Here is a 57,671-nt window from a genome sequence, read left to right on the forward strand (position 1 = left end):
GGGTGTCGGCTGGTAATTGTGGATTTCAGCTCCCGGCTTGGTGACCGATACCACCTCAGCAGCATCGCCGGCAACGTTTTGTGTCATATCGGCCAGAATTGTAAAGGTGGTAACGACTTTTAGTTTTTCTGCACTCCAAGCGGTCGAGCTTGCCAGCAGCATGAGTACCAGTGAAAACGAGGTGACTCTTTTGAGATTCATCATAAGGATTACAAGTTTAGCCTAGGCTTAGTTTATACCTATCGAATAATAAATCAAGTTCGTGGCATAATCTACCCAGGTCATGGCGAATGTCGCTGGCCTGTCCCTCCGGTTCCTTACGATCGAGTCATGAGTACAGAATCTTCAAATCGCTTTCCTGAACGACCGCTTCAGGAGCCTGATGCTCAGGCCGAGGTCTTTGCCGTGGTGCGCCAGGCCCATCAGATGGAATCCACTGAAGATTACGTGGAGCTCATCGACGACCTGATCCGTTCACAGGGTGAGGCCCGTCTGGTGGAAGTGGCGGAGCGCTTGGGTATATCCCAACCTAGTGCCAGCAAGACTCTGGCGCGCTTGCAGCGCGAAGGTTTTGTTACCAGCGAACCCTATCGATCTATTTTCCTGACTGAAAAGGGTAAGGCGCTGGCCGATAGCAGTCGCGAGCGCCATGATCTGGTCTACCAGTTTCTGTTGAGCATCGGTGTCTCAGAGGCGACGGCGAAAATCGATTCGGAAGGGGTTGAACATCATGTTTCGGAAGAAACGCTGGAAGCCTTCAGACGTATCATTCAGGAACGCCAGAATAACGAACCCGGCAACTCAAACCAGGCCTGACCATGCAGATCACATTGACACAACCAGACGACTGGCATTTACACCTGCGCGATGATGACATGCTGTCAGCGGTAATCGGCAGTACTGCACAACACTTTGGTCGGGCTCTGGTCATGCCGAATCTGGTGCCGCCGGTGATCACCGGTCACGATGCGCGGCAATACAGGACGCGCATAGAGCAGGCGCTGCAGGAGCGTGCTCCAGGATCGAGTTTCAATCCCTTGATGACGTTATACCTGACTGATACTACCGATGCAGCCGACGTGGTTCAGGCGGCTGCAGATGGAACCATTCTGGCCGTCAAGCTCTACCCGGCAGGGGCCACAACCAACTCGGCCTCCGGGGTGACAGACTTGCAAAAAGTCATGCCGGTACTGGAGGCCATGGCAGCCAACAATATTGTGTTATGCGTTCACGGTGAAGTGACCCATGCTGATGTGGATATCTTTGACAGAGAGGCTCGGTTTATCGAAACCGTTCTGGAGCCCTTGCGCAAGTCGCTACCCGAATTACGCATCGTGATGGAACACGTGACAACCCGCGATGGCGTGGATTATGTTTCTGCCAACCCGAAGAACCTTGCTGCGACGCTGACAACACACCACCTCATGATCAATCGCAACCACTTGCTGGTTGGTGGTATTCGTCCTCATTATTATTGTTTGCCGATTGCCAAACGCGAAGAACACCGATTGGCTTTGGTCAAGGCGGCAACCAGTGGCGATGCTCGCTTTTTTCTCGGCACCGACAGTGCGCCGCACACGCGCTCCTCCAAGGAAAGTGACTGCGGTTGTGCAGGGGTTTTCAATGCGGCCAATACCATGGTCTGCCTCGCCTCGGTGTTCGAAGAAGCCGGCGCGCTCGACAAGCTTGAGGCCTTTGCCTCATTGAATGGGCCTCAGTGGTATGGCTTGCAACCCAACAGTGCAACCATGACACTAGGCAAGACAGAATCTGCCATGCCAGTTCCCGCACCGGTTGCGATAGGTGATGAATGGGTCATGCCTTTTGATCCGGCGCGTCCCATTTACTGGCAAGTGCTTTAGCTCTCCATCCAGCCCGAGTCTGGCTTGGCCAGGTTCGTTTCGCCGGGGTGTCCCGGGTCCACTTCAAGGTAAAAACCGTAGCGACTCATGTTTAATACCTCATACGCTTCACGTGAAGAAATGGCAGCCATCACGGCGCGCATGCTGCTTGAAATCAAGGCGGTGCATTTCCGTAGCGACGAGCCTTATATCTTCACCTCAGGGCTGGCCAGTCCAGTTTATATAGATTGCCGCAAACTGATTTCCTACCCCAGAATCCGCGCAACGCTCATGGATTTTGCGGTTTCCACTCTGGTCCGCGACGTGGGCTATGAAGCCTTCGATGCCGTTGCCGGTGGTGAGACAGCGGGTATCCCGTTTGCCGCATGGATCGCTGAACGCATGCAGCTTCCGATGCAGTACGTGCGCAAAAAGCCCAAGGGTTTTGGACGTGATGCACGCATTGAGGGGGATATCCGCGATGGTCAACGAATTCTGCTCGTGGAAGATCTGACCACCGATGGCGGTTCCAAGCTCAGCTTTGCTGAAGCTATCCGCGAAGCGGGTGCGCAGGTGGACCATACTCTGGTGGTTTTCTACTACGATATCTTCAAGCAGACACCTCAAAATCTGGACAAGGCCGGTTTACAGCTTCATTATCTGGCTACCTGGTGGGATGTTCTGGCAGCCTCCAGGCTGGCTGGGCATTTCAGTGACGAGACACATGATGCTGTCGAGTCTTTCCTGAATGATCCGGTGGCCTGGTCCGCAGCCAACGGTGGTAACTACCAGCCCAAAAGCTGACCTTTACGTTCATCTTCACCCAGGCTCATTGCTATGAGAAGTACCGACCGTTTGCATAATCTTCTGCCTGAAATCATCCAGTGGCGACGTGATATTCATCGTCACCCCGAGCTTGGGTACGATGTGCAGAGAACGGCGGGGTTTGTTGCCCAGAAGCTTCGCAGTTTTGGTTTTGACGAAGTGGTGGAGGGTGTCGGGAAAACAGGCGTTGTCGGCGTTATCAGGGGGCGTTCACACGAGTCAGGGAAGATTATCGGTCTACGGGCCGATATGGACGCTCTGCCGATTGTAGAAGCCAGTGGTGCGCCCTGGAGCTCTGAAACCGATGGGCGCATGCATGCCTGCGGGCATGATGGGCATACAGCGATGTTGTTGGGCGCCGCCCGAGCACTGGCTGATGCCCGTGACTTTGATGGCAGCGTCGTGTTCATCTTCCAGCCGGCTGAGGAAGGTGGTGCCGGTGGATTGGCAATGGTTGAAGATGAAATGATGGATCGTTTCGGGATACAGGAAGTCTACGGCTTGCACAACATGCCCGATCTTCCGATTGGTGAGTTTGCGATCCGGCCCGGTCCGCTGATGGCTTGTGCCGATGAATTTGACATCGTGGTGCAAGGCCGTGGCGGACACGCGGCAATGCCGCATGACACGATCGATCCGGTCGTGGTAGCCGCACACATCGTACTTGCCCTGCAAAGTATCGTATCGCGTGGGGCCAGGCCAACCGACCCTCTGGTTGTCTCTGTCACAACTCTCGAAGTGGAGGGGGGCGCCTATAACGTTATTCCCCAGAGTGTGCATATGCGTGGAACATTGCGAGCATTTGACGAGAATCTGCGAGTGCATTCAAAGCAGCGGATCATCGATATTGCCCAGCAAAGTGCCCAGGTATTCGGTGCGAGCGCGCAGGTAGATTATCGCGATGGTTATCCACCGACTGTCAATCATGTGCTGCAAACACAATTTGTGATTGATGTTGCGAGCAAGGTGGTCGGCTCTGACAAGGTCGATCCGGATCGCGTCCCCATGATGGCGGCTGAAGACTTCTCCTATATGCTCAACGAGCGGCCCGGTGCATTCATTTTCATGGGTAACGGCGAGTCTGCCAGCTTGCATCACCCTCAGTATGACTTCAACGATGAGGCTATTCGTTATGGCTGCGAATACTGGATGACACTGGTATCAGAGGCCATGCCATTGGCCAACTCATAACGGCAAAAACAGGCGGAGTCGATAATGGAGCCATTGGTTGTAGCGCTGGCCTTTTTGCTTGGGCTTGGTTTTCGAAAGCTCGGATATCCGCCTTTGCTGGGCTATCTGATGGCAGGCTTTATCGGCAATGCTACCGGTTATGGCTCCGCAGAGGCACTCGCGCCATTGGCCGATGCAGGCATTCTTTTGCTGCTCTTCACCATCGGCCTCAAGCTCAATCCTCGTGATCTGAAGCCGCGTTACGTCTGGGCATCTGCGCTATTGCATATGCTCATTGCCGTACCACTGACGGCCGTTGTCATCTATCTGATTGGTAGTGTGTATGAACCGTTATCGTTCGTGCACGGGGCAGGCCCACTGACACTGGCGTTTGCGCTGTCGTTCTCTAGTACGGTTCTGGCTATCAAGCTGTTTGAAGAACGCGGTGAGACAGCCTCGTTCTATGCCTCCATTGCTATCGGTATTCTGGTGGTTCAAGACGTTCTGGCGGTGGTCTACCTGGTGGCAACCTCAGGTCACTGGCCAGATCCCTGGGCATTGATTCTGTTGGCCTTGCCGCTATTCATCCCTGTGTTCAAACGCTTGCTGGGCATGATAGGACATGGCGAGTTGCTGCTGCTTGCCGGAATCGTGTTTGCCTTTGGTGCGGCAGAGCTATTTCAGCTGCTTGGATTGAAGGCGGGTCTGGGGGGGCTGGTCATGGGTATGTTGCTGGCTCGTGCAAGTCCGGGTAAGTCCAAGGAACTCTACGATCAGCTGTTGGGCTTGAAAAACCTGCTGCTCATCGGCTTTTTCCTGCAGATTGGCTATTACGGCATACCACGGCTGGAGCTGGTTTATATCGCCATCGTTCTGGGTTTGCTCATCACTTTGCGGCCCGTCATCTATTTCTGCTTGCTGACGGCATTCGGCCTGCGGGCCCGGACTGGCTGGTTTGCCGGTTTGGCTCTGTTCAATTACAGTGAATTCGGGCTGATCGTGGCTGCCATTGCCCAGCAGGCCGGTATTCTGCGAGAGCAGTGGCTGGTCACACTGGCCTTGAGCATGGCCATTTCGTATGTGTTTGCCATTCCTCTGAATCGCAAGGCACACGAACTGTACATTCGCTACAGCGACGTACTGCAACGGTTCGAGAAACCTTCGAGACTGCCGGAAGAAATCATCGGCTCTCTGGGCGGTGCCAATATTGCCATTCTGGGAATGGGGCGCGTTGGCAGGGCCGCCTATGACACTCTGCGCGAGGCCGGGCATGACAAGGTTGTGGGGGTCGAGGAGAGCTACGCGCTAACGCTGGAACTGACGCAAAGTGGCTGGCCTTGTGTGCACGGTGATGCATCAGACCGGGATTTCTGGGAACGTACCGGACTGGCAAATTGTGAGTTGATTCTGGTCAGTCTGAGCAATCACAGAGAGCACGTGCGTATTGCCAGACTGGCACGGGAGCTGGGCTTCGAGAAGACCATTGCTGTAGCTACACGCTTTCCGGATGAAAGCGTGGAGCTTGAGGCGCTCGGTTGTGTGACCTTCTACCGCTACCAGGATGTGGGAAGGGAGTTCGCCAGACACACGTTGAGCGCCTGCTCAGAGCTTGCCGAGCAACCTAGCCTCGACCGATAAACGGCATATTGGTTGCCATGATGGTCATGAACTGGACATTTGCGTTCAGTGGCAACGAGGCCATATTGACGATCGCATCAGCGACGTGAGCAGTGTCCATGGTGGGCTCCGGTTTGATGGAGCCATCCGCCTGAGGCACGCCCGAGCTCATCTGTTCTGTCATGTCGGATGCGGTGTTGCCAATGTCGATCTGACCACAGGCGATATTGAAGGGGCGGCCATCCAGTGACAGTGTTCGAGTCAAGCCAGTGATAGCGTGTTTTGAAACCGTGTAGGGCACCGAACCGGGCCGAGGGACATGGGCAGAGATAGAGCCGTTGTTGATGATTCGACCACCCTGAGGGGACTGTTTGCGCATCAGGGAGAAGGCACCACGGGCAGTCAGGAAAGCACCGGTCAGGTTGACGTCGATAACCTGTCGCCATTGATCCACGCTCAGTTCATCGATGGTCATGGCAGGGACGTTGGTGCCGGCATTGTTGAACAGCACGTCCAGTCTGCCGTGGGTGGATTCGATCTTTGCAAACAGTTCATCGACTGAATCCGGTTGCGTGACATCGCAGCTGATCACCGTCATGCGATCGCCATGAGCGGACAGGGACTGTGTTTCGAGCAGAGCGGATTCACGTCGACCGGTCAGTACAACATGAAAGCCTGCAACGGCCAGTGCTTCGGCTGATTCTCGGCCAATTCCCGAGCCTGAGCCTGTAACTAGTGCAATCTGAGTCATGATTTCTTTCAGTGAGGTTGGAATGGGGACAACGGTTTCTGGATGCGCGGGGGGCTGCGTTATTTCTTGTCCGAGCTGCGCAGCTCGGACAGTCGTTCCTGCAGGTAGGAACCCGCAGTATGGCGATCGGAAAGCACGACATCAGGGCGCGGGTGCAAGAACAGAGGCAGGCTGATACGAGCTCGACTGGAGTCGTGGCCCTCAGGGTTGATGACCCGGTGGGTGGTGGACGGAAAATAACCGCCGGAAGCTTCTTGCAACATATCACCGATATTGATGATCAGGTTACCAAAATCACAGGGGACGTCGAGCCAGCTGCCATCCTGTGCCTTGACCTGTAAACCAGGTTCGTTGGCAGAGGGCAGCAGAGTCAGCAGGTTGATGTCCTCGTGGGCGCCTGCGCGGATAGCGCCCGGGTCCACGCCCTCTTCGATTGGGGGGTAGTGCAGAACACGCAGCAGAGTCTGTGTGCTGCCATTGATCATGTTTGACAAGGGCTCGCGAAAAAGGCAAGACACCTCTGCAGGGGTCTGATTCTCAACCCAGCCCAGCAGGGTCGCTGCAAACTTGATGGTCTCTGCGTAATAGGCCTCGATTTCGGCCTTGAGAGACTCAGGGCATCTGCCCCAGGGGTAGTAGTGAAAATATTCCTTGATATCACGCACTGAATGACCCTTGGCAGTTTCGGCCATCGCGCGGGGAAAGAAACCGTCGTATTTTTCCGGATCAAACAGGAATTGGTCTTTTTCATCACTATTGAAGAACTCAGCCCAGTGCTTGTAGATATTGCTGACTGTATCTTTCGATATCGGATGATTGCGCAGGACACCAAATCCGGTGTCGCGCAAGGACTTGACGAATTGTTCTTCCGCATCGGCTGCGGTGTAGTCTACTGCGACGAGCTCTACCATAAGACTGACCATCAAAAGCAAGGTTGACAGGCTCTTGATGATAGCAGCTACGCCCGCTGGCAGGCCCCTTGCGCTACCATGCGTATTGGAGCCCGTATGACCCAACTTTTATAGCTGATCGCATGAGTGCTGAGCCGCGCCCGCTGACTATTCTCTTCGCTGATATTGGCAGCAGTGCTGCTTTATACGAGCGCGTGGGTGATGCAGAAGCTTACCGCCTCATTGCTGACAGCTTGACGCGCATGAGATTGGCCGTTGAGCAGAGCGGTGGCAAGGTTCTGCGAACAGTCGGTGATTCAGTGTTGGCCAGTTTTGAGCACAGCGATGAAGCTTTTCTGGGGGCGCGGGCTATCCAGCGAGCCCATCAGGATATTCCCCTGGCAGTTCGAATCGGATTCCACACCGGTTCGGTCATACCCGATGGCGGCGACGTCTATGGACATGCCGTCAATATTGCTGCTCGCGTGGCCGCTTTTGCCCGGGTCGATGAAATTGTGGCGACTGCAGAGGCCGTGCAGCAGCTCTCAAGTGTGCATCAGTCGTTTGTTTCCAGTGCAGACTCGATTGAGGTGCGAGGTACACCCGAAGCCGTCGTCGTACATCGTCTGCAATGGCAGGAACAGCCGACGGCCGTCACTCAGCTGGCCTCGCGCGAGGAATACGAAAAGGTTCAGGCCCATGATCTGCGATTACGAATCTGTCATCAGCGGGTGGTCCTGTACGCAGGCTCCGAGCACATCGATGTCACGCTGGGTCGTGCCAGTGATAACGATATAGCGGTAGCCAATGATGAAGCCAGTCGGCATCATGCGAGTATCCGTTACCGCTATGGACAGTTTCTGTTGCATGATGAGAGTACCAATGGCACCTATGTCAAAAAGGACTCGCTGGCGCCGTTTCTGGTACGAAGGGACTCGATTGTGCTGGATGGCACCGGCGTTATCTGCCTGGGAGCAGTGCCTGGGCAGAATGCGGCGGAACTGATTGAATTCGAGTTACTGCAAAACTGAATGACCTTACATAAAAATATTGGAGATTCACCGTCCATGTTCATTAGTTGTGGCGATATCCTTGTCGACCTTTTCAGCCAGCCCACGGATACTGCTGGCAAAGTGGCCTTGCAAGGCCATGTCGGAGGCTCGCCTCTGAATGTGGCTATTGGCTTGTCCCGGATGGGCAATCAGGCAGGCTACCTGTGCAAGAATTCCGTTGATTTCATCGGTCAGCAGATTGCAGCCTATCTGGAGAGCAACCAGATACTCCCGGATTGGGTGTTGCCTTCAGAGCTGAACAGCACGCTGGCGATGATCAAGACCAATCCGGATGGTTCGGCCAATTATGCCTTCTACACCGACAACACCGCTGATCAGTCCATGACGGTGGAGGATCTGCCCGCCGCATTTCCTGAGTCGCTGGATTTGTTGCACTTTGCTTCCTATTCAACCGCCGTGGGCGCTACCAGTAAGGCGCTCAAGGCACTGGCTCAGCGCGAAGCGGGTCGGCGTGTCATCTCCTATGATCCTAACCTGCGTCCCAGTGTCGAGCCGGATATGGACATCTGGCGTGAGTCCTTCACCGCATTTTCATCGGTTGCTGATTTTGTCAAAGCCAGCGATGAGGATATTGGCTCTCTGCTGGGCAGTGGCAAATCGCTGGAGTCCTTTGCTGTTGACACACTGGCTGCTGGCGCCAGTGTCGTTGTTGTCACGGAAGGTGGCAGTGGTGCAACCATCTACAGCGCCGATGGTCGACAATTTCGCTCTAAATCTCTGAGTATCAAGGTGGTGGATACCGTCGGTGCGGGCGACACCTTTCAGGCTGCCAGTCTGCATTGGTTGAAAGCCAATGGCTGCATGATTGCCGGCAAGCTGAATGTGGCCGATGCGGATCTGGAGGCTTGTGTGAATTTTGCAGCGGTTGCTGCTGCCATTACCTGTACCCGGCATGGTGCCGATTTACCCAGTCTGCAGGAAATAGAGGCTGGGCTGGTCGCAATCTGAAGCTCTGCCGAGCACCGTCATGCGGGGCGCTTGCCCGACGAGCAAAAATGCCGTCGGGCAAGTCCCTTTCAATGGCTGAATGCCTAGAAGCGTGCCAGAATCTGGTTGAATGTCTGGCTAGGTCGCATGATCTGCTCGCACTTGGCAATGTCCGGATTGTAGTAACCGCCAATATCGACAGGTTTACCCTGTACCGCCACCAATTCTTCAAGAATGGCTACCTCGGCTTCTCTCAGGGCCTTGGCCAGCGGTGCGAAATGCGCCTGTAGCTGCGGATTGTCACTTTGCTGCGTGAGCGCTTCGGCCCAGTACATGGCAAGGTAGAAATGGCTACCTCGGTTGTCCAGTTCATTGACACGTCGTGATGGTGATTTGCCTTCGAGCAGCAGCTTGCTGGTTGCCGCATCCAGGGAGTCAGCCAGAGTCTGAGCACTGGTGATATCGGCATTGATGGCAAAATGCTCCAGCGAAACAGCCAGTGCAAGGAACTCACCCAGTGAATCCCAACGCAGGTGATTCTCTTCAACGAGCTGTTGTACATGCTTGGGAGCTGAGCCGCCTGCACCTGTTTCGAACATGCCACCGCCTTGCATCAGAGGTACGATCGAGAGCATCTTGGCACTGGTGCCCAGTTCCAGAATCGGGAACAGGTCAGTCAGGTAGTCACGCAATACGTTGCCGGTGACAGAGATGGTCTCTTCACCGTTCTTCAGACGAGCCAGTGTAAAGCGAGTTGCCTCTTCAGGTGACATGATGCTGATGGCAAGACCCTCAGTGTCATGATCCTGCAGGTAGGTATTGACCTTGCTGATCAGCTGACTGTCGTGTGCACGTTTGTCATCGAGCCAGAAGATGGCAGGGCTACCCGTGGCGCGGGCACGAGAAACAGCCAGTTTTACCCAGTCACGAACCGGTTCGTCCTTGACGTTGCACATGCGCCAGATATCACCAGTCTGCACTTCATGGCTCATCAGGACAGTGTCGCTGGAATCCACTACCTGAATGGTGCCGTCTGCCGGTATTTCGAAAGTCTTGTCGTGAGAACCATACTCTTCAGCCTTCTGTGCCATCAGGCCGACGTTGGGCACAGTACCCATGGTGGCAGGGTCGAAAGCTCCGTTGGCACGACAGAAGTTGATCGTTTCCTGATAGACGCCGGCGTAGCAGTTGTCAGGAATCAGTGCTTTGGTGTCCTGCAATTGACCACTGCCATTCCACATTTTTCCCGACGTACGGATCATGGCTGGCATGGAGGCATCGACGATGACATCACTGGGCACATGTAAATTGCTGATGCCCTTGTCCGAGTTGACCATGGCAAGAGCAGGGCCTTTCTCGTAACAGGCTGCAATACACTGCTTGATAGCTTCCTGTTCGGCGGCTGGCAGAGACTCAACCGCCTCCAGTACACTTCCCAGGCCATTGTTAGGATCAGCGCCAGCGGCGGCCAGCGTCTCGCCAAATTGTTCGAACAACTCGGCAAAGTAGGCGCGTACAGCATGTCCGAAAATGATGGGGTCCGAGACTTTCATCATCGTGGCTTTCAGGTGCAGTGACAACAATACGCCTTGATCCTTGGCTTCATTGATCTGTTCGATCAGAAAACTGCGCAATGCCTGTCGGCTCATGAAGGTTGCATCAGCAATTTCACCGGAGAGCACGGACAAACCGGATTTGAGTACCGTGATTGAACCATCCGCTGCGACATGTTGAATGCGCAGTGTGTCATCACTGGCCATGGTCACGGATTGCTCGTTAGAGTAGAAGTCTCCAGAGCTCATATGGGACACATGGGAGGCCGATTCACTGGACCAGGCACCCATGGCGTGAGGGTTGGTACGGGCATAGTTCTTGACCGCTGCGGGGGCGCGTCGATCGGAGTTACCTTCACGCAGGACGGGGTTTACGGCGCTGCCCTTGACTCGGTCGTAGCGTTGACGAACATCCTTTTCTTCGGCAGTGCTGGCGTTGTCAGGATACTCAGGTAGATCGTAGCCCTGTGACTGCAATTCGGCGATTGCGACCTTGAGCTGCGGGATGGAGGCACTGATGTTGGGCAGCTTGATGATATTGGCTTCAGGCTGGGTAGCCAGTGAGCCAAGCTCGCTCAGCGCATCATGTGTCTGCTGTTCAGCCGTCAGGCGGTCGTTGAACTGGCACAGAATGCGGGATGCGAGGGAAATATCCCGCGTTTCCACGGAAATGCCTGCCGCTCGGGTGAAGGTCTGAACAATGGGCAGAAAGGAATGAGTCGCCAGAGCAGGGGCTTCATCCGTAAGTGTGTAAATCACAGTAGGACTGCGGTCGGTCATTGAGAGCTTCACCGTGGAGGAGGGAACTCGCAATGGTCGTACTTCTGCCTGTCAAAATCAAGTCATGGTGGCGTCGATGCGGTTGATTCACAGCATTTGTGGAGCTACCGCAGACAATCGAACGGGGTCTTGAAGGGGTCGGTATCGAACCCTTCAGAACCAATGATTATCAAGCATCGAGAGATGTCAGCAACTGCATGCGATGTTTGGGGCAAGCGTCAGAAGCCGTAACCTTGCGAGTGGCGGGCTCTATTTCAACCTGAATACCGTGGTTGCCAAGCAGGATGGACTGCGGGGCTTCGGGGTTACCGCCCGCATCCAGAAACTGTGACGGAGTTTTCAGTGAGGTAGTTGTGCCATCTGCCTGAATGACAACCAGATGTTCAAAATGCACGAGATAGGCGATAGCGGTGCCGTGAGACCCTTGCGACAGTGGGAACGTTGAATCAAGCATATCAACGGATTGTTCCCAGCTGGCTGAGGTGCGAAATGGTTGGTTGGTACCCATGGCTGTAACTCCTGCAACTTGTGATTATGTTATGTCAAAGGTGCTGTTCCCTGACTTCATGTATACAGTAGCGGCAGAGCCACAAGATTTAAACTAAAATTTCACTGTAGAAATTTCACACTGTTTATTTCACAAAATAGCGGGTGTCCCATGACAAGTGCTTCTGCGATCCGTAATGCCCATTTTCTGGGTACCAAAATCAGAAATCTGCGCAAACGCAATAATCTGACCATGGACGACTTGTCGGCCCGCTGTGTGAAAGTCGATGCCGAGTCGGCGCCTTCGGTGTCCTATTTGTCGATGATCGAGCGAGGCAAGCGGCACCCGAGCGAGAAGATGCTGGGTGTGATTGCCGAGGTTTTCCAGAAGGATATCCGCTGGTTTCTCGACGATGTGCCTGATGAAGTGTCCATGGCGCCTGACAAGGGAAGCCGCGGCGGTATGCGAGGCATGGCGCTGGAGCCCGGGTTTTTGTTTTCCAGAGAAATTCTGCAAAACGCCATTCCGGAAATGCTGTCGCAGACAGGGGTCTCGGGTCGGCAGTTTGCGCACTTGCTGATTCGGGCGCATCAGGAAAACAACCAGAACCACTTCCCTGAGCTGGAACGCGCTGCGGAAGCGGTGGGTAAAAAACAGATGCCTATCAGTCTGGATGCTCTGACTGAAATCTGTAAAAACATGGGCATGAGCATCAAGTGGTTTACCAAGGTGCCCAAGACGGCATCCGCCAGCATGCTCTTGCGCGACAAGATGGTGGTGCGCTCGTTTTTCGAGGCGCCCTCAACGATTCATGTCAACAAGCTGATGCAGACCCAGCCTGCACGATTGAAATACGAGCTTGCCCTGTATATCGGTCACAAGGTTCTGCATGACGGAGACGGGGTCAAAAGCATCGCAACCACCGGGCCCGGCGACAGTGATGTCATGCGTGATACCGGCCTTGATATTGAGACTTCCAGTGCGGTTGATGCGCAGGATATTGTCCACGCCTGGCGAGATTTCGAATGCAGCTTCTTTGCAGGAGCCTTGCTCTGCCCGAAAGTACCTTTTCGGCGCTTGCTGGAGCAACGCGCCCACGATATCAACGTCAGCAGCATGCTGGAGGTAACCACCTCGGTTGTCATGCGGCGGATGACCGTTGTTTCCTCATACCCGCACTGGCATTACTTTGATGCCTATCCCCCTGGTCGTCTGTTGGCGGTTTATCGCGGCAACGGCATTCCTCTGCCCTGGGGGAATATGCGTATGGTGCAGGACCCGTGTCAGCATTGGGCTGTCTTTCGCATGATCAATTCGAACACCGACGAGGCTTCCGCGCAAATCTCGGTGATGGATGTGGGGTCGCAGCCGCGTATATTTTGCTGCGAATCGGTCAACGTCAATGACCTGTCCGGTAACAAGCATGTGTTGTGTGCCGGTATTGATGTGAACCCGGCATTGGAAGCACAGGGAGCTGATGCAGCAGGATTGGCGCAAAGTCTGAAAGCTGCGTGCAATGCCAATGGCGGATCGGTGGAAATTCCAGCCGCTATCCGCAAGGAGCTTCAGCAAACCGCCAAGCTGTTGAATATCGAATGGCTCAACCGAGGAATAGAGAAGCAGGCGCGCATGATCTGCCCGCGAATCGGTGCCTGCCCTCGGACACCGAGTTGTCATGCCGGCGTCTAAGGTAAGCCGGCAGCAATATTAATCAGGCAGCAAGGGGGAGGGGAAAGCCTGTCTCTGGGCTAGATAAGGCTCACGCCCGCTTCGCGCATGGCCTGGCGAGCCGTTTCATTGGATCGGTTCAGATCTATGCCACGGCAGCCTTTTTCCAGTACCAGCGCCTCGAAGCCCTCACGGCGTGCATCAATTGCCGAAAAGCGCACACAGTAGTCCAGTGCCAATCCCACGCAGATCACGCGATTCACCGCGCGTGCCCGCAAGTAGCCGCTCAGGCCAGTCGTGGTTGTATGATCATTTTCATAGAAGGCGGAGTAGGAGTCGATATCGTGTCGAAAACCCTTGCGGATGATCAGCTGCGAAGAATCGGTCTGTAGCTCCGGGTGAAAGGCTGAGCCGGTGCTGCCTTGAACGCAGTGATCCGGCCACAGGGTCTGTTCCCCATAAGGCAGCATGATGGCTTCGAACGGTTGTTTGCCAGCATGCTGGCTAGCAAAGCTTGAGTGTCCTGCGGGATGCCAATCCTGAGTCAGAACGACAGTGCCGAACTGCGAACTCAGATGATTGATAAAAGGCAGGATGGCTTCTGCATCAGGCACGGCAAGTGAGCCTGCGGCACAGAAATCGTTTTGTACATCAATGATCAGCAGGCAGTCGTTGCTCTGAATTTCCAGATTATCCATGACCGGTTTGTCGCTATGGTTGCGCTGCGAACAGCACGACGATACGTTGCTGAGCATCGCCGGCATCGTCAGGCAAGACGGCCGTAGCAGCATCTTCACCCAGTCCGCTCAATGCCTTTATCTTGGTGTAGTCGAAGCCATTCTTGACCAGATAGGAGCGTACATTGGTGGCGCGTTGCAGAGCTAGTTGCTGATTGTAGGTGACAGAGCCAAGCCGGTCGGTAAATCCGAAGATGGAGACGCCGGTAGTGCGGTTCTTTTCCTGGGCAATGAAAGAATCGAGAACGGTTGCGGCAGCATCAGTTATATCGACACTATTACGATCAAAGTAGATCTTGTATTGCACGGCAGCCTGTTCCTTGCCAGTGCGTAAATCTTCCTGCGTAACATAACCTCTGGAGTTCGGTTGATCTGCGTCTTGTGCAGCACCGGACAATGAAGTGGCAATTTCCGGATTAGTGTTGCTGATATCCTGTAGCCGTCGTTCCAGTGCCAGAACCTGTGATTCCAGGGCAGTCTGGAAATCCTGCGCATTGCTTGCTTCAGTGGAGGTAGCGGGCAAGCTCTCTACGCGAGCTTCCAGTTCGTCTACGCGAGTTCGCGTCGTATTGAGTAGCTCCTGCAAGGCGGCGGCATTGTCGCTGACTACGCTGGTTTCGAACTGTGATTGCAGTAGCGCCAACTGATCGCGAATTTCTGCCTGTACAGTTTCGATGGAAACAGACTCACCGGCGGTCTCAAGCTTCGCCAGGGATCCGTTCACTTGTGTGAGTCTGCGCTGAGTGGCGGCATTTTCCTGCTGCAGTTGTGTGATCAGGGTTTTTGCTTCATCCAGCTGACCATTCAGAGCATCAATCTTGCGGGCATCTGAATTTGCGGTGGATAAACGGGATTCCAGCAACTTCAAACGTTGATCCAGCGTTGATGAAAGAGCGTTTACTGCCGCATTACTCTGAGCCGCATCTGAGCTGCCTTCTGCGGCTGTCGCATTGCCTGCGGCAAGTGTATCAAGGCGCAGGCCAATCGCTTCGGCCTGTTCCGTGGCATCTTCGACCTTGTTGCCCAGCGCGATTTCCAGAATGGCATTGTTGCGTCGCTGCTCGGTAACCATCTCGCCAAATGAGTTCACCAGGTTCTTGACTTCACCGAGCCGCACCTCGACTCCCTGTTCGTCGAGCCGCCGAACCAGCAACTCCAGGCGGCTGTCTATCGCGTTGATTCTGACGACGTTTGCTTCTGCATTGGCCAGTGCATCCTGTACCGAAGTCGCCAGTTCATTATTATCTGAATTTGTACCGTCCGATTGCGCCGCATCCGGTTCTGAGACTGAAACGGGCTCCGGTAGTGGTTCCGGGGCTGCCTCGGTATCTGTATCGGGGATCCGCTGCACCAGGGACTCTTCTATCTGCGCCAGACGAGTTTCCAGTGCCGACAAACTCTGGTCTGAGTCAGTCTGGGAAGTTGTGGGGGTGTCTCGCACTGTCAAGGCGCCAGCCTTGAGGCGATCGATCACGTTGCCAGCCTGGAGGCGGGCGTCATCCAGGCCGCCTTCCGGGTTCTGCGATTTCCAGATGCCTGCCCCGAGGACCAGACCCAGCAGCGCAAGTATGAGCAGTTTCTTCATTTTCTGTGGTACCGGTAGTCAGGTTTCGGATACAAATGGCGAGCTCAGAAGCACTTTTGCGATAAACGCATAAGAGCAACCCCGGGTCGCATCTGGATGCAACGCCGGAGGTTGGTGCCTTGAGCCTGCTATTTGTGCCTACAACCCGTAAGTGTATCGCAGGCTTTGCTTGTCGTGCTAGTCCGGACCGGTATGCTCGAGTATCAGTACCCCTAACGGCGGCAGGGTAAGGCTCAATGAGGCAGGGCGATTATGCGCAGATTCACTGCTTGCCATGACACCAGAAGCGCTTTGTTTGTCGGGCTGGCCGGGGGTTTCTTCGCGCAGGAAATGATGATTGCCTTGTCCGCTGCCGCCGTAACACTCGGCATCGGTGTTTATCAATTCCTGATAAAAGCCGACTTCATTGACGCCGATAAGGTAATCGTTGCGAATGACAGGGGTGAAATTGCAGACGATGACACAGCTGCGCTTGCGATCCTTGGAGTATCGATAGAATGAGATGACGCTCTGGGCGTGATCGTCGCAATCTATCCACTCAAAGCCCTGACTATCGCAATCGGATTCGTGCAGCGCCGGGTGCTCGGCGTAAAGATGGTTCAGGTCGCGGACCAGAGACTGGATTCCCTCATGTTTTGCCTCTTCCAGCAAGTGCCACTGAATACTGCCGCTGTGCTGCCATTCTGTGTACTGGGCAATTTCGCCGCCCATGAAATTGAGCTTCTTGCCGGGGTAACCCCACATCATGCCGTACAGGGCGCGCAGGTTGGCAAACTTCTGCCAATCATCGCCGGGCATCTTGTTGATCATGGAGCCTTTGCCGTAGACCACTTCGTCGTGTGAGAAAGGCAGACAGAAGTTCTCGCTGAACGCGTAGATCATGCCAAAAGTGAGGCTGTTGTGGTGATACCGGCGGTAGGCGGAATCCTTGCTCATGTATTCGAGCATGTCGTGCATCCAGCCCATATTCCACTTGAAGGTGAAGCCAAGCCCGTTGTTATAGGTTGGGTGACTGACACCGGGAAAGCTGGTGGACTCTTCTGCCAGTGTTATGCCGCCTTCTGCATGCACCAGGATATTCATGCTTTTGAGAAAGTCGACGGCTTCCAGGTTTTCGCGACCGCCAAACCGGTTCGGAATCCACTGGCCCTGTTCCCTCGAGTAATCAAGGTAGAGCATCGAGGCCACGGCATCCACCCGCAGACCGTCAAGGTGGAATTCACGGATCCAGTACAGAGCATTGCTCAAAAGGTAGTTGGAAACCTCCGCACGTCCGAAGTTGTAGATCAGTGTCTGCCAATCCTGATGCATTCCCTGTCGCGGATCTGCATGTTCGTACAGATGAGTGCCGTCAAATTCACCGAGACCATGAGCGTCGGTGGGAAAGTGCGCAGGCACCCAGTCCATGATGACGCCGATATCGGCCGCATGGCAAGCATCGACAAAATGTCGAAAATCGTCAGGGCTGCCGAAGCGGGAGGTGGGAGCGAACAGTCCTATGGGCTGGTAGCCCCAGGAGCCATCGAAGGGATGTTCGGTAATGGGCATCAACTCGATATGAGTGAAGCCATTTTCAATGGCATAAGGCAGCAGTGTTTTTGCCATCTCGACGTAAGTCAGGGATTCGCCATGCATATTCAGGCGCCAGGAGCCTGCATGCACTTCATAGATGGAGATAGGCCGTTCGCGCATGTCGACGCCTTTCTTTTTCTCCTGGTATTCGTCATCACTCCAGATGAACTGACTTTCGAAAACGATAGACGCATTGCCTGGCGGTTGCTCGAAATAGGGAGCGTAAGGGTCATGCTTGAGCGGTAGCATCCGGCCGTCGTTGGCGATGATTTCGAATTTATACAGAGCCCCGTTGCCTACACCCGGGATGAAAATGTCCCAGACACCACTGCCGGGGTGTGCCCGCATGACATGTCGCCTGCCGTCCCAGTCATTGAAGTCTCCCACCACGCTGACTCGTCGGGCATTGGGTGCCCAGACAGCGAACTGCACACCGGCTACGCCGTTGAACTGCATGCTGTTGGAGCCCAGCACATTGTAGAGCTCCTGATGAGTGCCTTCATTGAGAAGGTAGCGATCCATTTCACCCATGGGGGATGTCATGGAGTAGGCATCGATAACTTCCCAGCTCTGTTCTTCGTTGGCAAGTTCCAGGCGGTAAGGGCCGGCCGGTGTGTTGAAAACGTGCTCGAACAGCCCATCAGGGTGTACGCGTGTCAGTGCTGATTTCTTGCCTTGCTCGTCAATGACATTGACACTTTGCACATGCGGCTGGAAGGTTCTGATAACCGAGCTTCCAGACAGGGCTGCAGCGCTGGCATCAGCAAGTGGATGCTGTCCCAATACTGCAAAGGGTTCCGGATGCCTGCCTTCGACAATAGCATTGACTTCGGCGTGATCAAGAATGGAATTCATGAGTACAACTCCGAAAGATAGCGTGAGGCACTGTCGTGCCATTCAAAACGTTGCAGGCGAGATTGTGCAGCGATTTTACGAAAGGTATCGGGCTTTTTCTCGCGCATGGATAATACGGAGTCCAGACGTTGCAGCAGAGCGGTGGACTGAGACTCCAGAGAGTCACCAGAGAACAGAAAACCGTCTACATCATCGTCGATAGTGTCACATAAACCCCCGACAGCGTGAGCCAGACAAGGTTGAGCGTGTCGCATGGCCAGCATCTGGCTGATTCCACAAGGTTCGAATGAGCTGGGCATCAGGAACAGATCGCCGTTACTGAACAGCAGATCTGACAGGGTCTGTGAGTACTGATTAAGAAAAATGAAATGCGGGTGACGTGTGGCGATGTCGCGGCAGTGTTGTTCGAGCAAGGTATCCCCGGAGCCCAATAGCAGCAGCATACCTCGGCCCGACATGGAGGTGAGGATGATATCCAGAGGAATACGACCATCGCTCAGTGGCTGGAGCAGCAAGGCCATTTTCTGATCGGTAAGCCGCCCCACGCTGGTGATGATATGAGCAGGGCGCGGTTGGTTGGCCCAGCGCAGCAGACGTTGGTGGGCAGTGTAATCCAGTGTACGCAGCTCTGGTTTGCGAGCTATCAGCCCCAGCATTTCGTCAGCGGCGGCTTGCATGAAACCAGCCCAGCTCATGCGCTTGGCTACCGGAGTGTCGTAGTCGATGCCATTGATGATGCCCACCAGTCTGCCTTGTGTTGCTGCCATCTGCAGGTCTGCTTCAAGCCCTTCACCACCATGAAAGCCGCGCGCAGCATCATTGGCTTGAACAATTTCCCGTGCGTAGGTTGGCGACACGGTATGCACCACGTCCGCCAGACGGATGGCTGAAGCAATAGGGTTGACGCATTGTGGCCAACGGGGGTCGGCCAGTGCGCTTGGATCATATTGCAAGTGCGGGAACCAGGCTTGCAACGATGAAGGATTTTCGGCAAAGGGGCGGATGCCCTGAAGTGCCAGATTGTGAATACTGAAGACAACCTTCAGCTCTTGCAGCGACTGATAGGTGTGATCATATTTGATGAGTGCGGCTGCCAGCCCGGTATGCCAGTCATGTAAATGCAGGACATCGACCGCGCCTGTCATGCTTTCCTGAATGACACTCAGGCTGGCGACACAGAAAAGTGCAAATTTATTGGCATCGGTGGCAAAGGGTTGATCGGCGTCATCGTCACAATAGACACGTCCCACGCCGCCTGCTGCGAGCAGGGGGTGGTGTATGACCAGATAGCGAACCCCAGGGTCACGTTCGGCAAATAATTCAAAGACCTCAATGCGCTCGGTGCGACCTCGAAACAGGCAGGTACAGACACCCAGGAGCGTGGCCCCCGGCAATCGGTGAAATGCGCCATAGGCAGGGATGATCACGGTGACCGTTGCGCCTTGACTGGCTAGTGTTCTGGGGATGTCGCGTACGACATCGCCTATCCCACCCACCTTGCCGCCGGGAATCGTGTCGTTCTCGGCGGCGAGCATGCATATATGAGTCATGTTTAGTGCGTTACGCCTCTGGACTGTCGAATAGGACTACTCTAACGCGCAAAATGGAGCTTCTGATCAAAATGGTCAGAGGTCACCAGAGTGATGCCGCTCTCTGTCACCCGGAAACCCTTGGCGCGATCAGCATCAGCATCGAAACCGACCTCCGTCCCTTCGGGGAGGATAGTGCCGGTATCAATAATGGCTCGTTTGATTTTGCAATTTCTACCTACTTCTACATCTGGCATGATGACCGAATCCTCGATCTCGCTGTAGGAGCGAATCCGCACATTGCTGAAGAGCAGTGAGTTTCTGGCCTGACCACCTGAAATGATACAGCCGCCGGAGACGATGCAGTTGAGTGCCATGCCTCGCCTGTCAGCGGTGTCGTGTACGAACTTTGCTGAGGGGAGTTGCATCTGGTAGGTGTAGATAGGCCAGGAGGTGTCGTACAAGTCCAGTTCCGGTTCGAAATCAACCAGCTCCATGTTGGCTTCCCAGAATGCGTCCAGGGTTCCAACATCGCGCCAGTATGGCTGACCGGCAGGTTCTTTCTGGTCATCACCCAGGCGGAAGGCAAAGATATCGTAGTTTTCAACAATATGCGGAAGCATGTCATTACCGAAATCATGTGAACTGCCGGGAGAGTCTGCGTCGCGGATCAGTTCTTGATACAGGAAGTTGGTGTTGAACACGTAATTGCCCATGGAGGCCAGGACGCGTCCTGGCTTGCCCGGGATTTCAGCAGGTTCGGCCGGTTTTTCCTGAAACTCGAGCACTCGGCCTTCTGTGTCTACCTTGACGACACCAAAAGCGCCGGCGGCTTCCTCGACCGAGACTTCCACACAACAGAGAGTCATGTCGGCCTCGCGTTTGTTATGAGAGGCAATCAATGGACCATAATCCATCTTGTAGATATGGTCGCCACCCAGTACCAGAACAAACTTGGGCTTGTGCGTTCGGATGATATCCAGGTTCTGATAGACAGCATCAGCCGTACCTTTGTACCAACCGTCGTCAACTCGCATGGAGGCCGGTAATATTTCGACGAATTCGTCAAATTCTGCCTTGAAGCCTGACCAGCCACGGCTGATGTGACGTACCAGCGAGTGCGACTTGTATTGAGTTGCGACGCCGACCCGACGAATTCCGGAGTTGATGCAATTTGACAAGGCAAAATCAATGATACGAAATTTGCCACCGAATGGCACCGCAGGCTTGGCTCGCCATTGCGTCAATTCATGGAGTCTGCTTCCTTGTCCACCTGCGAGAATCAAGGCTAATGTGTCTCTTGTCAGCAGAGATATCTGTCTTTCCTCTATCATGCGCTTACCGCCACTGTGTGTTGATGGGTCCAGCTTAACTAAAAAGCAGGCCTGTTGGCAAAGCACTTGTGAATGAAAATCGGTTTATTTTTGAAATGAAGGACGTCTGCCTGTTTCGTCTTAACACATGACGCCCTGCAGGGCTCTATAAACTGGTTCACGAACTCGACAAACACTGCAAGTATGACTTCAAACACCGCAAGTAAACCGACCGACGCCCTTGAGGCCCGTGATCTGATCAGCGCAGGCAATACCTGGGAAGACAGGCTGCTGTCATTGCAATCAGATACGCAGTCTCTGCGAGACTCAGTCATCCGCCATCTGTCACAGACACTGGGTCGTGATGTGGGCAATACATCCGCACAGTATTTGTACAAGGCGGTGGCGTTGAGCGTGCGTGACAGGCTGATGCAACGTTGGCTGGCAACTCGACAGACGGTAGAAGTCGATGCACCTCGGCAAACCTGCTACCTGTCGATGGAGTATCTGATGGGAAGGGCGCTGCGTAACGCAGTTCACAATCTGTCGCTGGGCGAGGAGCTGGGAGCTGCACTGGAGGAACTGGGCCTGACGCTGGAGAAGATCGAACAGCTGGAAACAGATGCGGGTCTGGGCAACGGCGGACTGGGTCGGTTAGCAGCCTGCTTTCTGGATAGCTGTGCCTCGCTGGGTTTGCCTGTAACAGGCTATGGCCTGCGTTATCGGTATGGCATGTTTCGGCAGTCCATTCATGAAGGTCATCAGATTGAACATCCGGACAACTGGCTTAACGAAGGTCATATATGGGAGCTGGAACGTCCGGAGCTCAGCTGTTCGGTACGTTTCGGCGGTCGCGTCGAGCTGCTTACTCAGGAAGATGGTTCGGTTATTCATCGTTGGGTTGATACCGATGATGTGCGCGCGGTACCGTTTGATGTACCGGTCCCTGGCTACGCCAATGGCGTTGTGAATACGCTGCGTTTATGGAGTTCGACAGCGACCCATGAGTTCAATCTCAGTGAATTCAATGCAGGTGGCTATACAGAGGCTGTATCGGCAAAGAACTCCGCTGAAAACATCTCGATGGTGCTTTATCCGAATGATAGTAGTGAGAATGGCAAGGCTCTTCGACTGCGTCAGCAGTATTTTCTGGTTAGTGCCAGCCTCCAGGATGCGCTGCGTATCTGGTTGTTGAAAAACGACGGCTTCACCGGCTTTGCCGATGCATACTGCTTTCAGCTCAACGATACTCACCCGAGCCTGGCGGTTGCTGAATTGATGCGTCTGCTGGTGGATGAGCATGAGCTGTCCTGGGACGATGCCTGGTCGATCACGACTCGGGTAATGGCCTATACAAACCACACATTGCTGCCAGAAGCACTGGAATGCTGGTCTTTGGCGTTGATTGGCGGCTTGCTGCCGCGGCCGACTGAAATCATCCAGGAGATCAATCGTCGTTTTCTGCGAGAGTTGGAAGAAGCTATGCCAGCTCAGTTGCAACAGCATGCCGAGATGTCGATTATTTCCTTTGATGAGCATCCGGTTGTACGAATGGCTCACCTGGCTATCGTGGGAAGTTTTTCCATCAACGGTGTTGCGGCCCTGCATTCCAGGCTCTTGCAAGAAGGTTTGTTCAAGAACTTCAATACATTGTGGCCTGAACGATTCAACAACAAGACAAATGGTGTGACGCAGCGGCGATGGCTGGCCTATTGCAATCCGTTGCTGAGTAATCTTCTCGACAAGGTGCTGGGAGAGCAGTGGGTTAGCCAGCTGGAACAACTGGAACAGCTGGCACCGATGGCTGAAAGTGATACTTTTCAGTCACATTGGAATACTATTCGGCGCCAGAATAAGCAAGCTCTGGCACAGTTGGTTGCTGAACGTTCTGGTGTGATAGTGAGTCCGGACATGCTGTTTGATGTACAGGTAAAACGCATGCATGAATACAAGCGTCAGCTACTGTGCGTACTGCATGCTGTGCACGTATATCTCGATCTGCTCGATGGTCGCGAGCATCCGCCCCGGTTCGTGCTGATTGCCGGCAAAGCGGCACCGGGATATTACATGGCCAAGTCGATCATCAAGCTGATCAATAATGTGGCAGAAGTCATCAATAATGATGAACGGGTCGAAGGCAAGCTCAAGCTTGTATTTCTACCTGACTACAATGTTTCCGCCATGGAGGTCATCTGCCCGGCCGCCGATCTGTCAGAGCAGGTGTCAACAGCCGGCAAAGAGGCGTCAGGCACCGGTAACATGAAATTCATGATGAACGGCGCTGTGACCATCGGTACGCTGGATGGCGCCAATGTCGAAATTCGCGAGGCCGTCGGTGAGGCCAATTTCTTCCTGTTCGGGTTAACCGTGGATCAGGTGGATGAATGTCGGGGCAACTATTCACCGGCAGACATCATTGCGGGCGATGAGCGACTGAGTCGATTGTTTGCAGCGTTTGATGATGGGATGTTCGATGAAGGTGAGCCGGGGCTGATCCGCAATGTCATCGATGCGGCTCGCAGTGCCCATGATTCATGGTTGACGGTAGCCGATCTGCCAGCTTATCTCGATGCGCAAATGCAGGTTGAAGCAGTCTGGGAAAACTCAGCTGAATGGACTCGCATGAGTATCCTGAATACGGCACACAGCTCCAGATTTTCCACTGATCGCACCATGCGAGACTACAACCGCGACATCTGGCGCCTGCAGCCGATGACATTGCCGGAGTAATCATCTAATGACGAAATTACAAGCTGGACGAAACTGGCCTCTGGGAGCCAGTAGTGACGCCTCGGGTGTGAACTTTGCGCTCTTTTCAAAACATGCCAGCCGCGTCGAACTCTGTCTGTTTGATGCCAGCGGTTCCAGAGAAACACAGCGACTGGAACTGCCAGTGCAAACCGATGGAGTCTGGCACGGTTATCTGCCCGGGGCCAAAGCGGGAACACTGTATGGTTATCGGGTACATGGTGCCTATGAGCCGACCAATGGGCATCGCTTCAATGCGAATAAGTTGCTGGTAGACCCCTATGCGAAAAAGCTGCATGGCGGACTGATCTGGAATGATGCAAATTATGGTTTCATCCGTGGCCATGCAGATGCTGATTTATCGTTTGACCAACGCGACAGCGCGCCTTTTGTACCCAAATGTGTCGTGGTGCCGGAAAGCAGGCGTCCGGGTAAACGACATGCACCTCACCTGAATTCGAAAAATCAGCCGCGCCAGAGACCACGGCTGCATGAGGCCGTTATCTACGAAGCCCATACCAAGGGTTTGACTGCGATGCTGGCACAGCTTTCACCCGCACGACGAGGTAAGTATGCAGCGCTGGGTACAAAGCCTGTTATCAATTATCTGCGCTCTCTGGGTGTCACTGCGCTGGAGTTGCTGCCAGTACACCTTTTTCTTGATGACGATTTTCTGGTGGAGAAAGATCTTGTCAATTACTGGGGCTACCAGAGTCTGTGTTTCATGATTCCCGATGCGCGCTATGCCGGTTCGGATGACGCAGCCTCTGAATTCAAGGATATGGTCAAGGCTTTGCACAAGGCAGAAATCGAAGTAATACTCGATGTGGTTTATAACCATACAGCCGAAGGTAATGAAATGGGGCCAACCTTGTGTTATAGAGGGATTGATAACCTCTCTTATTACCGGCTCGAACGTAATCCGCGTTTTTACGTGAACGATAGCGGCACAGGTAATACCTTGTCAGTAGAGAATCCTCGCGTCTTGCAGATGGTCATGGACAGCTTGCGTTTTTGGGCAAGTGATATGCAGGTCGACGGTTTTCGATTTGATCTTGCCACCATATTGGGTCGTGAGACTCATGGCTTTGATCGTGGTGCAGGTTTTTTCGATGCTATTGCTCAGGACCCACAATTGGCAGATGTACACCTGATTGCCGAGCCCTGGGATATAGGACCTGGTGGTTATCAGTTGGGACAATACCCGGCTCGCTGGTCAGAATGGAATGACAAGTTTCGTGACACTGCTCGATGCTTCTGGAATTCACACGCCGATGTGCTGCCTGAGTTTTCAGACAGATTGCTGGGTAGCAGCTCATTGTTCGAATGGCAGGGGCGCGACCCTGCGTCAAGTGTGAATCTGATTACAGCCCATGACGGGTTTACCTTGCGCGATACCGTCAGTTATCTGCACAAGCATAATGAAGCCAATGGCGAAGGTAATCGCGATGGGCACAGCAGCAATCATTCCAACAACTACGGTGTGGAAGGGGATAGCGATGATCCGGCCATCCTGCAGATTCGCTCAAGACAGCAACGCAATCTGTTGTGTACCTTGTTTCTGTCGCAGGGTTCTCCCATGCTGTTGGGAGGCGATGAGCGTAATCGCACACAGCATGGCAACAACAATGCCTATTGTCAGGACAATGCGTCAATCTGGATAGACTGGGTTGAGGACAAGGAATCCAAGGAGTTGCTGGCGTTCACGCAGCGCCTGATTGCACTGCGTGCCAATCAGCCAGTCTTGCGTCGTAACTGGTATCTGCATGGACAACATCGATCGATCAGTACCGACTTGCCGGATGTTGTCTGGTTGAACCGGGTTGCCATGCTGATGAGTGAGGCTGACTGGCACAGTGCCAATGGTGCGTTTGTCGCCTTGCAATTGATGGGTGATGCCATTCCTGAAGATCAGGATATAGAGCCTTCAGATACGCTGCTGCTTCTGTTCAATGGCAGTAGGGATGATGTCAGCTTTCCACTGACTTCCGAGCAGCTGGCGGGTGAGACCTGGTTACTGGAAATCGATACAGCACAGCCCCTGGTGACAGGCACGAAGGTTGAATTGCAGATTGACTGTCTGGCACATTCGGTGATCGCGCTGCGTTTGCGTGCGTGAGCGCTGGTATAATTTTGCCGATTGAGTACGGTTCAGTGACCTAACATGAAGTCCAAGTATCCGGCGTCGCATCTGTTACGCCAATTTCTACTGTTTGCCCTGACAGTCCTGTTCCTGTTGACGTTGATTCGCGCCGCCTATGGACTCTGGCAGTTTCCCAAACTGTCTCAGGCCGATCGAGTATTACCCTGGTTTGTCGAAGGGCTTCGCTATGATGTCGCTCTGGTCGGATTGATCTGCTTCATTCCGGTGGTCGTGGGTTCCTTGCTATCAATGCTGAGCAAAACACGTGCTCTGGCAAAGTTCATGATTTCAGCATTTCTGCTTTCCGGGTTGCTGCTGGTACTTGTCATGGAACTCATCACCCCCTGGTTTCTGCAAACTCAAGGCTTGCGACCCGACGTGGCGCTGTTGGGCCAGATAGAGCACCCCGCAGCAGTGCTGGCTACGGTATTTTCGGAGCAATCAATACCTTTGTCGGTCGCATCCTTTCTTTGTGTACTGATACTGGTGACTTTCTGGGGGCGGATGGAGATGCGACGTTTTCTCAAGTACCGCCTGTCCGTGCCCAGTGCTCTGAGCTTGTCAATCGTAGGCGGGATGGTCTGTATTCTTGCCATTCGCTCCTCTTCGGACATGAGCAGGCCAGGGCTGTCGCCTCTGGATTCGCTGATCAGCGAGGATGCCATCGTTAACGACCTTACGATGAACACCACCTACAAACTACTCTATTCCATCGTACAGCCGTCGCCTGTCACTGTACCTCTGGATGCATCTGGGCTACCGGTTCAGTTCGATGAATAACGGTTAATTACGGGGCTATTTGCTCCACGATGGTGCGCTAATTGCGTGCCTTCGCGCATGACGACTATCACGCATCAGTTGAGACGGCTTTGTTGCGGATGGGCGAATGCCCTGCCGGTTAGTGCATTGCTGGTTGGCATCACCTTTACAGCGTTAGTCGCCAACTCAGCCTATCAGGCGTTACAGGAAGACAGGCTGGCCGAGTTGGAGCTCAGAGCTCAGAATCTGATGGAAGAGGTCGAGCAGATCTTTTCAGATCAGCAATATCTGTTGTCGAGCTTGCGAAGTCTCTTTGATGGTTCCTCGAACGTCAGTCGTCTGGATTTCGAGCGATATCTTGATTCCATCGATATGGCCAGTAATTTCCCAAGTGCCTATGCGGTGGCCTGGTACCTGAGAGTGCCTCATCACAAGCTTGCAGAGTTTGAGCAGATTGTGCGTAACGATCGCTCACTAGACCCACGTGGTTATCCTGATTTCAAGGTGCACCCGCAAGTGGATGCACCTGAGCATCATGTGATTACCTATCGGTATCCAAGCACGGAAAACAAGCACGTTTTCGGCTTTGATCTTAGTAGCCGCAATAAGCGCATTCTCTCCATCGAGCGTGCTCGGGATACGGCTTCACTTACCGCGACTGCGCCTCTGAAATTGCTTAACAATGGTGCATCGGATCAGGGGCTATTGCTGATGCTGCCTGTTTACAACATCAATAATCCACAGAGTCTGCAACAGCGGCGCCAGAGCTATATCGGTACCTTATCCGGAGTCTTCAAGGTCAACGTACTGATGGCTGATTCGATGCAGAATGAATTCACGGCTATTGCGATCAGGGATTTGACCGATGTCGTGCGTGAAGCGCCCGGTGCCGGATTTGTTCAAAAGGGTGCGGACAAGGTGCTGGAACCAGAGCCATTTTACCGCACTGGCATATCATCGGAATCATTGACGACTTTGTCCAGTACCATTTATGTCGGTGGGCGCGAATGGGAATTCGAAATGAGTATGGATGCCGCGTCGATGGCGTCTTTGAAAGACAATACGCTGTGCTGGATTATTGTGATGATTGGCCTTGTTTCCACTGTGCTTGCCAGTCTGGGTGCTGCCAATCTGACGAACGCCAGAAACAAAGTCGTCAAGCAAGTAGAGTCTCTAGCCTCTGAGCTGAGTAAGGCGAATAGCGATCGTGAGCGATACAGCAACGATCTGAGTCAGTTTGCATATGTGGCTTCTCACGATTTGAATACCCCCGTTCGGACCGTCGACATGTCAGTGAGCCTGCTTGAGGACGCACTGACCAACCGCATGGATCCGCAAGTACGCGAGTACCTGACCAATTTGCGCGATTCGGCAGAGCGTATGCGGGTACTGGTTGATGATTTGCAGGATTTCGCACAAGTGGAGCGTGAAACATTGCAGTGGGCAGACCTGGATTTGAATGCCATTGTTGCCAGTGTTGAGCAAGAACTGATGACGGAGTTAAAGGATTCGGATGGCACGGTGACTACTGGCGAGCTGCCCATCCTTCGGGGTGATCAGAAACAGCTGGAAAAATTGTTCAGCAATCTTTTGTCCAACGCCATCCGGTTCAGGCATGCGCAGAGAGCGCCACAGATCCACATCAATGCCTGCCTGGTCGGTTCAGATTGGGAAGTGCGAGTATCTGACAATGGCATGGGCATTGATGAACGTTTTCATGAAAAGATTTTTGAGCCTTTTCAGCGTCTTCATGCAGGCGCAGATTCTGGTGGTACTGGTCTGGGTCTGGGTATCTGCAAGCAGATTGTTGAGTGCCATGATGGCGAGCTGTACGTTGAATTGTCCAGCGATGCAGGCACCACCATTGTTATCCGACTGCCTGTTCGCGAAGTGGTGTTGAAACAGGCAGCCTGATTTTTTCCAGCAAAGCCGTCAGGCAAGTTTTCTCTGGATGTACAACTTCAAGAGAACGGGTGAATCAGGATGAACAACTATCGTTGTGAGTCCATGCCCGAACATAATCGATGTTGAAGCTGGCAGGGAACTCGGTCGTGGCATCCGGTGAACCGGGCCAGGTGCCGCCCACCGCCAGGTTCAGCAGAAAGTGCACGGGACGGGTGTAGTCACCGGGAGTCGGACTGGAGGCCTTCCATTGGCCGTCCAGATACCAGTTGACCGATTCAGGGGTCCAGACCACGCTGTAGAGATGAAAGTCCTTGGTCAGGTCTGACTTCATCGTATGGTCAAAGGGGAAGGAGGTCAGTTCGCCTGTCTCATTGGTATGCAGGGTTGTATGGTAAGTGTTGGGCTGATGGCCCAGGTTTTCCATTACATCGATCTCCGGCAGAACGGCAACACCCTCTGGCCATTGATCGAAGCTGGGTAGTAGCCAGAATGCCGACCAGAGTCCCTGGCCGGCGGGTAGCTGTGCACGAACCTCAAAGCGTCCGTATTGCTGGGAGAAGTTCTTTTCAGTGGTCAGCACGCCGGATACATAGGGCTGGCCTTCGACGACACCGCGCAGAGCTCGGGGTGTGACAGATGCTGTGATGCTCAGAATGCCATCATCGATTGAAAAGGGCGAGACACCGTGTTGCTGCGGATCAATGTAGAACTGTTGCTCATCATTGATGATGGTTTCACGCGACCAGATGTACTGAGTGCGCCAGATGCCTTCGGGGTTGGCTTCGCTCCACAGGGAAAGCTTGTCGAATGGCTCCTCGAAACTTACGTTCCAGCAGGCGTCATCGAGTGGCATTTTCTCTGATTGAGCTAACGTTGTTCCGGAAAAACCGGCAAGAGATGCCAGCAGGAAAAGGTGCTTGTGGGTCATTTTCTTCATGTGGCCAGTATCGCCCGTCCTGTCGAAAGGGTGGGGATTCCGAAATTACGATTCTGTTGGCCCGCCCTCAGCCGCTATGGCAGCTGAGGGCGGGTCGATGGCTAGTTGGCAGGTGGGTGCGCAGAGAACCAGTTCCAGGCATGCTGGATGCTCTCTTTGACGTCAGCGTGCACAGGGCTCCACTGCAATTCACTCATGGCGCGTGATGCGTCGGCAACCAGCTCTGGTGGGTCGCCAGCACGACGGGCGACACTGTTATAGCTGAAATCCACTCCGGTGACTTCCCGACAGGCATCAATGATTTCCAGAACCGTATAGCCACGGTTGACGCCCAGATTGAACTGCTCGGCGCCCAGATCCGGCGTCTTGAGCATGCGTTCGAAGGCGGCGATATGCGCGCTGCACAGATCGTTGACATGGATGTAGTCACGAACACAGGTGCCATCACGGGTATCAAAGTCGTTACCGAATACCTTCAGTGCCGTATCCGTCGGATTACCTCCGGATTGGACTCTCAAGGCCTCAAACAGGATCAGGGGCAGCAGGTGGGTCTCCGGGTCGTGTCGTTCACCCAGGCTGCCGTCTTCTGCACAGCCAGCTGCATTGAAATAACGCAAGGCAACGCTACGAAAACCATAGGCAACGCTGTAGTCCTTGAGAATCTGCTCGACCATGAGCTTGGATTGCCCATAGGGGTTGATCGGGTTTTGGGGGGTTGCTTCGGTAATGGGCAGGTTTTCTGGTACACCATAAGTGGCGCAGGTTGATGAGAAAACAAGCTTGTTGACCTGGTGGGCACGCATCGTATCAAGCAGGCACTGGGTACCTGTCACATTGTTGCGATAATACAAGGCGGGTTCGTGTACGGATTCTCCGACGTAGGCCAGTGCCGCAAAATGCATGACCGCTTCTATGTCGTGAGACTCGAAAACACTGTTGAGGCGATCTGTATCATGCAGATCGCCCTCAATGAGTACGCCTGCGGTGACAGCATCCCGATTGCCGCGCTCCAGGTTGTCGTAGACCACGACGTCAAATCCGCGCTGATCCAGCATACGAACCATGTGGGAGCCTATGTATCCGGCGCCGCCGGTAACCAATATGGTTTTACTCACGATTGTCCTCAGCCTTCTTTTCGTTGTCGTCGCGCCATCTTGCGCTTCAATGCAGCACCATCATGTTTATGGTTCTGCGTGTGATTGTCGGGTAGATCATTGATCTGCGAATCCGAAATTGAATAGGCAGAAAAGGGGTCGTCCAGTTCCGGCTCAGCGTCTATTACCCATTGTGAGCTGGTCAGCTGATGCGCCGGGTCGTCATCGTTCTTCAAAGGTGGTGCGGGCAGAAACAGCCCTTGCCCGAAGCTGTCTGTCAGTGGGCTTGCGCTGTTCTGGTTCTGCTGTTCTTCCTGATTTATAACGGCGATCTTCTTGCGCTCGATGAGTCGCTGTTTCAGGGTGCGGCGTTTTATGATCTGTTCTCTGGAGCGCGTCAGTCTGTCGCCAATACTGAGCGGCAGTGTAAAAGGGCCTTTTTTACCGACTGTTTGGCGGGTGGTCAGAGTGATCTGTTGCAGCATGCTGATTGGCAGGGCCAGGAAGAAAATCCAGTACAGTTCTCTGTTGACCAGAAGCCTGGCTTCGGAGTAGTTGCTGACCAGTAGTGCAACTGTGAAGCCAAGTACGAACAGCACTCCGGGTTGCTGCCGTTGATATTGGCAATAGAGCAGTTCGACCAGCTGTTGCAGGATCATGAATATGGCTATGGCAGCCAAGGGCAGGCCAACCTCTGATGCTACCTGCAGTAGTCCGTTGTGTGCATGGTAGACGGTCCATGAAAAATCGGTCAGAGAGCGCTGAATGTGTACGCTTTCATCAGTTGGAAACCAGAGCGTGCCGTAACCGTATCCACTCAAGGGTCGTTCCAGTATCAGTTGCCAGGTTTTTGCCCAGACATCCCCTCTGCCTGTCAGATCACCAGAACGGCCTATCAGCTCGGCCGTATTGATATACGTGAAGGCCAGGCTCAGTAGCGTGGCGGCCAGCACTCCCAGTATCACCATGGGTATCATGCCGAGCCGCAGATTGAAGGCTGTATACAGATACAACATGATCACGGCGGCGCTGATCAGGGCCAGTACAGAGGTTGCTGATACGCTGAAATAAAGACAGAGAAGAGCGGCTAAAGTGAGTGCGAGGTATAGGGCTCTGCGCAGGGTCGATATTCTCCAGAAAGAGAGACTGACCAGCAGCAAGACGGTAATGGCCGCCCAGAAACCCAATGTATTCTTTGAGGCCGTGACGCCTGACCAGACCAACTGGCCTTCATAGTCTTCAATGCCCAAGGCTGGTAGAAACAGGGCGCTCAGTACGCTTGCCAGCATCACCAGCCCCAGAGTAATGGCACTGGTAGTGAGAATGCGATTCAACGGCAGTGTGAATCCGATGTAAAACGCGATAAGCGTTGAGCCAAGCAGATGAACCGAGCGTTCCAGTGTCAGCGTTGAGTCGACCGACCAGATCACGGAAAGTGCGGTTCCGGCCACCAGCAGGAGCAGTGCCAGGCGGTAGCGAAAAAGCCAGCTTAGCCAGTTGATGCCTTGCGTAAGGATCAGGCTGGCAGTGGCGAACAGATACATGAGCAGCCACAGATTGGTGACCAGGGATACGAACGTACCACTGGCAAGTGGCGATCGAATTGCCAGGGTGAGAGTAACGCTGGTGCCTTGCAGCAGCGTCAGAATCAACATCAGGGATGCCAGTAAGGAGGCTCGATAGGGAGCCTGATAATGCGTGAGTACGGGATTGGCCGCGGTTGCGTTCACTGACTCCGAGCCTGTTCCAGAGACAGGCCGCGCAGCCTGACATACTGGTCAATCAAGCGCCGGTAAAGAATTGGAAACAGGTTCTGTACGCTTTGACGCACCATGCCAATCGGGCTCATCGCACCGGCGCGATAGCCTGCCCACAGTAGGGAAAAACTCTTTAGTGGGGCCGAGCGTGCAAGGCCAACGCTTTCAAAGCGAGCCTGAAAACCTGCCCATGCAACAGGCGACATGGAGGATTTCTGGGTGTTCATCCATTTGAAGAAATTAGTGTATTTCTCCGATTTGCCTGCATGGATGGGCAGTTGGGACAGAGCATCGTCACTGATGATATCGGCATACAGCGTCAGAGGGCGTGGCAGCATGTGAAATGCAATGCCAGTACGCCAGCAGTCGATGGCGAACTGGTCATTGTCACCAAACGTGACTGACTCATCCCAGCTGGCTTTGTCTTTCAGCGAGCTTGGCATGACCATGGTGCTGGTCTGTATGAAGCTGCCATCGACATACAGGTAGTCGTAGATGGACTCTTCTGCGCCCAGCGATCTGGATGGCTTTACCCAGTATCGATCGACACCACGATCCACGATTATCTGACCGTAGAGCAAAACCTCGCCATGCTCCTCCAGTTCGGCGTTGGCTGTTTCCAGAAACTCCGGATACCAGCGATCGTCAGAATCCAGAAAGGCGATATATTGCCCACGAGCGACTCGCATACCATGATTGCGGGCTGCCGCCGGGCCTGCATTCTCTTGATGAACCACCACCAGACGCGAATCTTCGATAGCTGCCAGAACCTGCCGAGTGTCGTCAGTAGAGCCGTCATCAACCACGATGACTTCAAAATCTCCCAGACTCTGGTCAAAGCAGGATTGCAGAGTGTCAAGAACCGATAGTGAGCGGTTATAAGTGGGTACAACGATGGAAAAGCGTGGGTTCATCAGTAACTCTCATTGCGAACGGTCGCGTGACCACAGTGGGCGCTCATCTTGCCCTGAAACTTCCAGCGTAGTTGACGGGCGCGTTCTGACCACTTGGGTCCAAGCCAGGCCAGGCAGGTACTTGCGACTGCCACGATGCCCAGGACGGTTGTCTTCAGGCCTCGGACCAGACTGTGTGATAGTCCGGGTTGCATCAGCTGCATGACGCGGACTCGGGAGTTGTGGATATTGACCACGCGTTGCCGGATCCAGCCTTCTTGCAACCGTGCCTCAGGCACCGGCTCGTGGACGATGGCGTTCGCTGCCCAGAACATGCTGTGACCGCGAAAATGCAGTTGCGTGAAAAATGCCAGATCCTCTCCACCTGAGTGAGCAAAAGCCGGATTGAAAAACTCGGGTGCAAGTGTCTGCAGCACATCGGCCTTTATCAGGAAATTGCCACCTGCCTGGAGTTGGCATTGTGTTTCGTCGGGAAGTGCCATGTCAGCACCATAATAAGGATTCACCGTAACCGCAAGTTCTGTGCCTTGAGGGAAAACCGGGCGTGTCGGGCCTCCGACTACATCGGCATTACAGTGTTGTTGGACACGTAGCAGTTCAGTCAACCACTGTTGCTCAGGCCATTCATCATCATCCAGAAAGGCGAGCTGCTCAGGATGTAGTGTCAAGGCTTTCAGGCAGGCAGCATTGCGTGCCGCTGAGATGCCGGAACTCTCACCTGCGGGGACCGTATGAAGCTTGAACGGATATCCCTGAGTTGTGAGTTCGGCACAAACGGCCAGACCGGCACCGGCGGAGTCATTGTCGGCGACAACGATTTCCAGATTCTCGGTGCCATCGATGTTCGGCAGCGTTTCCAGCAGTTTACGCAGGCCTTCGGGTCGACGGAATGTACAGATGCAAAGAACAGTTTTCACGAGGTTTCTTGCAAGCGTTTATAGAGAATCCGGGTCAGGTAGATTGCCATGAAAGCTTCGGCTGCCAGAATTCCGATCAGAGTGGTTTCGGGTTCAAACAAGTAGAGAGTCACGCTGACCAGTACACCGCTGAGAATAGCGCCATAAACACTGGCCATGGCCAGTACGCGAAAATCACGCATGGCTTGAAGTGCGGCGGCCGGGGCATTGTAACTGGCTGCAAACAGCGTGATTATTGACCACATGGCGACAATCATTGCCATTGGCTCGTCGGCATATTGATCGGCGTACAGGAAGTCGTTGATCCATGGCCAGAGTATCAGCAGCATGACACCCATCATCAGGACGGCGCCAGCCATCAGAAAGGAGGTGGTACGGATCTGTTGTCTGACCGCAAGATGCTTGGATTCTGACAAGGCGACAGCCAACTCAGGCTTGACCATGTTCTGCCAGGTCAGCAACGCTACACGTACCGGGCCGAACAGGACAAAACCGGCGGCCAGCGGCGCGTAGGCATTGGGGCCATTGGTCGCGGTGATGATCAGACTGTGAGCTTGCGCCAGAAACAGGGTGGTCAGTGAGCCGGCCAGAGCCCAGCGAGATTGCTCCCACACAGAACCATAGGAGCGCAGGCTGGAGAATGACAGCCATTTTCTGCTGGCGCCGTGCAGACGGTAGCGTTCGACCAGCATGGCGGCAAGGTTGGCGACTACCAGAGCCAGCAGGACATGAGAGATGTGGAGCTTGTCGACACTGAGAAGCAGAACCAGCATGACGAGTATGCCAACGCCCACATAGGTGGCATCACCTGAGGCGGTGATCAGCGGTCGCATTCGCGCATAGCCAGCACTACGGCTGAAATGGCGAGCTGAGTAGACGGCGACGAACAGGGTCACTGACAACGATATATTGCCGTCCAGCGAAGACCATTGCGTATAAAAGATGCCCACTAGCACCAGTGCGCAAAACAAGGTCAGGTTGAGCGTACTGAACATGCCTTCCTGCCGGGCACGTTCAACGGGATCTTTCAGGACTGGTGTATAGACCGTCAGTGGTGTGGATATCAGGGCATTGTTGATGGCAGAGGCAAACATTGCAAGAACGAAAGCAAAGGCAAATACACCATAATCATATGGTGTGACAAGCCTGAGCAGTATCAGATTCAAGGCAAAGTGAAAGCCGCTGACCAAGGCCTGGGCGCCGACCGATAGTGCCAGCCGTGAGGTGATCAGTTGTATTAGTTTGGTGACCAGGCCTGGTTTTGTCATGGCCGGTATTTCATCAGAGTTTGCAGTTTCAACGACAGTCACAGTATCAGGCTCGCTTGCCACTGAGCAAAGAGCCTACGCCATTTTTCAATAATATGGCGCCCAGCAGGACAGGCTCTACCAGATAGCGAAATCCGAAGCGGCGAGGGTTCTCAAGCAGACGAAAACTCCATTCCAGTCCGACACGGCCCATCCAGCGAGGCGGCGTACTGACGGCTCCGGCTACATATTCCATGCAGGCGCCACAGGTGAAAACGATCGGTGCATTGATCAGGTGCCGGTGAGCGTGCAGCCAGGCTTCCTGTTTTGGAGCGCCGAAGCCGACCAGTACGATCTGGCTACCGGCGGCATTGATCTGATCGATCACAGCCAGGCTCTCGGCGCTATCTGCTTGTTGATCAAAATATCCATCATGGCCCTGAATGCTGATGCCCGGAATTTTTTCCCGGATAATATCCAGTGCTTTGGCTTGAACTTGCGCCTGTTGGCCTACGTGAAAGACCGTCCAGCTATTATCGGCTGCCAGTTTCATCAGAGGCATGATGAAATCGACATAGGTCAGTCGATAATCACGATTGACCGGAATGCCGAACAACTGCATGAGCCAGATCACGGGCATACCGTCAACCAGCACCGTGGTGCCCTGGTAGTGTTCACGCAGTTTTGCGTCGGTGAAATAGCTATAGAGCGAATGCAGATTGTGGTACAGGACCGTCCGGCGTTCAGAATTGCTGATCGCCGTTTGTGTGTACTGTAGGTAATCTGCCAAAGTGCCAGGGTGGGCGAAAAAGCCCAGCAGCGTACGCTGCGGCAATCCTGCGGGATCAGTTGCCATCGTCGGAAAACATCAAGTATTGGAGCGGGTGGGGCCAGAGGCCCGAAAATCCTGAATGTGTTTGACAGGCCGGAGAATCAGAAAATTGAATTTCTAGTGATTTGACAGCTTATCGGCTGTCGACTTACCGGTCTACAATCAGGAGTTGTTTTATCAGGTGTGGCCGAGTTCTCAGGCCATCCCACCGGCGGCGTAATGGCCAGGTGGGGTTCTGTTGTTAGTGCAGCTGTATCAGTAAGCGTTCTTGTGTACCCAGCCTTTGAAGACGGTCATGACAAGAATCTTGATATCAAGAAACAGGCTCCAGTTTTTTACATAGTGACGATCGTGTTCGATGCGCGACACCATGTCACTGACTCGGCGAGTTTCGCCACGAAAACCATTGATCTGAGCCCATCCGGTGATGCCTGGCTTGACGCAATAGCGAGAAGGCAGAGCAGGGATGACATATTTGAAATCTTCGTCCAGCTTCAGAGGATGTGGGCGAGGACCGACCATGGACATTGATCCCTGGATCACGTTGAACAGCTGTGGCAACTCGTCCAGGCTTGTCTTGCGTAGAAAGGCGCCGACGCGGGTAATGCGTGGATCATCTTTCTGAGCCTGCTTGAACTCTTGTGAGCCGCTCTGGTACATGGTGCGAAATTTGTAGACCTTGATGATTTCACGGTTACGACCACTGCGTGCCTGGCAAAAGAGTGCCGGGCCTGTGCTGTCGAGTTTTACGGCGATGGAAATCAAAGCCATGAGAGGGAACAGAATGAGCAGTGCAACAGAACCGAAGACAAAATCCTCCAGTCGTTTCATGGCTGCATTGATTCCAGTGATGGGTAGCAGTGTTGAAGTGTCACTGTGAACCAGGGTGCCGAGACGTTGTTCTTCGACAGACTGGTCCGTGATGTTTGCTGCGTTAGCACTTTCGGCGTCAATGCCTGAAGTATTGTTTTTGTTTTTAATTGCGCTGGCGCTAGACACCTGATTCTCCGTTTATCCGAATAGGACATGACACTGTCAGAACCTGAGGTATGCAGGTAGACGGTGTTGAGTGATTTAAATTGAAACTGATCGTACCGCGCCAGTGCCTCTTGACTAGTGACACTGGTCGCGTTTGATTAATGTACGTGAAGGTTATTACAGAGTTTGATAGCAATGCCACAAAACCGTCCTAGGGACACATTGTTTCACTTGAAGGGGTCTAGTCCAACTGTTCTTGGTAGTAAGTGTAGTGCTTGGGCGTCGGAGTTGAGGAGCCGTTCATGATGCAACCACTCACGCGGACTCCTGAAAAGCTCAGGCGCTTCAGTGCTTCATTCAATTGTGGCTCCTTAACTTCTCCTTCCTTGACTACCATGATAGTAGACCCTGCGTGTTTGCCTAGTGATGCTGCGGTGGAAACACTCAATACCGGCGGAGTATCAATGATGCAAATGTCGAAACGTGGCGCTACAACGTTGAGAAATGCACCAAATTCCTTATCACTGGGCATATCGGTACTGTTGCTACCGCCAGAATAACCACGCGGAATGCAGTAGAGGTTGGGCACCGTAGTCGCCTTGACGGTTTCCTTCAGCTCGCTCTTGCCGCGCACGACCTCAGGCAGACCGGGGCCTACAGCAAGGCCTAGCGACTTGTGAAGTTGTCCTCGTTGATAATCCGCATCGATCAGCAAGACCTTCTTGCCGGATTGGGCCACCAATACCGCCAGGTTCATGCTCAGGAACGATTTTCCCATGCTTGGCAAAGGACTTGTGAACATCAGAACGTTGTTGTCTGCCTCTGCCATGAGGTCTTCAAGCATGCTTCGCAGACCGCGCAGATTCTCGATTGAATAATCTTCTGGCTTGGATAGTGCCAATACATTGCCAGAGATGGCCTTGCTGGAGGATCCGCCGTCACCGCCTGGAAGCAGCTTGCGTGGATCTACCGTGGCCGGACTGCCGAGGCGACGTTGAGCCGTACTTTTCGGAATGTTCATGAACACTGGCAGGCCTGAAGCCCTCTCCAGAGAATCCTGATCGCTGATAACCGTCGACAAGGCTGAGCGCAGTGTCAGATACAGGGTGTACAGAAACAGCGTTGTTAGTGTGCCACCGACAATCGCCAGCAATGAGCTGGGAGAAATCGGTTTGCGAGGTGCCAGAGCATCGTCGATTATCTGTACTTCGCCCACGTTTCCTACATTGGACAAGCGCAGTTTCTGCAGTGATTCCTTGACTTCGATGAACAGGGTCCGCTTTGTTTCCAACTCGTCTTCCAGGACTGCAAGCTCTCGTTGGGTGTCGGGTCTGGCACTTAGAGTCCCACGCACCTGACGGATCTTGTCATTGAGAACATCAATTTCCTTTTGCAGACGCTTGGGGGTGGGGTGACTGACGGTGTAACGCTTGAGCAGATCGTCACGTTCGACTTCCTTTTCAATTAAATCCGTCTCCAGCTTGTCCAGCTGACCGAGTTTGAAATTAATCTGTGTATCTTCACCGAACGAACCCGCCGTGCGTCTGAAGTCCGAAAGGGCCAGCTCGGCCGCTCGCAGCTCAGCTTCGACCTTGGGGAGTTGCTCTTCATAGACTTCAAGCTTGCCATCGGAAGAGCGGTTCTGAGAGCCCAGCTTGACGCTGGTGTATTCAGACAACACCGCGTTGGTCAGCTCGGCAATCAGGGCTGGATCATTGCCACGTTGCTTGACCGTTATCATGCGTGACTTGCTATCGGTCGTCTCAGTAGACAGATTGCTACGCAGAGCGCTGACGGCCGCTTGTAATGAGGCACGCGCCACCGAGAATTCGACGCCGGCAGGCGCGTCCAGCTCAGCTACATTGATGGTCATCGGGTCGCGGTTGGGAATTTCGACAGTGACGGATGTGCCGACTTCAGCACGCTCAATCAGCAGATTTGCATCGCTGTCGGCCAGGCTGTAGGCATTGCCTTCGAGAGTGGTCAGCGTCAGTCCCTGATCTTCCCATTGACGCGGTACTGATAACTCGGCAATTGAAATGCTGACATCATTCCAGGCATAACTGGAGGCAAAGGATAACTTGCCGATGAGATCGCCCAGCACAGGAATCTTGGTGGTCAGTGCAGACAGCACCGGAACGGTTTTGGGGTTGGCTGACGTTCGCAGGTCGAATGCCTCAACAACCGGACTCAGCACCTTGCGCGATCGCAGCAGGTTGGCTTCTTCCTTGATGGTTGGTGCGTTCCAGTCGGTTTGAGCGACGTTGCCGGCATCATCGAAATAGTTGCGTTCTTCCTTGACTTCGATCAGTGCTGAAGTTTCATAGGTCTTGTCGGTGCTGATCAGAAACAGCCAGGCGCAGAACAGGCCGAGTAACAGTGTGAATAACAGTCCGATCTTGTGTCGCATGAGCAATCGCAAGTATTCTTTTGCGTCACTGGTTGCTGGAACCGTTGCGTATCCTTGCATAGGTCCGCCGGGTTGCTGATAATTAAAATTCTTCATTTAAAACCTGGATCCGTCGTCGTTGGCCGTGCTATCAATCGGGTGAGTATAGAGCCTGATGGGTCATTCACTTGTGCCCGGACTTCACTCAAATAGATCGCTGCAGCCGTGCTTATTATTATTAGTGTCTCACTTATCGTGAGTGTTGCATGACGTGTCGCTTGTCCGTCGAGTAACTAAAGTGTTGGGATAGTACTGGCCAAGCAGACGTTTCAGTTGATCTGTTACGGGTATTCTTCCCAAAACGGGATGGCGCGATTGTAACAACTAGCTTCCGTTGAATTGTGACGTTGTTTTAATTTATGCCAGTTGGAGGTAAACAGTGGTTAATTCCAAGACATGGCGCAGATTCCGCCGCTCGTCAGGGCAGGCTCGATCGGGCCGACGCTGGGGTCGACGCATCATGGGGGCAATCATTGTCTATGCTGTGCTCAGTATCGCTGTCAGAGCATGGGTACCTGCGCCGCCGGCCGTTGGTTTGGCTGGAATGCAATATAACGCCAATTATCTTCAATTTTTTCAAGACATCAGTTGGCTGAACTCAGAAGGTGAGCGGCAGATGTCGCAGGAAACTTTTGATCAGGTTTTCCGAATGATTGGTGAGGCAGAGGAATTTGTTCTATTGGACATGTTTTTGTTCAATGCCTGGCAGGGGCCGGTGCCTGAAGAGCATCGAGCGTTGTCTGAGGAACTCACCCAGGCGCTGATCGAACAGAAACAGCGCAACCCGGACATGCTGATTATTGTCATCAGCGATCCTATCAACACGGTTTACGGAGGGCTGGAGTCGGTGCATTTCAAGCGCTTGCGTGATGCCGCCATTCCGGTGGTGCTGACGGATCTGAACCAACTACAGGATAGCAACCCGACCTGGTCCGGTTTTTGGCGATTTGTGGTCCGACCATTCGGAAATGGGTCGGGCGATTGGCTGCCAAATCCGTTTGGCGAGGGGCGAGTTTCTGTGCGCAGCTACCTGTCCCTGCTGAATTTCAAAGCCAACCACCGAAAATTACTGGTTAGCGACGACGGCGAGCAGCAATTGCGCGGCTTGGTAACGTCGGCTAATCCACATGATGGAAGTAGTGCTCATCGTAATATTGCCTTGTCTTTTTCCGGTCCGGCAGTCATGGATCTGATCAACGGTGAGCGAGAGCTGCTCGCCATGAGTGGTGCAGATGAGGAGTTGCAACGGATTGATTCGGTTTTGGCAGAGCAAATTGAAAGGCACGATAATGCATCTCAAATTGAGGTCATGCCGGCAACCGAGAAAGCGCTGGTAGCAGGCAGCTCACAGGTTCAGGTCTTGTCTGAGTCGCGTATTCGGGCAGCCGTATTACAGGCCATAAACCAGGCCTTTGCCGGAGATGCGATTGATCTGGCCATGTTCTACCTCAGTGAAAGGCAAATTATCGAAGCCTTGAAGGAGGCAGTCAAACGCGATGTCACTGTGAGGGCGCTGTTGGATATCAACAGTGACGCCTTCGGTCGTCGGAAGAACGGAGTCCCCAACAGACCTGTTGCGGCTGAACTCACGGCGGCTGGTGTGGATGTCAAGTGGTGCGCCACGAGCGGTGAGCAGTGTCATGCCAAGTGGCTGCATGTCTCACACGAAACTCAGAGCGGCCGGGCGCATGAATTCATTCTGGGATCGGCGAATTTCACTCGCCGAAACCTGATGGACCTCAATATGGAAACCAATGTGCGGGTCAGCACTGTTGCTGAGGCAAGGATCGCCACCCAGATGATCGAATTTTTCGATAAGCAGTGGAACAATCAGCAGGGCCGCACCTACTCTTATCCATACTCCCGGTTTGCCGACGACAGTCCATGGCTGAAGCTGCAGTACCGTTTCATGGAAATGTCAGGCCTGAGTACGTTCTGATCAAGGAGCAACGCAGCGCTGCTCTGTATTCTCTGAAAAGTGTGTCGCTGCGATACTGGTGCCTGTTAGGTTGAGCCTTTGGCCCTCATGAATTGTTGTCTTGCCTACAGCGCTCATGGGCTGGTGGCGATAGAATGACTCACAGATGCAGGTAACGCCTGCTGACCTTTTGTCAGGAAAAACAAAAAATGCTCAAGACACCTTATTTATTGTTCCTCGGAGATGCACCTGACGCATTGTCTGCCAAAGTGGCGCAGGGCGTTCGCGATTGGCGACCGGAAAATTGTGTGGGTCAGTTTCGCCAGGAAGGTTGCAAGGCAGACATGGGTCTGCCGGATATGACTATCGAAGAGGCGGTTGCGGCGGGTGCAAAGACGCTGCTGGTTGGTGTGGCCAATCGTGGCGGGAAAATCAGTGAGTCCTGGAATGTGGCTTTTGAACAGGCTCTGGCTGCGGGTATGGATGTCGCCTCGGGTCTGCATACCCAGTTAAATGCGAATGCAAAACTGGTTGCCATGGCACAAGAGCATGGGCAGCAGTTATTTGATGTCCGCATTCCGCAGCAGGAATTCCCCATCGCCACGGGCAAACCACGTACCGGCAAGCGCTGCCTGGCTGTGGGAACCGATTGCTCGATCGGCAAGATGTATACCGCCATGGCCGTCGAGAAGACCATGCGTGAACGCGGTATGAACGCCACCTTCCGTGCCACCGGGCAAACAGGCATTCTGATCACCGGTGGTGGCATTCCACTGGACGCTGTGGTTGCCGACTTCATGGCCGGTGCAGTGGAATGGTTGACGCCCGACAATGATGCTGATCATTGGGATCTGATAGAAGGCCAGGGTAGTCTGTTCCATGCCTCCTATTCCGGCGTCACGCTGGCTCTGGTTCATGGTGGTGCGCCGGATGCCCTGATTTTGTGTCATGAGCCAACACGCACGCATATGCGCGGGTTGCCCGATTATCAATTGCCAAGTCTTGAACTTTTGCGCGATACCGCTCTGGTACTGGCCAGGTTCGTCAATCCGAAGTGCGAAGTGATCGGCGTTTCAGTCAATACGGCAGCATTGAACGATGCAGACGCTGAAAAGTGCCTGCAAGAGATCGAACAGCGAATGCAATTGCCAGCCACTGATCCGTTCCGACATGGAGCTGACAAACTGGTTGATGCATTGAGCGCCTTATGAGCGACAAAGGTGCAGCTATTCAGTTGACAGTGAGTCGTGATCGCTTCGCAACCGATGGTACTTTCACGATCTCACGAGGCTCTCGAACCGAGGTTAATGTCGTCACGGTCAGTCTGCAAATTGGTGATCATATCGGTATGGGGGAGTGTGTCCCCTATGCGCGCTATGGCGAATCCATGGACAGTGTCTGTGAGCAGATCAAGGCATTCAGCGGCGTCCTGGCTGCCGGTGAAATGGATCGTATGGCTTTGCAGGATGCTCTGGCTCCGGGTGCTGCCCGCAATGCGCTTGATTGTGCATTCTGGGACCTGGAAGCCAAGTGCAGTGGCAAGCCGGTCTGGGAACTGGCCGGCTTGCCAAAGCCTGAACCGGTTACGACTGCGTTTACGCTGTCGCTGGATACGCCCGAGAACATGTTGGCTGCAGCTCGCAAGAACGCCTTCCGACCCCTGCTCAAATTGAAACTGGGTGGAGAGGGTGATCTGGAACGACTTACGGCGGTACGTACAGGGGCACCTGATTGCCGGCTGATCGTTGATGCGAATGAAGGCTGGACCGGGGAAGATTACGATAACTTGGCGCCACGCATGCTCGAACTGGGAGTCGCACTCGTGGAACAGCCATTGCCGGCTGGCTCGGACGATGCCCTGAACGGACGGGCGCGACCGTTACCGGTTTGTGCTGATGAGGCATGTCATGACCGAAACAGCCTTGCTTCTCTGGCAGGTCGATACGATGTCATCAATATCAAGCTGGACAAAACAGGTGGTCTGACGGAAGCGTTGGCCATGCGAACCGCGGCCAGAGCCCAGGGTTTTGGCATCATGGTCGGTTGTATGGTTGGCAGCTCGCTGGCCATGGCTCCGGCTCATCTGGTGGCGCAGAGCGTGGAGTTTGTGGATCTGGATGGGCCTCTGCTACTGGCAGAAGATCGTGAGTTGGCGATCCGGTATGAGGGGAGCAAGATGTATGGGCCCACAGCAGCATTGTGGGGCTAGCTCGGTATTCGTATGATCTGTGATCATGTTTCATTGATAAGGGGTGCTTTAACAGCGTCCCTTATCGTGTAATACGATTGTAAACTCAATGGCTGTCAGTCGACTGCCGGGAGTCGGAAAACTGATCATGTCTAAACAAATTGTAGTTATAGGTGGCGGTGCAGGTGGCCTGGAGCTGGTTATCAAGCTGGCTCGCAAGCTGAAGCGATCGACTGAGGTAAACGTCACACTGATCGACATGAATGCCTCGCATATCTGGAAGCCGTTGTTGCATGAAGTCGCGACGGGCTCTCTGGACAGCAATCATGACGAGACCAGCTATCGCATGCTGGCGCGCAAGCACAAATTCGATTTCCTGCTGGGCCGTGCCACGCGTGTGGACGCGCAAGAGCAGGTTGTTCATATTGCTGCTGAGAGCGATGATGACGGTGAAGTACTGGTGGCAGAACGGATGCTCAGATTCGATCAGCTGGTTCTGAGTCCCGGTAGTCTCAGTAACGATTTTGGTACCAGTGGTGTTGCCGAGCATTGCATCAAGCTGGATTCAAGAGCTGAGGCTGAGCGATTTCACAAGCTTTACCTGAAGCAGCTGCACAGAGTCAGCTCCGCTGCTGATCAAGAGACCAAGCTGTCTGTCGTGATTGTGGGAGGTGGTGCCACCGGTGTTGAACTGGCAGCCGATCTGCATAATGTTGCTGGCAGGCTTCAGGAATATGGCTTCGAAAAGTTCTCTCACGAACGTCTCAACGTCTCTGTCATCGAAGCCGGGTCCTTGCTACTGCCACGCTTGCCCGAACGTATCGGTAATAGCGTGCGTAAAGAACTGACAAGAATCGGTGTGGCTGTGTTGACTGACACACGAATCGAGAGTGCTGAAAAGGATGCGCTGATTACCAGTGATGGTAGCCGCATTCAGGCAGATGTTTCGGTTTGGGCAGCTGGTGTCTGCGCCCCCGCATTTCTTGCCGAAAGTGGCTTGCCTTGCGATAACCTGGGGCGGGTCAAGGTAAATCCGGATCTGAGTGTCGAGGGATTTCCCAATATTTATGGCGCTGGGGATTGCTGTTGCTGCCCTATGAAGGAGGGGGGTACCGTTCCACCCAGAGCGCAATCTGCGCATCAGATGGCGGCCGTGGTCGCGCACAACATTCTGGCGACTTACAAGGGCAAGTCCTCCAGAAATTTCGTCTACAAGGACTTTGGCAGTCTCATCAGTCTGAGCCGGTTTTCAACGGTAGGTAATCTGATGGGGAACCTGGTGCGCGGTACAGTCTTCGTGGAAGGCTGGCTGGCAAGAATGTTCTATCTGTCGCTGTACCGCATGCATCAAAACGCTGTGCATGGTCCGCTATCGACCCTGCTGATCATGCTGGGAGACAGAATTCACAAGGCCACACGTGCTGACCTGAAATTGCATTAATGGGTTCTGGAACTTGAACTGACTCCTTTCCGGTGATCCGGAAAGGAGTTTTTGTACATCCGCTCAGCGTTGCGAGAGCGTCGTGACAGAAAGCCGTGGCTTAACTGACGCTCTTGTCTGCTTTATTGCGATTGCTGACTTTTGCTGACACTTCGTTGGTCGCCGTGTCAGTCTTGCCGGCACGGTTTGCAGAACGTCGCTGGTCGACCTTTTTCTCAAGGCGTTCAAAACCGTCAGCCACTTTTTCGGCCATCTGGTTAACAACACCATCCTTGGCTGTCACTTTGGCAACTGTTCGAGTCAGAATGGTTTCCTCACCGCGAGCATGGGCTGCCCGTTGCGACTGGAATTTATCATTAACCTTCGCAGCCGTTCCCTGAACGCCAGTTACAACCCGGCCCAGTGGAGTGACCTGAGGCTCGCCGGGCGCCGCCGCTGGATCGCCTGTCGGTGATGCAGTGCGGGTCATTGAGGTGAAGTTGGCCAGTAAACCCTCATCGCTTGCAACTGTTTCGTCGTGACTATGCGCCTGCACCCAGCGTTGTTCATTGAGTGCATTGAAGAATAACCAGGCTGCAATGGCCAGAAGGCACAAGGTGGCAATCCAGATCATCGAAAACTCCAGGTGGTTGAATAACTAGTAAAACAACAGGATTGATTTCTGGCTGGCAGCGTGGAACAGCGGCTGCTGGCCGGATAACAAACGAATATGGTACGCGTTCGTGTCAGCCGGCTCAAGTGCGAAGCTGGTAACATCCAGGCGCTCAGGGCTGTGGAAATTCAGGTTTCAGCGGTTCGGGCAGGAACGGCAGTATTCGTCGGGTACGCAACGTTGGCAATAAGCTCAAAGTGTTCTTGCATATAGATACGTAACCAGGGCGAATATTCTTCAGGACAAAGGTGGATGTCAGTACGCAGCTGTTCAAGCGTCTGCCAGCGCAGGGCATGAACCTCATCCGTGTTGAATCCTATCGGCAAGGCAGGATCATGCATATAGCCGACGAAGCAGTGGGCGGTCTCGTTTTCGAACATATTTCCTACGGCTGCCTGATATTCGATCATGCCAAAGCCTGTCAGCGTCTTCTGACAGCCGACCTCTTCCATCAGGCGTCGTTCAGCACAGTCAGTTAGAGATTCCTGCCAGCCAGGATGTGAGCAACAGGTATTGGCCCAGAGTCCGCCAGAATGGTATTTGCCATCGGCGCGCTGCTGCATCAGCAGGCGACCTTGATTGAAGAGAAATACCGAAACTGCAAGGTGCGGTACATTGCGAAGGTGAGCATCCAGTTTGCCGATGGGGTACAGCTCGCCGTGTTCGTCAATGGCGGTGATGATTTGCCTATCAGCAACTTGCTGCACATCGGGCATGGGGGGTGACTCTGAAAGTGGGCGTTCGATGGACCTTCATGCTCGTCCGGTGGATGCCATATTTTGTACCATTGAGCTATTGAATGTGCAAGTGCAAGCACCGTGCAACAGGTAGCCTTCACGCAAGCGCTCCGAGGAAACCTTGTGCCTTGCATGCCTGCTGAAGCAAAGCGTGCTCAGTGGTACAGTAATCGCTGTCATCCGATACCAGCCTGCTTATGATCTCCACGTTACGAATTGCCACGCGAAACAGCCCGCTTGCACTCTGGCAGGCTGAAGATGTCAAAGCGCGCATTGAGGCCCTGGGGCTGGGCGTGAGCGTCGAGCTGGTGAAGATGACGACCAAGGGCGATCAGATGCTCAACAGTCCTCTGGCAAAAATCGGCGGCAAGGGCTTGTTCGTCAAGGAGCTGGAAACCGCCATGCTGGATGGGCAAGCGGATATTGCAGTGCACTCCATCAAGGATGTGCCAGCGGTATTGCCCGAAGGTTTGCAGATCGTGCACATCATGGAACGGGAAAATCCGCATGATGCATTTGTATCCAATACCTTCAACTTGCCCGATGAGCTACCTGAAAAAGGCATTGTTGGCACTTGTAGTCTGCGTCGACAGGCCCAGCTGAAGTCCCGTTTTCCGCATCTTGAAGTTCATGACCTGCGTGGCAACGTCAATTCCCGGCTAGCCAAGCTCGACAACGGTGAATACGATGCCATCATTCTGGCCTCGGCAGGACTGATCAGGCTCGGCATGCAAGAGCGAATTGCACTCGAAATGAGTGCCGAAGAAAGTCTGCCGGCGGCCGGTCAAGGCATTGTCGGTATTGAGTCACGTATCGATGACGAGGAGGTGTCAGCGTTACTGGATCATCTGCATCATCAAGACACCAGTTACCGGGTGCAGGCTGAGCGGGCCTTGAGTGCCAGGCTGGATGGTGGTTGTCAGGTTCCGATCGCAGCCTATTCTCAATTACAGGGCAATCAGATCTGGTTGCGCGGTCTGGTGGCTTCGCCCGACGGCAAGACTGTGATCAAGGCCGATGCCGTGGCTCACCAGAATGAGGCTGTGAATCTGGGCGTGCAGGTGGCTGAAATGCTCCTGTATCGAGGCGCCACTGACATATTGCACAAGCTTGGACTGACGCCAGCTTCGCTGGATGAGGTTGCCGCCAGTGCCCACAAATACGTTCGACGCAACGATCCGAGCACTTGAAGCTAACACACTACCCATAAAGGCCTACCCTGAGCTGCCACTAAGCTCAGGTATGAATCCAACGCCCTTAGTCATGGCAGGTCCAGACGATATCTCTGGTGGCCGAATGAAAACTCGCATACTGCTCATTGACGATGATGCCGCCTATGTCTTCCTTTGTAAACGCTATTTGCGGGTAGACGAAACCTTCAAGCACACGGTGGTCTCTGCTGGCACCGTAAAGGAGGCCTTGGCGATCTGCGAGCTCGAGTCATTCGATTGCATCGTTATCGACTATCGTTTGCCAGACGACACAGGGACCGAGGTGATCAAACAGTTGCGGGAGCTACTGGGTCTGGCAATGCCTCCCACCATTGTTTTTACTGCCGATGGTGGCGAGGAGGCTGCAATCGAAGCTGTTCGCTCAGGTGCCAATGACTTTCTGGCCAAGCGTAATGTGACGCAGGAATCGCTGTGCCGTGCGGTCAAGAATGCCATAGAAAAAGGCATGCTCAGAAAGTCGCTGATGCACCGGGTAAGCGAGCTGGAAGAGGCAAACCTGTTGTTGCGCAAGCGCAATGAAGAAATTCAGCGTTTCTATCACACGGTGTCGCACGAGGTGAAGACACCGCTGACGGCCATCCAGGAGTTCGTATCCATCGTATTTGATGGCCTGGCAGGTCCTATCGAGGAAGAGCAGAAAACCATACTCAAATATGCTCTGGAGAGCTGTGACCAGATATCGTCACACTTCAACGATCTGCTGGAGTTGTCACGATTCGAAACCGGCAAGATGACTGTCAATCTGAAGCCTTCGAGCATGCGTGATGTCTTCGATCATTGCATCGTTGCGGCCACACCGGCAGCGCTTGCCAAGAGTATCTCACTGACCGTTGCTGATCAGCCGCATCAGATGCCTTTGGTGATGATGCAGTCCAACCGGATCATCCAGGTCTTGAGTAATCTGATCAACAATGCCATCAAGTTCACGGATGTGGGCGGCGAGGTTGTCATCGAGAGTGAAGTGATCAAGAACGGCACTCGGCTGCGACTGAGTGTCAGGGATAACGGTTGTGGCATTCCAGCTGAAAATACCGGTATGGTTTTTGAGCGTTTGTACCAGGTCAACCCGGCAAACGACCAGCAGAACGGACCCGGTATGGGGCTGGGACTGAGTATCGCTTCGGAAATTGCCAACCTGCACGATAGTTGTCTGAGTGTCGAAAGCGAATTGAATGTGGGCAGTGTGTTTTCATTCGAGCTGAATATCGCACCCGCCGAAGAACTGACGGACGCTGCCTGAGGCTGTCTGGTTTCTGGCATGCTAATAGCCCATTGACAACACCGGATCCATGACGCTGAGGGTTGAATAAGACGTAAGTAGTGAATCAAGAGATGAATTGGTTGAATTAATGATCAGTATCAGTCGACAGGACTGTCAACTGTCTGGCATAACTGCTGATACAATTCACAACCAACTTGATCAGGAGTCCTACGTGCTTATCGGAGTTCCCTCAGAAACCTACTCTGGCGAGAAGCGTGTCGCGCTGACACCTGAAACAGCCGGCCATATCATGAAGCTTGGACACACAATATGTGTGCAGAGTGGTGCAGGCCTGGCAGCCAACATTGCTGACGAGCTCTATACCGAAGCTGGCATCGAGGTTCTGCCAGATGCCCAGGCGGTTTACGACAAGGCAGATCTGATCATGCGGGTCAGAGCCCCCGCCACCGATTCAACAGCAGGCGATGAAGTCGCCATGCTGCGTTCGGGCACCATTTTGATCAGCTTCATCTGGCCTGCCCAGAACGAAGAGCTCATGAAGGCCATGGCTGCACGCAACATCACGGTTCTGGCCATGGACTCGATTCCCCGGATATCACGTGCCCAGAAGATGGATGCACTCAGCTCCATGGCCAATATCGGCGGCTATCGTGCCGTGGTCGAGGCCGCCAACCAGTTCGGTCGCTTCTTTACCGGTCAGATAACGGCTGCCGGCAAAGTGCCCCCTGCCAAGGTTATGGTTATTGGTGCCGGTGTTGCAGGACTGGCAGCCATTGGCGCAGCTCGAGGCATGGGCGCTATCGTTCGTGCATTCGATACTCGACCAGAGGCAGCCGAACAGGTCGAAAGCATGGGAGCGGAGTTCCTCATGCTGGATTTCAAGGAATCCGAAGATGGTGCTGGTGAAGGCGGATACGCCAAAGTCATGAGCAAGGAATTCATTGATGCAGAAATGGCGCTCTTCAGAGAGCAGGCAAAAGATGTCGATATCATCATCACCACGGCACTGATTCCTGGCCGACCAGCACCTGAACTGATCATGACGGACATGGTTGAGTCGATGAAGCCGGGTAGTGTCATCGTCGATCTGGCTGCGGAAAGAGGCGGCAACTGCAAACTGACTCGCGCCAATGAAGTCGTCAAGCACGGTGGCGTCACGCTGATTGGCTATACCGACTTGCCAAGCCGTATGGCGGCTCAGTCAAGCCAGTTGTATGGCACCAACCTGCGACATCTGATCACTGACCTGACACCCGAGAAGGATGGTGTGGTCAATGTGAATATGGAAGATGAAGTGATTCGTGGCGCTACGGTCATCAAAGAGGGTGAGATTACCTGGCCACCACCACCGCCCAGATTGTCAGCAGCTCCCAAGGCGGCACCCAAACCTGTGGCGGCTCCGGTTGTTGCCCAGGTCAAGACAGGTGGCTTAAGTGGAAGCCTCATTGCTGCTGGTGTGGCAGCGATCGCTCTGCTGCTGGTCGGTAGCGTGGCCCCCGCTGATTTCATGAGTCACTTTACCGTTTTCGTGCTGGCCTGCTTTGTCGGCTACCAGGTTGTCTGGAGCGTCTCACCGGCACTGCATACGCCATTGATGAGTGTGACCAATGCCATCAGCGGCATCATCGTTGTCGGTGCGCTATTACAAATATCCTCGGCCTCAGGGCTGGTGGTATTTCTCGCAGCTATTGCAACCCTCATTGCCAGTATCAACATCGCCGGCGGATTTTTGGTAACTCAGCGCATGCTGAAAATGTTCAGGAAATAAGAGAAGATGAATCAAGGAATGGTCACCGCTGCCTACATCATTGCGGCCATCTTGTTTATTCTGAGTCTTGCTGGTTTGTCAAAGCAGGAAACTGCGCGACGCGGTAATCAGGCCGGTATTGCAGGTATGGCTATTGCCGTACTGGCAACCATCATCGGTGACGGTGTTTCCAATTATGGAATCCTGCTGGTCACTGTCGGAATCGGCGGCAGCATTGGCGCCTATCTGGCCAAGCGGGTCGAGATGACCCAAATGCCCGAGCTGGTCGCAATTCTGCATAGTTTCGTGGGCATGGCCGCTGTCTTGGTCGGCTTCGCCAGCTACCTGACTCCTGAGTCGCATCTGATTGGTACTGAGCGAACAATCCACGATGTGGAGATCTACCTGGGTATCCTCATCGGTGCATTGACCTTCACAGGCTCGGTGATTGCCTTTGGCAAACTGAGTGGCAAGGTGGGTAGTCGAGCACTGATACTGCCTAATCGTCACATGATCAATGCAGGTATCGGTATTGCCTGTCTCATACTGCTGTTCATGTTCATTGGTACAGCACCTGATACTGCGGCTGAAGCCAGTGGCAAAGGCATGGGGACTTTTCTGCTCATCATCATGACGCTGCTCGCTTTTGCATTCGGCGTGCACATGGTCATGGCTATTGGTGGCGCGGATATGCCTGTTGTCATTTCAATGCTCAACAGTTACTCAGGCTGGGCTGCTGCTGCAACCGGTTTCATGCTGTCCAACGATCTGTTGATCGTCGTCGGTGCCTTGGTGGGATCCAGTGGTGCGATTCTGAGCTACATCATGTGCCGCGCCATGAACCGCAAGTTTCTCAGCGTCATCATGGGCGGTTGGGGAGATGCTCCCAAGAGCGCTGCGGGTGATGACAGTGAAGAAGAGCAAGGCGAAGTTATCAGCATCAATCCTGATGAAGTAGCCGAAATGTGCAAGAACGCCGATTCGGTCGTTATCGTACCGGGCTACGGAATGGCTGTTGCACATGCTCAGCATCCAGTATCAGAGCTGACCAAACGACTGCGGGATGAGGGCATCAATGTCCGTTTCGCTATCCATCCGGTCGCTGGACGTATGCCAGGACATATGAACGTATTGCTGGCAGAAGCCAATGTGCCTTACGATCTGGTTCTGGAAATGGATGAGATCAATGACGATTTGAGCGATACCGATGTAGTGATCGTTATCGGTGCCAACGATATCGTCAACCCGTCTGCTCTGGACAATCCAAACAGTCCGATCGCCGGCATGCCGGTTCTGGAAGTCTGGAAAGCTCGTCAGGTCATTGTCTCCAAGCGTTCGATGGCAACTGGCTATGCAGGTGTAGAGAATCCTCTGTTTTTCCATGAGAATACTCGCATGCTGTTTGGTGACGCAAAAGACAGCGTCAACGGCATTCTCAGCAACCTGTAGTCAGTCTTTGCCCCTTTGTTGTTGAAAGGGGTCCAGAGGACCCGGACATATGTCCGGGTCGCTCTGGTTATTGATACTACCTAGTCTGTTGATCCAAGAAGGCTGGCGTTACCGCCTGCCGCCGTTGTATCAATGCAGATATGTCGCTCAAGCAGGAAGCGGCTCGGATCATCCAGTGTGTTGATCAATGGGATCAGAGGCCCGGAACTTCTGGCCAGTCCCTGACGCAATTGCAGAAGCTCTGATGGGTTCTGAGTCGGTGTTGCCACCACAGCGGCCGAGTGCTGGCTGACCCGTTGCATGAGAACGTCGTCAGAACCGCTGATGATATCTGTCAGCTTCTCCGTGAACACCTCACAACCTAATGCGCTTATGGCCGTTGCAAAACGAGCGGTGAGCTCACTACCATCGTCGAGCAGCAATACGCCTGAACGAGGAGTTGCACGCCAGTGGTTGCTCTCACCGGTCGGGCCGGGCAGAACGAGTCCATCCACTTCACCAGCCGGGAGTTCTGTTGCTGGCAATGTTTGCGGGTCTACAGTCCGGTTCATCAGACGTGGTATGTACCAGGGACCACCGGCTTTTGGACCAGTACCGGACAAACCTTCACCACCGAAGGGTTGTGAACCGACAACAGCGCCAATCTGGTTGCGATTGACATACACATTGCCGGCCTTGATGGTGTCGACTACCTGCTGAACACGATCATCAATACGGGTATGCAGGCCAAAGGTCAGTCCAAAGCCACGAGCATTGATGTCATCGACCACGCCAGAGAGGTTTCGAGCTTCGAAAGTGGCAATATGCAGGATGGGTCCGAAGATTTCCCGTTCCATGCTGCCAATGCCATCAACGCTTATCAGCGCCGGTGCAATGGTCAGGTGGCTGACGTGATTGTCAGCTGAATCGGACTGTGGCAACTGTGCTTGATGCAGCAGGGTGCCCGCTTTGCGATGTGTTTCGATGTATTGGCTGAACGATTCATGAGCAGCTGCATCAATGACCGGGCCAACATCGGTAGACAGGTTCCAGGGATCTCCCATGCTCAAAGTATCCATGGCGCCCTTGAGCATCTTCACTACCCGCTCATAAGCCTCCTTTTGCACATACAGGATACGTAGCGCAGAACAGCGTTGACCGGCGCTCTGGAAGGCGGACATGACAGTATCGCGGACCACTTGTTCTGTCAGAGCTGAACTGTCGACGATCATGGCATTCAAGCCACCGGTTTCAGCCATCAACAAGGGGTTGGGGCTGGCACCTGCAGCAATTTGCTCTTGGGTTCGAGCGGCCAGTGCCTGTTCGATATGACGACTGGTATCGGTAGAGCCGGTAAAGCAGACGCCAGCAATACGTGCATCTGATGTCAGCTGTCGTCCGACCGTTGATCCTGTGCCCAGTAGCAGTTGCAAGGCGCCGGCAGGTATGCCGCATTCATGCAGAAGCCCGATGGCCATGCCGGCAATCAATGGTGTTTGCTCGGCAGGTTTTGCCAGGACCACATTGCCGGCGACCAGAGCGCCTGCAATCTGCCCGGTGAAAATGGCTAATGGAAAGTTCCAGGGGCTGATGCAGGCTACGATACCGTGGCCATTGGCAGCTGTATCCGCATGACTGGCAGCCTCGATGTCCACTGCACAGGCTGCGTAATAACGCAGAAAGTCGACAGCTTCCCGGACTTCGGATATAGCATCGTTGAGACTCTTGCCGGCTTCACGACAAAGCAGGGCACAGAACTCGGCAATATTGTCTTCATAAGCATCAGCTGCCTGGCGTAAGGCAGCAGCGCGAGTCTCGACAGGTGTGGCAGCCCAGGAACTTTTGAATTGTTCTGCGTTATCGATGGCTTGTGTGGTCTGCTCGGTGCTAGCCAGAGCCACATGACCGACCAGATCGGCGGCATTGTTGGGCGAATGTAGTGGTTCTGTCGGCGCAGCAGGCTCTACGCCTACAATCAATGATGTCGCCTGCCATGTCTTGTTCTTGAAGACTTGGCGAGCCTCCAGCAGTGTGGTCACCGAGGCTGGATCGTTGGTACGAAATCCCTTGGAGTTCTTGCGTTGTGGCATGAACAGGTCAGCAGGGTGGGCGATCTTGGGGTGAACGATGTTGACTGTATCCCGTAATTCTCTGACGGGGCATTGAGCAACTTGCTCCGGTGGGATTTTATGATCCACAATCTGGTTCACGAAGGAGCTGTTAGCCCCGTTCTCCAGCAGGCGGCGAACCAGGTAGGCGAGCAGGTCACGGTGGGCACCAACAGGTGCGTAGACACGGCAACGAGTGTTGTATTTGTCATGGACTCGCTCGTGCAAGGATTCTCCCATGCCGTGCAGACGCTGGAATTCATAGCTCTCGGTGTCATCACCCGCCATGCGTCGGATAGCACTGACACTGTGTGCATTGTGGGTGGCGAACTGTGGGTAGACATGAGTTCGATTGTCCAGCAACACCTGAGCACAGGCGAGGTAGCTGACATCGGTATTCACCTTGCGGGTAAATACCGGAAACGAGGCAAGACCCAGTTCTTGTGCCTGCTTGATCTCACTGTCCCAGTAGGCACCCTTGACCAGCCTGACCATGATCTTGCGCTCGTTGAGCTCGGTCGCAGCCAGTAACCAGTTGATGACGGGGAGCGCCCGGCGGCTGTAGGCCTGTACCACGATACCCAGTCCATCCCAGCCCGCCAGTTCGGGGTCGGCCAGCAAGGCACCGATGACATCGAGAGAGAGATCCAGTCGATCTGCTTCTTCGGCATCAATGTTGAAGCCGATGCCTGCGGTTGCGGCCTGTTTGGCCAGTATCTGCACCCGTGGCAGCAGTTCTGTCATGACACTGTGCTGATGGCTGTATTCGTAGCGTGGATGCAGGGCCGAGAGCTTGACGGAGATACCCGGCTTGTCCCGAATAGAACTGCCCTCGACACTGGCCAGTCGTGCAATGGCATTGGCGTAGGCTTGTGTGTAACGCTCAGCGTCCTCGAAGGTATGAGCCGCTTCACCGAGCATGTCATAGGAGTAGGTATACCCTTGTTTCTCCAGGCCTCTCGCCTCGCGTACCGCCTGATCAATATTCTGGCCCAGTACGAACTGGCGTCCCAGTAATTTCATTGCCTGGCCCACGGCGGTGCGAACCACAGGCTCGCCTACGCGTTTGAGCAGGCTTGAGAGTGAGCGAGTCGGGTTTTCACCCTCAGCCAGTACACGGCCTGTCAGTAGCAGAGCCCAGGTCGAGGCATTGACCAATGGCGAGCTGGATTGTCCCAGATGGGCTGCCCAGTCGGAGCTTTCCAGCTTATCGGCAATCAATTCATCAATAGTGGTGGCATCGGGAACTCGAAGCAGCGCTTCAGCCAGGCACATGAGCCCAACTCCCTCTCGCGTGGAGAGTCCATATTCAGACAGGAAACTTTCCATCATCGTAGGCTTGTTGTGCGCACGCAGCATCTTGACCAGTTCGCTGGCATCAAGGTGGATGGCATCCAGGGTGTCGTCACTGAGTTCCAGTGATTGCAGCAGGCCATTGACGACTTCGGGCTCGCTCATCAGGTATCGACTGCGTAGTTCAACACGTAGTTGATCCAGCCGTGGCGAGCTGGTGCTGCCAGTTTTTTGAATTTCGGAGGAAGAGTCAGCGTTATCTGCAGACGATCTCGTGTTGATCGGGTCAGTGGCAGGAGCTTTGGATTTGTCAGACATGGTTAACGGCATACCGGAGAGGGGCAAGTCTTCGATTATGCTGGTATGTCGTTAATATATTGTTCTGAATATCGTCAGTATTTGGTCTAACAAACCATATTTCGCCCGATTGTCAGGGCGAAAGCTTACATTTGTAGCAATTCACGAGTCGTTTTGCCTGCAAACATATAACCCGTTCCACGTACGGTCTTGATCCATTCAAAGCCGTCATCCGATTCGATTTTCTTGCGTAGCTGCGCGACATGATTATCGATGACACGATCACTGGATTGCCAGTCCCGGCCGGTGAGTTGTTCCATCAGATGGTCTCGACTCAGGGCGCGTTGCGGGCTAGAGATGAAAATCTCCAGCAAGTCGTATTCGGCTGTGGTCAGGTTGACCTCTTCATTGTCAGGGTTTCGTAACTGTCTTGCCGCCGGCATCAGAGTCCATTCGCCAAATCGTATGACTTCCATGGTGTTTTCAGTGACTTCGGGGGTATGTCCCTGACGTGGATAGGCCTTGGTAGTGCTGCCGGCACGCCGAAGTACGGACCTTACCCGGGCAATGAGTTCGCGAATGGGAAATGGCTTGGTGATGTAGTCATCAGCGCCAATCTCCAGTCCAACCACCGTGTCGATCAATTCGACTCGGCCCGACACCAGAATGATCGGAATATCGCTGCGCCGGCGTATGTCCCGCACAAGATCAAGACCGTTTTCCCGATCCAGCAGTACATCCATGGTGATCAGGTCTATGTCTTCGGAATTCAGGCGCTCATACAGTTCTTCGCTCGTGCCAGCTTCAAGCACGGCGAAACCTTCCGCGTTCAGAGAGGTTCGCAGTAGCTCTCTGATCCTCAGATCATCATCGACTACCAGTATTGTCGCCTTGCTTATCACATTATTTGTAAGGGTTGGAGTCAGATGCTATGGCGTACCTTAGCCAATTTTTCATGAGATGAAAACGATTTAGAACAAATGATAACCATTTAGATTCACTGGTGCTCACTTGAATCTAATGATAACCATGTCTGAGTTTTGCTGCCAGAGTCATTGCCCTGAATTTTGGTAATCGGCAATTGAAGCTTGTCTCTATATACCGGGTCCCAGACTGTAACAGGTAATGACTTTCAGCCATTTTAAACAGGATTGCTGACTACATCCGTACCAATCCTTACGAAACCCGTGTCATTTGTCCGTTCGACCGTTACATAAGGTCCCCAGAATGGAATTGTCAATCTTCGGCGTGAAGTTATTGCCCCCGACAATCTTTTTTGTCTGGAGCAGAGTTTTTCGTCAGAGGGTCAAACGGAAATTCATCAAGGACTAGACGCTTGCCAATGAAAACACTGCTCACAAAGAACACGACCAAAAACGTACTCCTGGCAGAAACCGATTCATCTCTCATACGGGCAGAGCTGGAGAGGTTGTTATCGGATCGCCGCTTTTCCGGTGCCAGGCAAATGTCGGCTTTCTTGCGCTATATCGTCAGCGAGACACTGGACGGGAATGGCAATCGCATCAAGGCCTATACCGTTGGAGTTGACGCATTG

The 57,671-nt window shown here is 53.7% G+C and carries 44 protein-coding genes (2 of these 44 cut by a window edge); 21 read left to right on the forward strand and 23 right to left on the reverse strand.

Annotated elements, in window-relative coordinates; all coding sequences use genetic code 11:
* Positions 1 to 204, reverse strand: the 5' portion of a protein-coding gene (locus tag IMCC3135_RS11970; RefSeq protein ID WP_157735936.1) for a metal ABC transporter substrate-binding protein. 708 nt of this gene lie to the left of the window's left edge; 204 of the gene's 912 nt are visible here — the first part of the coding sequence; its start codon is at positions 202 to 204; the stop codon falls past the left edge of the window.
* A 126-nt stretch (positions 205 to 330) separates the two neighbouring features.
* On the opposite strand from IMCC3135_RS11970, the gene mntR reads away from it, so the two are divergent.
* The 5 genes from mntR to IMCC3135_RS11995 all read left to right on the forward strand — a co-directional run bounded on the left by mntR (position 331) and on the right by IMCC3135_RS11995 (position 5,474).
* The gene (mntR, locus tag IMCC3135_RS11975) at positions 331 to 816 is read left to right on the forward strand and encodes a manganese-binding transcriptional regulator MntR (RefSeq protein ID WP_088917820.1); all 486 of its coding nucleotides are present in this window, start codon (positions 331 to 333) and stop codon (positions 814 to 816) included.
* Between the two features lie 2 nt (positions 817 to 818).
* Complete coding sequence (gene pyrC, locus IMCC3135_RS11980; protein ID WP_088917821.1) at positions 819 to 1,862, forward strand: dihydroorotase; 1,044 nt, start codon at positions 819 to 821, stop codon at positions 1,860 to 1,862.
* An 87-nt stretch (positions 1,863 to 1,949) separates the two neighbouring features.
* Entirely contained in the window at positions 1,950 to 2,645 is a 696-nt protein-coding gene (locus tag IMCC3135_RS11985) for an orotate phosphoribosyltransferase (protein WP_088917822.1), read from the forward strand.
* 33 nt (positions 2,646 to 2,678) lie between these two features.
* Complete coding sequence (locus tag IMCC3135_RS11990; RefSeq protein WP_088917823.1) at positions 2,679 to 3,857, forward strand: amidohydrolase; 1,179 nt, start codon at positions 2,679 to 2,681, stop codon at positions 3,855 to 3,857.
* Between the two features lie 24 nt (positions 3,858 to 3,881).
* Positions 3,882 to 5,474, forward strand: coding sequence for a cation:proton antiporter family protein (locus IMCC3135_RS11995; RefSeq protein ID WP_088917824.1), 1,593 nt, complete (start codon positions 3,882 to 3,884; stop codon positions 5,472 to 5,474).
* Here IMCC3135_RS11995 and IMCC3135_RS12000 read toward each other — a convergent pair.
* Together IMCC3135_RS12000 and IMCC3135_RS12005 are read right to left on the reverse strand one after the other, a co-directional pair.
* A complete protein-coding gene (locus tag IMCC3135_RS12000) occupies positions 5,458 to 6,204 on the reverse strand; it encodes an SDR family oxidoreductase (protein ID WP_088917825.1) in 747 nt (248 codons plus the stop codon). The genes IMCC3135_RS11995 and IMCC3135_RS12000 overlap by 17 nt on opposite strands.
* A gap of 59 nt (positions 6,205 to 6,263) precedes the next feature.
* Positions 6,264 to 7,115, reverse strand: a complete 852-nt coding sequence (locus tag IMCC3135_RS12005; protein ID WP_088921815.1) for a 2OG-Fe(II) oxygenase family protein — start codon at positions 7,113 to 7,115, stop codon at positions 6,264 to 6,266.
* Positions 7,116 to 7,237: 122 nt separating this feature from the next.
* Between IMCC3135_RS12005 and IMCC3135_RS12010 the strand changes: the two genes are divergently transcribed.
* Complete coding sequence (locus IMCC3135_RS12010) at positions 7,238 to 8,125, forward strand: adenylate/guanylate cyclase domain-containing protein (RefSeq protein ID WP_088917826.1); 888 nt, start codon at positions 7,238 to 7,240, stop codon at positions 8,123 to 8,125.
* Between the two features lie 36 nt (positions 8,126 to 8,161).
* A complete protein-coding gene (locus IMCC3135_RS12015) occupies positions 8,162 to 9,115 on the forward strand; it encodes a carbohydrate kinase family protein (protein WP_157735937.1) in 954 nt (317 codons plus the stop codon).
* Between the two features lie 83 nt (positions 9,116 to 9,198).
* Here the strand turns inward: IMCC3135_RS12015 and IMCC3135_RS12020 are convergent, their stop codons facing one another.
* Together IMCC3135_RS12020 and IMCC3135_RS12025 are read right to left on the reverse strand one after the other, a co-directional pair.
* Entirely contained in the window at positions 9,199 to 11,427 is a 2,229-nt protein-coding gene (locus IMCC3135_RS12020; protein WP_088917828.1) for an NADP-dependent isocitrate dehydrogenase, read from the reverse strand.
* A gap of 169 nt (positions 11,428 to 11,596) precedes the next feature.
* On the reverse strand, positions 11,597 to 11,935 hold the full coding sequence (locus tag IMCC3135_RS12025; RefSeq protein ID WP_088917829.1) for a hypothetical protein: 339 nt from the start codon (positions 11,933 to 11,935) through the stop codon (positions 11,597 to 11,599).
* Positions 11,936 to 12,085: 150 nt separating this feature from the next.
* Between IMCC3135_RS12025 and IMCC3135_RS12030 the strand changes: the two genes are divergently transcribed.
* Positions 12,086 to 13,603, forward strand: a complete 1,518-nt coding sequence (locus tag IMCC3135_RS12030; protein WP_088917830.1) for a DUF3612 domain-containing protein — start codon at positions 12,086 to 12,088, stop codon at positions 13,601 to 13,603.
* Between the two features lie 59 nt (positions 13,604 to 13,662).
* Here IMCC3135_RS12030 and pncA read toward each other — a convergent pair whose 3' ends face one another.
* From pncA to glgC, 5 genes are all read right to left on the reverse strand, one after another.
* Complete coding sequence (gene pncA, locus IMCC3135_RS12035; RefSeq protein ID WP_088917831.1) at positions 13,663 to 14,280, reverse strand: bifunctional nicotinamidase/pyrazinamidase; 618 nt, start codon at positions 14,278 to 14,280, stop codon at positions 13,663 to 13,665.
* Between the two features lie 13 nt (positions 14,281 to 14,293).
* Positions 14,294 to 15,904 (reverse strand): OmpA family protein, encoded by a 1,611-nt coding sequence (locus IMCC3135_RS12040; protein ID WP_088917832.1) that lies wholly within the window; start codon positions 15,902 to 15,904, stop codon positions 14,294 to 14,296.
* Positions 15,905 to 16,081: 177 nt separating this feature from the next.
* A complete protein-coding gene (gene glgB, locus IMCC3135_RS12045; protein ID WP_088917833.1) occupies positions 16,082 to 18,331 on the reverse strand; it encodes a 1,4-alpha-glucan branching protein GlgB in 2,250 nt (749 codons plus the stop codon).
* The gene (locus IMCC3135_RS12050; RefSeq protein WP_088917834.1) at positions 18,328 to 19,881 is read right to left on the reverse strand and encodes a glycogen synthase; all 1,554 of its coding nucleotides are present in this window, start codon (positions 19,879 to 19,881) and stop codon (positions 18,328 to 18,330) included. The genes glgB and IMCC3135_RS12050 overlap by 4 nt, the downstream gene beginning before the upstream one ends.
* A 41-nt stretch (positions 19,882 to 19,922) precedes the next feature.
* Complete coding sequence (glgC, locus tag IMCC3135_RS12055; RefSeq protein WP_088917835.1) at positions 19,923 to 21,194, reverse strand: glucose-1-phosphate adenylyltransferase; 1,272 nt, start codon at positions 21,192 to 21,194, stop codon at positions 19,923 to 19,925.
* 183 nt (positions 21,195 to 21,377) lie between these two features.
* On the opposite strand from glgC, the gene IMCC3135_RS12060 reads away from it, so the two are divergent.
* The 4 genes from IMCC3135_RS12060 to IMCC3135_RS12075 are packed head-to-tail and all read left to right on the forward strand — an operon-like array spanning position 21,378 to position 28,737.
* On the forward strand, positions 21,378 to 23,903 hold the full coding sequence (locus tag IMCC3135_RS12060) for a glycogen/starch/alpha-glucan phosphorylase (protein WP_088917836.1): 2,526 nt from the start codon (positions 21,378 to 21,380) through the stop codon (positions 23,901 to 23,903).
* A gap of 7 nt (positions 23,904 to 23,910) precedes the next feature.
* Complete coding sequence (gene glgX, locus IMCC3135_RS12065) at positions 23,911 to 26,040, forward strand: glycogen debranching protein GlgX (protein WP_088917837.1); 2,130 nt, start codon at positions 23,911 to 23,913, stop codon at positions 26,038 to 26,040.
* 45 nt (positions 26,041 to 26,085) lie between these two features.
* A complete protein-coding gene (locus tag IMCC3135_RS12070; protein ID WP_088917838.1) occupies positions 26,086 to 26,844 on the forward strand; it encodes a hypothetical protein in 759 nt (252 codons plus the stop codon).
* A 57-nt stretch (positions 26,845 to 26,901) separates the two neighbouring features.
* Positions 26,902 to 28,737, forward strand: coding sequence for a CHASE domain-containing protein (locus IMCC3135_RS12075; protein ID WP_088917839.1), 1,836 nt, complete (start codon positions 26,902 to 26,904; stop codon positions 28,735 to 28,737).
* A 64-nt stretch (positions 28,738 to 28,801) separates the two neighbouring features.
* On the opposite strand, the gene IMCC3135_RS12080 is transcribed toward IMCC3135_RS12075, so the two are convergent.
* The 9 genes from IMCC3135_RS12080 to IMCC3135_RS12120 form a co-directional block, all read right to left on the reverse strand.
* Complete coding sequence (locus IMCC3135_RS12080) at positions 28,802 to 29,665, reverse strand: glycoside hydrolase family 16 protein (RefSeq protein ID WP_088917840.1); 864 nt, start codon at positions 29,663 to 29,665, stop codon at positions 28,802 to 28,804.
* A gap of 101 nt (positions 29,666 to 29,766) precedes the next feature.
* Positions 29,767 to 30,780 (reverse strand): UDP-glucose 4-epimerase GalE, encoded by a 1,014-nt coding sequence (gene galE / locus IMCC3135_RS12085; protein WP_335589292.1) that lies wholly within the window; start codon positions 30,778 to 30,780, stop codon positions 29,767 to 29,769.
* A gap of 8 nt (positions 30,781 to 30,788) precedes the next feature.
* Entirely contained in the window at positions 30,789 to 32,489 is a 1,701-nt protein-coding gene (locus tag IMCC3135_RS12090; RefSeq protein ID WP_088917842.1) for an O-antigen ligase family protein, read from the reverse strand.
* Complete coding sequence (locus IMCC3135_RS12095) at positions 32,486 to 33,430, reverse strand: glycosyltransferase family 2 protein (protein ID WP_088917843.1); 945 nt, start codon at positions 33,428 to 33,430, stop codon at positions 32,486 to 32,488. Before IMCC3135_RS12095 ends, IMCC3135_RS12090 begins: the two co-directional genes overlap by 4 nt.
* Complete coding sequence (locus IMCC3135_RS12100; RefSeq protein ID WP_088917844.1) at positions 33,430 to 34,347, reverse strand: glycosyltransferase family 2 protein; 918 nt, start codon at positions 34,345 to 34,347, stop codon at positions 33,430 to 33,432. The genes IMCC3135_RS12095 and IMCC3135_RS12100 overlap by 1 nt, the downstream gene beginning before the upstream one ends.
* A complete protein-coding gene (locus IMCC3135_RS12105) occupies positions 34,344 to 35,657 on the reverse strand; it encodes a lipopolysaccharide biosynthesis protein (protein WP_157735938.1) in 1,314 nt (437 codons plus the stop codon). Before IMCC3135_RS12105 ends, IMCC3135_RS12100 begins: the two co-directional genes overlap by 4 nt.
* Positions 35,658 to 35,661: 4 nt before the next feature.
* A complete protein-coding gene (locus tag IMCC3135_RS12110) occupies positions 35,662 to 36,450 on the reverse strand; it encodes a WecB/TagA/CpsF family glycosyltransferase (protein ID WP_088917846.1) in 789 nt (262 codons plus the stop codon).
* A gap of 231 nt (positions 36,451 to 36,681) precedes the next feature.
* The gene (locus IMCC3135_RS12115; protein WP_088917847.1) at positions 36,682 to 37,425 is read right to left on the reverse strand and encodes an exopolysaccharide biosynthesis polyprenyl glycosylphosphotransferase; all 744 of its coding nucleotides are present in this window, start codon (positions 37,423 to 37,425) and stop codon (positions 36,682 to 36,684) included.
* 220 nt (positions 37,426 to 37,645) lie between these two features.
* Entirely contained in the window at positions 37,646 to 39,910 is a 2,265-nt protein-coding gene (locus IMCC3135_RS12120; protein ID WP_088917848.1) for an AAA family ATPase, read from the reverse strand.
* Positions 39,911 to 40,232: 322 nt separating this feature from the next.
* Between IMCC3135_RS12120 and IMCC3135_RS12125 the strand changes: the two genes are divergently transcribed.
* The 4 genes from IMCC3135_RS12125 to IMCC3135_RS12140 all read left to right on the forward strand — a co-directional run bounded on the left by IMCC3135_RS12125 (position 40,233) and on the right by IMCC3135_RS12140 (position 45,400).
* Positions 40,233 to 41,792 (forward strand): phospholipase D-like domain-containing protein, encoded by a 1,560-nt coding sequence (locus IMCC3135_RS12125; RefSeq protein WP_205738011.1) that lies wholly within the window; start codon positions 40,233 to 40,235, stop codon positions 41,790 to 41,792.
* Between the two features lie 188 nt (positions 41,793 to 41,980).
* Positions 41,981 to 42,982 carry an N-acetyltransferase DgcN gene (dgcN, locus tag IMCC3135_RS12130; RefSeq protein WP_088917850.1) on the forward strand — a complete coding sequence of 334 codons (1,002 nt, stop codon included), beginning with the start codon at positions 41,981 to 41,983 and terminating at the stop codon, positions 42,980 to 42,982.
* Positions 42,979 to 43,980 carry an N-acetyl-D-Glu racemase DgcA gene (dgcA, locus tag IMCC3135_RS12135; RefSeq protein ID WP_205738012.1) on the forward strand — a complete coding sequence of 334 codons (1,002 nt, stop codon included), beginning with the start codon at positions 42,979 to 42,981 and terminating at the stop codon, positions 43,978 to 43,980. Before dgcN ends, dgcA begins: the two co-directional genes overlap by 4 nt.
* Before the next feature lie 127 nt (positions 43,981 to 44,107).
* Entirely contained in the window at positions 44,108 to 45,400 is a 1,293-nt protein-coding gene (locus IMCC3135_RS12140) for an NAD(P)/FAD-dependent oxidoreductase (RefSeq protein ID WP_088921817.1), read from the forward strand.
* A 100-nt stretch (positions 45,401 to 45,500) separates the two neighbouring features.
* Here the strand turns inward: IMCC3135_RS12140 and IMCC3135_RS12145 are convergent, their stop codons facing one another.
* A complete protein-coding gene (locus tag IMCC3135_RS12145; RefSeq protein ID WP_088917851.1) occupies positions 45,501 to 46,013 on the reverse strand; it encodes a hypothetical protein in 513 nt (170 codons plus the stop codon).
* Between the two features lie 167 nt (positions 46,014 to 46,180).
* On the reverse strand, positions 46,181 to 46,768 hold the full coding sequence (locus IMCC3135_RS12150) for an isopentenyl-diphosphate Delta-isomerase (protein WP_088917852.1): 588 nt from the start codon (positions 46,766 to 46,768) through the stop codon (positions 46,181 to 46,183).
* A gap of 218 nt (positions 46,769 to 46,986) precedes the next feature.
* Here IMCC3135_RS12150 and hemC point away from each other — a divergent pair, with 218 nt between their 5' ends.
* The 4 genes from hemC to pntB all read left to right on the forward strand — a co-directional run bounded on the left by hemC (position 46,987) and on the right by pntB (position 52,439).
* Positions 46,987 to 47,979: a hydroxymethylbilane synthase gene (gene hemC, locus IMCC3135_RS12155; protein WP_088917853.1), complete on the forward strand. Its 993-nt coding sequence runs from the start codon at positions 46,987 to 46,989 to the stop codon at positions 47,977 to 47,979.
* A gap of 73 nt (positions 47,980 to 48,052) precedes the next feature.
* Positions 48,053 to 49,261, forward strand: coding sequence for a hybrid sensor histidine kinase/response regulator (locus IMCC3135_RS12160; protein ID WP_169727451.1), 1,209 nt, complete (start codon positions 48,053 to 48,055; stop codon positions 49,259 to 49,261).
* 193 nt (positions 49,262 to 49,454) lie between these two features.
* Positions 49,455 to 51,011 (forward strand): Re/Si-specific NAD(P)(+) transhydrogenase subunit alpha, encoded by a 1,557-nt coding sequence (locus tag IMCC3135_RS12165; protein ID WP_205738013.1) that lies wholly within the window; start codon positions 49,455 to 49,457, stop codon positions 51,009 to 51,011.
* A gap of 6 nt (positions 51,012 to 51,017) precedes the next feature.
* Entirely contained in the window at positions 51,018 to 52,439 is a 1,422-nt protein-coding gene (pntB, locus tag IMCC3135_RS12170) for a Re/Si-specific NAD(P)(+) transhydrogenase subunit beta (RefSeq protein ID WP_088917856.1), read from the forward strand.
* An 80-nt stretch (positions 52,440 to 52,519) separates the two neighbouring features.
* Here the strand turns inward: pntB and putA are convergent, their stop codons facing one another.
* Together putA and IMCC3135_RS12180 are read right to left on the reverse strand one after the other, a co-directional pair.
* A complete protein-coding gene (gene putA / locus IMCC3135_RS12175) occupies positions 52,520 to 56,056 on the reverse strand; it encodes a bifunctional proline dehydrogenase/L-glutamate gamma-semialdehyde dehydrogenase PutA (RefSeq protein WP_418251440.1) in 3,537 nt (1,178 codons plus the stop codon).
* 206 nt (positions 56,057 to 56,262) lie between these two features.
* Positions 56,263 to 57,018, reverse strand: a complete 756-nt coding sequence (locus IMCC3135_RS12180; protein WP_088917858.1) for a response regulator transcription factor — start codon at positions 57,016 to 57,018, stop codon at positions 56,263 to 56,265.
* 440 nt (positions 57,019 to 57,458) lie between these two features.
* On the opposite strand from IMCC3135_RS12180, the gene IMCC3135_RS12185 reads away from it, so the two are divergent.
* Positions 57,459 to 57,671, forward strand: partial view of a hypothetical protein gene (locus IMCC3135_RS12185; RefSeq protein ID WP_088917859.1) — the start only. Its footprint extends 501 nt past the window's final position; only the first 213 of its 714 coding nucleotides appear in the window; the start codon lies at positions 57,459 to 57,461; its stop codon lies beyond the right edge, outside the window.

This window comes from Granulosicoccus antarcticus IMCC3135, assembly GCF_002215215.1.
In the GTDB taxonomy this organism is placed as follows: Bacteria; Pseudomonadota; Gammaproteobacteria; order Granulosicoccales; family Granulosicoccaceae; genus Granulosicoccus; species Granulosicoccus antarcticus.

Coding starts and splice junctions, on each gene's coding strand:
- mntR (WP_088917820.1), top strand. CDS start 331: ATGAGTACAGAATCTTCAAATCGCTTTCCTGAACGACCGCTTCAGGAG.
- pyrC (WP_088917821.1), top strand. CDS start 819: ATGCAGATCACATTGACACAACCAGACGACTGGCATTTACACCTGCGC.
- IMCC3135_RS11985 (WP_088917822.1), top strand. CDS start 1,950: ATGTTTAATACCTCATACGCTTCACGTGAAGAAATGGCAGCCATCACG.
- IMCC3135_RS11990 (WP_088917823.1), top strand. CDS start 2,679: ATGAGAAGTACCGACCGTTTGCATAATCTTCTGCCTGAAATCATCCAG.
- IMCC3135_RS11995 (WP_088917824.1), top strand. CDS start 3,882: ATGGAGCCATTGGTTGTAGCGCTGGCCTTTTTGCTTGGGCTTGGTTTT.
- IMCC3135_RS12000 (WP_088917825.1), bottom strand. CDS start 6,204: ATGACTCAGATTGCACTAGTTACAGGCTCAGGCTCGGGAATTGGCCGA.
- IMCC3135_RS12005 (WP_088921815.1), bottom strand. CDS start 7,115: ATGGTAGAGCTCGTCGCAGTAGACTACACCGCAGCCGATGCGGAAGAA.
- IMCC3135_RS12010 (WP_088917826.1), top strand. CDS start 7,238: ATGAGTGCTGAGCCGCGCCCGCTGACTATTCTCTTCGCTGATATTGGC.
- IMCC3135_RS12015 (WP_157735937.1), top strand. CDS start 8,162: ATGTTCATTAGTTGTGGCGATATCCTTGTCGACCTTTTCAGCCAGCCC.
- IMCC3135_RS12020 (WP_088917828.1), bottom strand. CDS start 11,427: ATGACCGACCGCAGTCCTACTGTGATTTACACACTTACGGATGAAGCC.
- IMCC3135_RS12025 (WP_088917829.1), bottom strand. CDS start 11,935: ATGGGTACCAACCAACCATTTCGCACCTCAGCCAGCTGGGAACAATCC.
- IMCC3135_RS12030 (WP_088917830.1), top strand. CDS start 12,086: ATGACAAGTGCTTCTGCGATCCGTAATGCCCATTTTCTGGGTACCAAA.
- pncA (WP_088917831.1), bottom strand. CDS start 14,280: ATGGATAATCTGGAAATTCAGAGCAACGACTGCCTGCTGATCATTGAT.
- IMCC3135_RS12040 (WP_088917832.1), bottom strand. CDS start 15,904: ATGAAGAAACTGCTCATACTTGCGCTGCTGGGTCTGGTCCTCGGGGCA.
- glgB (WP_088917833.1), bottom strand. CDS start 18,331: ATGAATTCCATTCTTGATCACGCCGAAGTCAATGCTATTGTCGAAGGC.
- IMCC3135_RS12050 (WP_088917834.1), bottom strand. CDS start 19,881: ATGACTCATATATGCATGCTCGCCGCCGAGAACGACACGATTCCCGGC.
- glgC (WP_088917835.1), bottom strand. CDS start 21,194: ATGATAGAGGAAAGACAGATATCTCTGCTGACAAGAGACACATTAGCC.
- IMCC3135_RS12060 (WP_088917836.1), top strand. CDS start 21,378: ATGACTTCAAACACCGCAAGTAAACCGACCGACGCCCTTGAGGCCCGT.
- glgX (WP_088917837.1), top strand. CDS start 23,911: ATGACGAAATTACAAGCTGGACGAAACTGGCCTCTGGGAGCCAGTAGT.
- IMCC3135_RS12070 (WP_088917838.1), top strand. CDS start 26,086: ATGAAGTCCAAGTATCCGGCGTCGCATCTGTTACGCCAATTTCTACTG.
- IMCC3135_RS12075 (WP_088917839.1), top strand. CDS start 26,902: ATGACGACTATCACGCATCAGTTGAGACGGCTTTGTTGCGGATGGGCG.
- IMCC3135_RS12080 (WP_088917840.1), bottom strand. CDS start 29,665: ATGAAGAAAATGACCCACAAGCACCTTTTCCTGCTGGCATCTCTTGCC.
- IMCC3135_RS12095 (WP_088917843.1), bottom strand. CDS start 33,430: ATGAACCCACGCTTTTCCATCGTTGTACCCACTTATAACCGCTCACTA.
- IMCC3135_RS12110 (WP_088917846.1), bottom strand. CDS start 36,450: ATGGCAACTGATCCCGCAGGATTGCCGCAGCGTACGCTGCTGGGCTTT.
- IMCC3135_RS12120 (WP_088917848.1), bottom strand. CDS start 39,910: ATGAAGAATTTTAATTATCAGCAACCCGGCGGACCTATGCAAGGATAC.
- dgcN (WP_088917850.1), top strand. CDS start 41,981: ATGCTCAAGACACCTTATTTATTGTTCCTCGGAGATGCACCTGACGCA.
- dgcA (WP_205738012.1), top strand. CDS start 42,979: ATGAGCGACAAAGGTGCAGCTATTCAGTTGACAGTGAGTCGTGATCGC.
- IMCC3135_RS12140 (WP_088921817.1), top strand. CDS start 44,108: ATGTCTAAACAAATTGTAGTTATAGGTGGCGGTGCAGGTGGCCTGGAG.
- IMCC3135_RS12145 (WP_088917851.1), bottom strand. CDS start 46,013: ATGATCTGGATTGCCACCTTGTGCCTTCTGGCCATTGCAGCCTGGTTA.
- IMCC3135_RS12150 (WP_088917852.1), bottom strand. CDS start 46,768: ATGCCCGATGTGCAGCAAGTTGCTGATAGGCAAATCATCACCGCCATT.
- hemC (WP_088917853.1), top strand. CDS start 46,987: ATGATCTCCACGTTACGAATTGCCACGCGAAACAGCCCGCTTGCACTC.
- IMCC3135_RS12160 (WP_169727451.1), top strand. CDS start 48,053: ATGGCAGGTCCAGACGATATCTCTGGTGGCCGAATGAAAACTCGCATA.
- pntB (WP_088917856.1), top strand. CDS start 51,018: ATGAATCAAGGAATGGTCACCGCTGCCTACATCATTGCGGCCATCTTG.